The organism is Streptomyces sp. NPDC001020 (assembly GCF_053599115.1).
Map to the genome: position 1 here is coordinate 56,974 of NZ_JBSFLQ010000004.1, position 55,268 is coordinate 112,241.

At 69.5% G+C, this 55,268-nt stretch carries 54 protein-coding genes and 2 pseudogenes (1 of these 56 running past the window's edge); 23 read left to right on the forward strand and 33 right to left on the reverse strand.

What is annotated here, in order from left to right:
* From ACWDEX_RS04560 to ACWDEX_RS04570, 3 genes are all read right to left on the reverse strand, one after another.
* A protein-coding gene (locus ACWDEX_RS04560; protein ID WP_450461707.1) for a response regulator crosses the window boundary here: on the reverse strand, positions 1–476 show its 5' portion. It extends 187 nt beyond the left edge of the window; only the first 476 of its 663 coding nucleotides appear in the window; its start codon is at positions 474–476; the stop codon falls past the left edge of the window.
* On the reverse strand, positions 473–1,705 hold the full coding sequence (locus tag ACWDEX_RS04565) for a sensor histidine kinase (protein ID WP_450461708.1): 1,233 nt from the start codon (positions 1,703–1,705) through the stop codon (positions 473–475). The genes ACWDEX_RS04560 and ACWDEX_RS04565 overlap by 4 nt, the downstream gene beginning before the upstream one ends.
* A 123-nt stretch (positions 1,706–1,828) precedes the next feature.
* Positions 1,829–2,521: a TetR/AcrR family transcriptional regulator gene (locus ACWDEX_RS04570; protein WP_450461709.1), complete on the reverse strand. Its 693-nt coding sequence runs from the start codon at positions 2,519–2,521 to the stop codon at positions 1,829–1,831.
* Positions 2,522–2,736: 215 nt separating this feature from the next.
* Here ACWDEX_RS04570 and ACWDEX_RS04575 point away from each other — a divergent pair, with 215 nt between their 5' ends.
* Positions 2,737–3,198: a nitroreductase/quinone reductase family protein gene (locus tag ACWDEX_RS04575; RefSeq protein WP_450461710.1), complete on the forward strand. Its 462-nt coding sequence runs from the start codon at positions 2,737–2,739 to the stop codon at positions 3,196–3,198.
* Here ACWDEX_RS04575 and ACWDEX_RS04580 read toward each other — a convergent pair.
* On the reverse strand, positions 3,182–4,420 hold the full coding sequence (locus ACWDEX_RS04580) for a geranylgeranyl reductase family protein (RefSeq protein WP_450461711.1): 1,239 nt from the start codon (positions 4,418–4,420) through the stop codon (positions 3,182–3,184). The genes ACWDEX_RS04575 and ACWDEX_RS04580 overlap by 17 nt on opposite strands.
* 188 nt (positions 4,421–4,608) lie before the next feature.
* Between ACWDEX_RS04580 and ACWDEX_RS04585 the strand changes: the two genes are divergently transcribed.
* The 3 genes from ACWDEX_RS04585 to ACWDEX_RS04595 are packed head-to-tail and all read left to right on the forward strand — an operon-like array spanning position 4,609 to position 7,805.
* Positions 4,609–5,964, forward strand: a complete 1,356-nt coding sequence (locus ACWDEX_RS04585) for a M20/M25/M40 family metallo-hydrolase (RefSeq protein ID WP_450461712.1) — start codon at positions 4,609–4,611, stop codon at positions 5,962–5,964.
* A 60-nt stretch (positions 5,965–6,024) separates the two neighbouring features.
* On the forward strand, positions 6,025–6,741 hold the full coding sequence (locus ACWDEX_RS04590; protein ID WP_450461713.1) for an MBL fold metallo-hydrolase: 717 nt from the start codon (positions 6,025–6,027) through the stop codon (positions 6,739–6,741).
* 11 nt (positions 6,742–6,752) lie between these two features.
* Positions 6,753–7,805, forward strand: coding sequence for a protein kinase family protein (locus ACWDEX_RS04595; protein WP_450461714.1), 1,053 nt, complete (start codon positions 6,753–6,755; stop codon positions 7,803–7,805).
* On the opposite strand, the gene ACWDEX_RS04600 is transcribed toward ACWDEX_RS04595, so the two are convergent.
* The 7 genes from ACWDEX_RS04600 to ACWDEX_RS04630 all read right to left on the reverse strand — a co-directional run bounded on the left by ACWDEX_RS04600 (position 7,778) and on the right by ACWDEX_RS04630 (position 15,441).
* On the reverse strand, positions 7,778–8,848 hold the full coding sequence (locus ACWDEX_RS04600) for an ABC transporter ATP-binding protein (protein ID WP_450461715.1): 1,071 nt from the start codon (positions 8,846–8,848) through the stop codon (positions 7,778–7,780). The two genes, ACWDEX_RS04595 and ACWDEX_RS04600, sit on opposite strands and share 28 nt — an antisense overlap.
* On the reverse strand, positions 8,845–9,966 hold the full coding sequence (locus ACWDEX_RS04605) for an ABC transporter ATP-binding protein (protein ID WP_450461716.1): 1,122 nt from the start codon (positions 9,964–9,966) through the stop codon (positions 8,845–8,847). Before ACWDEX_RS04605 ends, ACWDEX_RS04600 begins: the two co-directional genes overlap by 4 nt.
* Positions 9,963–10,883 (reverse strand): ABC transporter permease, encoded by a 921-nt coding sequence (locus tag ACWDEX_RS04610; RefSeq protein WP_450461717.1) that lies wholly within the window; start codon positions 10,881–10,883, stop codon positions 9,963–9,965. Before ACWDEX_RS04610 ends, ACWDEX_RS04605 begins: the two co-directional genes overlap by 4 nt.
* Positions 10,876–11,862 carry an ABC transporter permease gene (locus tag ACWDEX_RS04615; RefSeq protein WP_450461718.1) on the reverse strand — a complete coding sequence of 329 codons (987 nt, stop codon included), beginning with the start codon at positions 11,860–11,862 and terminating at the stop codon, positions 10,876–10,878. Before ACWDEX_RS04615 ends, ACWDEX_RS04610 begins: the two co-directional genes overlap by 8 nt.
* 125 nt (positions 11,863–11,987) lie before the next feature.
* Positions 11,988–13,808, reverse strand: a complete 1,821-nt coding sequence (locus ACWDEX_RS04620) for an ABC transporter family substrate-binding protein (RefSeq protein ID WP_450461719.1) — start codon at positions 13,806–13,808, stop codon at positions 11,988–11,990.
* Positions 13,809–14,045: 237 nt separating this feature from the next.
* The gene (locus tag ACWDEX_RS04625; protein ID WP_450461720.1) at positions 14,046–15,089 is read right to left on the reverse strand and encodes an NUDIX hydrolase; all 1,044 of its coding nucleotides are present in this window, start codon (positions 15,087–15,089) and stop codon (positions 14,046–14,048) included.
* Between the two features lie 157 nt (positions 15,090–15,246).
* Positions 15,247–15,441 (reverse strand): hypothetical protein, encoded by a 195-nt coding sequence (locus ACWDEX_RS04630; RefSeq protein ID WP_450461722.1) that lies wholly within the window; start codon positions 15,439–15,441, stop codon positions 15,247–15,249.
* A gap of 630 nt (positions 15,442–16,071) precedes the next feature.
* Here ACWDEX_RS04630 and ACWDEX_RS04635 point away from each other — a divergent pair.
* A complete protein-coding gene (locus ACWDEX_RS04635) occupies positions 16,072–16,482 on the forward strand; it encodes an NUDIX hydrolase (protein ID WP_450461723.1) in 411 nt (136 codons plus the stop codon).
* A gap of 178 nt (positions 16,483–16,660) precedes the next feature.
* On the opposite strand, the gene ACWDEX_RS04640 is transcribed toward ACWDEX_RS04635, so the two are convergent.
* Positions 16,661–17,110 (reverse strand): carboxymuconolactone decarboxylase family protein, encoded by a 450-nt coding sequence (locus ACWDEX_RS04640; protein WP_450461724.1) that lies wholly within the window; start codon positions 17,108–17,110, stop codon positions 16,661–16,663.
* 82 nt (positions 17,111–17,192) lie between these two features.
* On the opposite strand from ACWDEX_RS04640, the gene ACWDEX_RS04645 reads away from it, so the two are divergent.
* Positions 17,193–18,071 carry a sigma-70 family RNA polymerase sigma factor gene (locus ACWDEX_RS04645; protein ID WP_450461725.1) on the forward strand — a complete coding sequence of 293 codons (879 nt, stop codon included), beginning with the start codon at positions 17,193–17,195 and terminating at the stop codon, positions 18,069–18,071.
* A 39-nt stretch (positions 18,072–18,110) separates the two neighbouring features.
* On the opposite strand, the gene ACWDEX_RS04650 is transcribed toward ACWDEX_RS04645, so the two are convergent.
* Genes ACWDEX_RS04650 through ACWDEX_RS04660 form a run of 3 tightly spaced genes read right to left on the reverse strand, consistent with a single transcriptional unit; the run spans position 18,111 to position 21,233 of the window.
* A complete protein-coding gene (locus tag ACWDEX_RS04650) occupies positions 18,111–19,034 on the reverse strand; it encodes a carbohydrate ABC transporter permease (RefSeq protein ID WP_450461726.1) in 924 nt (307 codons plus the stop codon).
* Positions 19,031–19,945 (reverse strand): carbohydrate ABC transporter permease, encoded by a 915-nt coding sequence (locus ACWDEX_RS04655; protein ID WP_450461727.1) that lies wholly within the window; start codon positions 19,943–19,945, stop codon positions 19,031–19,033. The genes ACWDEX_RS04650 and ACWDEX_RS04655 overlap by 4 nt, the downstream gene beginning before the upstream one ends.
* A 19-nt stretch (positions 19,946–19,964) precedes the next feature.
* Complete coding sequence (locus ACWDEX_RS04660) at positions 19,965–21,233, reverse strand: ABC transporter substrate-binding protein (RefSeq protein ID WP_450461901.1); 1,269 nt, start codon at positions 21,231–21,233, stop codon at positions 19,965–19,967.
* Positions 21,234–21,536: 303 nt separating this feature from the next.
* Between ACWDEX_RS04660 and ACWDEX_RS04665 the strand changes: the two genes are divergently transcribed.
* Positions 21,537–23,522, forward strand: coding sequence for an NPCBM/NEW2 domain-containing protein (locus ACWDEX_RS04665; RefSeq protein ID WP_450461728.1), 1,986 nt, complete (start codon positions 21,537–21,539; stop codon positions 23,520–23,522).
* Between the two features lie 154 nt (positions 23,523–23,676).
* Here ACWDEX_RS04665 and ACWDEX_RS04670 read toward each other — a convergent pair whose 3' ends face one another.
* Positions 23,677–24,636, reverse strand: coding sequence for an ROK family protein (locus ACWDEX_RS04670; RefSeq protein WP_450461729.1), 960 nt, complete (start codon positions 24,634–24,636; stop codon positions 23,677–23,679).
* Between the two features lie 203 nt (positions 24,637–24,839).
* Here ACWDEX_RS04670 and ACWDEX_RS04675 point away from each other — a divergent pair, with 203 nt between their 5' ends.
* Positions 24,840–25,934, forward strand: coding sequence for a LacI family DNA-binding transcriptional regulator (locus tag ACWDEX_RS04675; protein WP_450461730.1), 1,095 nt, complete (start codon positions 24,840–24,842; stop codon positions 25,932–25,934).
* A 137-nt stretch (positions 25,935–26,071) separates the two neighbouring features.
* Here ACWDEX_RS04675 and ACWDEX_RS04680 read toward each other — a convergent pair whose 3' ends face one another.
* From ACWDEX_RS04680 to ACWDEX_RS04700, 5 genes and pseudogenes are all read right to left on the reverse strand, one after another.
* On the reverse strand, positions 26,072–27,379 hold the full coding sequence (locus tag ACWDEX_RS04680) for a DUF6986 family protein (protein WP_450461731.1): 1,308 nt from the start codon (positions 27,377–27,379) through the stop codon (positions 26,072–26,074).
* A gap of 240 nt (positions 27,380–27,619) precedes the next feature.
* Entirely contained in the window at positions 27,620–28,582 is a 963-nt protein-coding gene (locus tag ACWDEX_RS04685; protein ID WP_450461732.1) for an electron transfer flavoprotein subunit alpha/FixB family protein, read from the reverse strand.
* A gap of 56 nt (positions 28,583–28,638) precedes the next feature.
* A complete protein-coding gene (locus tag ACWDEX_RS04690; RefSeq protein ID WP_450461733.1) occupies positions 28,639–29,424 on the reverse strand; it encodes an electron transfer flavoprotein subunit beta/FixA family protein in 786 nt (261 codons plus the stop codon).
* Positions 29,425–29,617: 193 nt separating this feature from the next.
* Positions 29,618–30,127: a flavin reductase family protein gene (locus ACWDEX_RS04695; RefSeq protein ID WP_450461734.1), complete on the reverse strand. Its 510-nt coding sequence runs from the start codon at positions 30,125–30,127 to the stop codon at positions 29,618–29,620.
* Positions 30,128–30,359: 232 nt separating this feature from the next.
* Positions 30,360–30,757, reverse strand: a pseudogene (locus ACWDEX_RS04700) (TlpA family protein disulfide reductase).
* A 278-nt stretch (positions 30,758–31,035) separates the two neighbouring features.
* Between ACWDEX_RS04700 and ACWDEX_RS04705 the strand changes: the two are divergent.
* Entirely contained in the window at positions 31,036–31,764 is a 729-nt protein-coding gene (locus tag ACWDEX_RS04705) for a lysophospholipid acyltransferase family protein (RefSeq protein WP_450461735.1), read from the forward strand.
* Positions 31,765–31,804: 40 nt separating this feature from the next.
* On the opposite strand, the gene ACWDEX_RS04710 is transcribed toward ACWDEX_RS04705, so the two are convergent.
* The 4 genes from ACWDEX_RS04710 to ACWDEX_RS04725 all read right to left on the reverse strand — a co-directional run bounded on the left by ACWDEX_RS04710 (position 31,805) and on the right by ACWDEX_RS04725 (position 35,956).
* Complete coding sequence (locus ACWDEX_RS04710; RefSeq protein ID WP_450461737.1) at positions 31,805–32,506, reverse strand: B3/B4 domain-containing protein; 702 nt, start codon at positions 32,504–32,506, stop codon at positions 31,805–31,807.
* Positions 32,507–32,673: 167 nt separating this feature from the next.
* The gene (locus tag ACWDEX_RS04715) at positions 32,674–33,753 is read right to left on the reverse strand and encodes a threonine aldolase family protein (RefSeq protein ID WP_450461738.1); all 1,080 of its coding nucleotides are present in this window, start codon (positions 33,751–33,753) and stop codon (positions 32,674–32,676) included.
* A complete protein-coding gene (locus tag ACWDEX_RS04720; RefSeq protein ID WP_450461739.1) occupies positions 33,750–34,502 on the reverse strand; it encodes an SDR family NAD(P)-dependent oxidoreductase in 753 nt (250 codons plus the stop codon). Before ACWDEX_RS04720 ends, ACWDEX_RS04715 begins: the two co-directional genes overlap by 4 nt.
* 56 nt (positions 34,503–34,558) lie before the next feature.
* Positions 34,559–35,956: a DUF6421 family protein gene (locus ACWDEX_RS04725; protein WP_450461740.1), complete on the reverse strand. Its 1,398-nt coding sequence runs from the start codon at positions 35,954–35,956 to the stop codon at positions 34,559–34,561.
* Between the two features lie 367 nt (positions 35,957–36,323).
* Between ACWDEX_RS04725 and ACWDEX_RS04730 the strand changes: the two genes are divergently transcribed.
* Positions 36,324–37,007: a glycerophosphodiester phosphodiesterase gene (locus ACWDEX_RS04730; RefSeq protein WP_450461741.1), complete on the forward strand. Its 684-nt coding sequence runs from the start codon at positions 36,324–36,326 to the stop codon at positions 37,005–37,007.
* A 26-nt stretch (positions 37,008–37,033) separates the two neighbouring features.
* Here ACWDEX_RS04730 and ACWDEX_RS04735 read toward each other — a convergent pair whose 3' ends face one another.
* Complete coding sequence (locus tag ACWDEX_RS04735; protein ID WP_450461742.1) at positions 37,034–37,600, reverse strand: GNAT family N-acetyltransferase; 567 nt, start codon at positions 37,598–37,600, stop codon at positions 37,034–37,036.
* 87 nt (positions 37,601–37,687) lie between these two features.
* Here ACWDEX_RS04735 and ACWDEX_RS04740 point away from each other — a divergent pair, with 87 nt between their 5' ends.
* Positions 37,688–38,080 carry a VOC family protein gene (locus tag ACWDEX_RS04740; RefSeq protein WP_450461743.1) on the forward strand — a complete coding sequence of 131 codons (393 nt, stop codon included), beginning with the start codon at positions 37,688–37,690 and terminating at the stop codon, positions 38,078–38,080.
* Between the two features lie 37 nt (positions 38,081–38,117).
* Here ACWDEX_RS04740 and ACWDEX_RS04745 read toward each other — a convergent pair whose 3' ends face one another.
* Both ACWDEX_RS04745 and ACWDEX_RS04750 read right to left on the reverse strand, forming a co-directional pair.
* Positions 38,118–38,741, reverse strand: coding sequence for a MarR family winged helix-turn-helix transcriptional regulator (locus tag ACWDEX_RS04745; RefSeq protein WP_450461744.1), 624 nt, complete (start codon positions 38,739–38,741; stop codon positions 38,118–38,120).
* On the reverse strand, positions 38,738–40,375 hold the full coding sequence (locus ACWDEX_RS04750) for an FUSC family protein (protein ID WP_450461745.1): 1,638 nt from the start codon (positions 40,373–40,375) through the stop codon (positions 38,738–38,740). Before ACWDEX_RS04750 ends, ACWDEX_RS04745 begins: the two co-directional genes overlap by 4 nt.
* A gap of 169 nt (positions 40,376–40,544) precedes the next feature.
* Between ACWDEX_RS04750 and ACWDEX_RS04755 the strand changes: the two genes are divergently transcribed.
* The 5 genes from ACWDEX_RS04755 (at position 40,545) to ACWDEX_RS04775 (ending at position 44,541) form a co-directional block, all read left to right on the forward strand.
* Positions 40,545–41,087 carry a DUF5134 domain-containing protein gene (locus tag ACWDEX_RS04755; protein ID WP_450461746.1) on the forward strand — a complete coding sequence of 181 codons (543 nt, stop codon included), beginning with the start codon at positions 40,545–40,547 and terminating at the stop codon, positions 41,085–41,087.
* 116 nt (positions 41,088–41,203) lie between these two features.
* Positions 41,204–42,139, forward strand: a complete 936-nt coding sequence (locus ACWDEX_RS04760; RefSeq protein ID WP_450461747.1) for a M56 family metallopeptidase — start codon at positions 41,204–41,206, stop codon at positions 42,137–42,139.
* 69 nt (positions 42,140–42,208) lie between these two features.
* Positions 42,209–42,910 (forward strand): phosphatase PAP2 family protein, encoded by a 702-nt coding sequence (locus ACWDEX_RS04765; RefSeq protein WP_450461748.1) that lies wholly within the window; start codon positions 42,209–42,211, stop codon positions 42,908–42,910.
* A 39-nt stretch (positions 42,911–42,949) separates the two neighbouring features.
* Positions 42,950–43,642, forward strand: a complete 693-nt coding sequence (locus ACWDEX_RS04770; protein WP_450461902.1) for an HAD family hydrolase — start codon at positions 42,950–42,952, stop codon at positions 43,640–43,642.
* 215 nt (positions 43,643–43,857) lie between these two features.
* The gene (locus tag ACWDEX_RS04775; protein ID WP_450461749.1) at positions 43,858–44,541 is read left to right on the forward strand and encodes a TetR/AcrR family transcriptional regulator; all 684 of its coding nucleotides are present in this window, start codon (positions 43,858–43,860) and stop codon (positions 44,539–44,541) included.
* Positions 44,542–44,733: 192 nt separating this feature from the next.
* Here ACWDEX_RS04775 and ACWDEX_RS04780 read toward each other — a convergent pair whose 3' ends face one another.
* Positions 44,734–45,192, reverse strand: coding sequence for a DUF6214 family protein (locus tag ACWDEX_RS04780; RefSeq protein WP_450461903.1), 459 nt, complete (start codon positions 45,190–45,192; stop codon positions 44,734–44,736).
* Between the two features lie 217 nt (positions 45,193–45,409).
* Between ACWDEX_RS04780 and ACWDEX_RS04785 the strand changes: the two genes are divergently transcribed.
* On the forward strand, positions 45,410–46,753 hold the full coding sequence (locus ACWDEX_RS04785; protein WP_450461750.1) for an FAD-dependent oxidoreductase: 1,344 nt from the start codon (positions 45,410–45,412) through the stop codon (positions 46,751–46,753).
* 96 nt (positions 46,754–46,849) lie between these two features.
* Here the strand turns inward: ACWDEX_RS04785 and ACWDEX_RS04790 are convergent, their stop codons facing one another.
* Complete coding sequence (locus ACWDEX_RS04790) at positions 46,850–47,209, reverse strand: ArsR/SmtB family transcription factor (protein ID WP_450461751.1); 360 nt, start codon at positions 47,207–47,209, stop codon at positions 46,850–46,852.
* Between the two features lie 157 nt (positions 47,210–47,366).
* Here ACWDEX_RS04790 and ACWDEX_RS04795 point away from each other — a divergent pair, with 157 nt between their 5' ends.
* Positions 47,367–48,446: an NADH:flavin oxidoreductase/NADH oxidase gene (locus tag ACWDEX_RS04795; protein ID WP_450461752.1), complete on the forward strand. Its 1,080-nt coding sequence runs from the start codon at positions 47,367–47,369 to the stop codon at positions 48,444–48,446.
* A 232-nt stretch (positions 48,447–48,678) separates the two neighbouring features.
* The gene (locus ACWDEX_RS04800) at positions 48,679–48,966 is read left to right on the forward strand and encodes a metal-sensitive transcriptional regulator (protein WP_450461753.1); all 288 of its coding nucleotides are present in this window, start codon (positions 48,679–48,681) and stop codon (positions 48,964–48,966) included.
* Positions 48,967–49,025: 59 nt separating this feature from the next.
* Here the strand turns inward: ACWDEX_RS04800 and ACWDEX_RS04805 are convergent, their stop codons facing one another.
* Both ACWDEX_RS04805 and ACWDEX_RS04810 read right to left on the reverse strand, forming a co-directional pair.
* On the reverse strand, positions 49,026–49,772 hold the full coding sequence (locus ACWDEX_RS04805) for a sulfite exporter TauE/SafE family protein (protein WP_450461754.1): 747 nt from the start codon (positions 49,770–49,772) through the stop codon (positions 49,026–49,028).
* The gene (locus tag ACWDEX_RS04810; protein WP_450461755.1) at positions 49,769–51,154 is read right to left on the reverse strand and encodes a rhodanese-like domain-containing protein; all 1,386 of its coding nucleotides are present in this window, start codon (positions 51,152–51,154) and stop codon (positions 49,769–49,771) included. The genes ACWDEX_RS04805 and ACWDEX_RS04810 overlap by 4 nt, the downstream gene beginning before the upstream one ends.
* A 201-nt stretch (positions 51,155–51,355) precedes the next feature.
* Here ACWDEX_RS04810 and ACWDEX_RS04815 point away from each other — a divergent pair, with 201 nt between their 5' ends.
* From ACWDEX_RS04815 to ACWDEX_RS04830, 4 genes and pseudogenes are all read left to right on the forward strand, one after another.
* Entirely contained in the window at positions 51,356–51,658 is a 303-nt protein-coding gene (locus tag ACWDEX_RS04815) for a hypothetical protein (protein WP_450461756.1), read from the forward strand.
* Between the two features lie 79 nt (positions 51,659–51,737).
* On the forward strand, positions 51,738–52,823 hold the full coding sequence (locus ACWDEX_RS04820; protein WP_450461757.1) for a WD40/YVTN/BNR-like repeat-containing protein: 1,086 nt from the start codon (positions 51,738–51,740) through the stop codon (positions 52,821–52,823).
* Positions 52,824–53,063: 240 nt separating this feature from the next.
* Positions 53,064–53,261, forward strand: a pseudogene (locus ACWDEX_RS04825) (response regulator transcription factor); the annotation flags it as partial.
* 146 nt (positions 53,262–53,407) lie between these two features.
* A complete protein-coding gene (locus ACWDEX_RS04830) occupies positions 53,408–54,220 on the forward strand; it encodes an SAM-dependent methyltransferase (RefSeq protein ID WP_450461758.1) in 813 nt (270 codons plus the stop codon).
* A 107-nt stretch (positions 54,221–54,327) separates the two neighbouring features.
* On the opposite strand, the gene ACWDEX_RS04835 is transcribed toward ACWDEX_RS04830, so the two are convergent.
* Positions 54,328–55,005, reverse strand: a complete 678-nt coding sequence (locus ACWDEX_RS04835) for a uracil-DNA glycosylase (RefSeq protein ID WP_450461759.1) — start codon at positions 55,003–55,005, stop codon at positions 54,328–54,330.
* Positions 55,006–55,268: the final 263 nt, after the last annotated feature.

Here is a 55,268-nt window from a genome sequence, read left to right on the forward strand (position 1 = left end):
CGTTCCCGCTCGGTGAGTTCGGCGAGCGAGATGGCCGCGGGCTCCTTGGAGCGGGCCGCGAACTCGGAGATCAACCGTCGGGTCACACTCGGCGAGAGCAGGGCGTCGCCCCCGACAACCGCCCGTACCGCGCGCAGGAGTTCATCCGGCTCGGTGTCCTTGACGAGGAAGCCCGAGGCTCCGGAGCGGATCGCCTCGAAGACGTACTCGTCGAGTTCGAAGGTGGTCAGCATGACCACCTTCACGTGCTCCAGGCCCGGGTCCTCGGTGATGCGGCGGGTCGCGACGAGCCCGTCGACCAAGGGCATGCGGATGTCCATCAGCACGACATCGGGGCTCAGTTCACGTACCTTGCGCAACGCCTCCGCGCCGTCGGCGCTTTCGCCCGTCACCTCGATGTCCGGCTGTGCGTCGAGCAGCGCCTTGAACCCTGCCCTGACCAGTGACTGGTCGTCGGCGAGCAGTACGCGGATCACTGGTCCTCCTTGTGTGTGAGGGGCTCCTCGGACGACGCTTCGAGCGGCAGGAGACCAAGCACCCGGAATCCTCCGTCGTCGCGTGGGCCCGCCTCGATCGTGCCACCGAGGGCGGCGGCCCGCTCCCGCATCCCGGCCAGGCCGTTGCCGCTTCCGCCCGCGTCAGCACCGGCCGCGGGACCGTCGTCATCGACACGCAGGTGCAACAGGCCCCGCGCACTGTCCACGCGCACACGCGCGTGCCGTGACCCCGAGTGCCGTACGACATTGGTGAGGGCCTCCTGGACGATACGGAAGGCAGCGAGGTCGGTGCCCGGCGCGAGCTTCGGCACCGTACCGTCGACCGTGACCGTCAGACCGGCACGCGCGGCCTGTGCGACGAGTTCGGGCAGCCGGTCGAGCCCGGGCGCCGGCGTGCGCGGCGCGTCACCGGGTGTCCGCAGCATGTCGAGCACCTGGCGTACCTCCCCGAGCGCCTCCTTACTGGCCGCTTTGACGGTGGTGAGCGCCTTGCGCGCCTGCTCCGGGTCGGAGTCGAGGAGCGCAAGGCCGACGCCCGCCTGGACGTTGATCACGGAAATGCTGTGGGCGAGGACGTCGTGCAGTTCGCGAGCGATCCGCAGCCGCTCCTCGTCGGCACGCCGCCGCACGGCCCGCGCTTGTTCGGCCCGCTCACGCGCCCACTGCTCGCGCCGGATACGCACCAGTTCCGCCATCGCCACGATCGCCGCCACCCAGGCGGCTATACCCAACTCCTGCCCCCAGGGGGCGGCCGAGCCCCCGGGCGGCGGCAGCCACCGGTACAGCCAGTGCGACACCAGCGCGTGCCCGGCCCAGAGCATCCCGACGGCCGCCCACGCGGCCCTGCGGTGTCCTGCGACGAGGGCGCTGAAGCAGCCGACGGCAACGGTGAAGAAGACCGGGCCGTACGGGTATCCGGCACCCAGGTAGACCATGGCGGTGGTGGCCGTGACGAACACGACGGGCACGGGTCGGCGCTGCCGCCACAGCAGCGCTCCCGAGCCCGCGAGGAGCAGCAGGTCGGCAAAGAAGTCGAGGCGCGCGCGGTCACTCTGAACATGGGCGGCGAAGTGCTCACCGACGAGCACGAGGGCGGAGAGCAGCACGGTGGAGCGCCAGGGCAGACGAGCTCGGGGCTTGTCGTCCCAGCGGTCCAACCACGGCGGACCATGCCCCCGCCACGGGCCGTTCGCGTGTCGCTCCTGCATGGCCTTCACGCTAGGCGGCCCCTGCCGGGAAAGCGTCGGCCCAGCGAGGTGATCACTCGTACTCCCCGTGGAGTACGTCCGCGTGCTTGCTCGGTCGCACCGCCGCGCCTCACCTCCGGGGCGCTACGGGAACACCAGACCCACCCCGTGGGCGAGTCGGGCGGCCGCGTGCCGGAAGAACGCCTCGCGGTCCTCCACGACGTTGTTGAACTGCCCGAACAGCTCGAAGCCGACCAGCCCGTACAGCTGCGCCCAGGCGGCGACCATGGCCGCGATCACCTCAGGCGGGAGGTCGGGCGCCAGTTCGGCGGCCATGCGCCGGGCCTCGGGCTCCAGTTCCGCAGGCAGCGGGGTACGGGCCACGCCGCGCTGCTGGTACGCGTCGCGCACGATGCCGATCAGCAGCAGCCCCACGCGCGCGGCCGGCGGAACGGTCGTCGCGGGCGCGGAGTAGCCGGGCACGGGCGAACCGTAGATCAGCGCGTACTCGTGCGGATGTGCGAGCGCCCAGCCGCGCACGGCTTCGCACACCGCGACCCACCGCTGTGCGGGGGCCACGTCACCGGCGCGGGGGTCCGCGGCCTCGGCCGCCTCCCCGAGGGAGTCGTAGGCGTCGATGATGAGCGCCGTGAGCAGGTCATCACGGCTCGGGAAGTAGCGGTAGAGCGCGGAGGAGACCATGCCGAGCGCGCGGGCGACGGCGCGCAGCGAGAGTTTGGCGGCGCCTTCCGCCGCGAGTTGTCTGCGCGCCTCGGCCTTGATGGCGGCGGTGACTTCGATCCGGGCGCGGGCGCGGGCTCCTTGAGGGGTGCTCATGCGGGGCAGTTTGCCAGGTTTTCGGAGCGGTGCACACATTGCGGAGCGCCGCTCACCCTTGAGAGCGGCGCACTGCTTCAAGAGCCCGGAGAAAAAGAGAGCAGTGCTCTTGCTTTGGATCACCGACCCCTGCACACTTCTTCTTGAGCGAGAGCAGTGCTCTCGGAATTCGAATCTGCGAGAGTAACCGCTCTCCCGATCGTGTGGGGGTCACCATGTCGTCGTCCTCGTCCTCGCCGTACTACCTCAAGGGCAGCCCGATGACCATCCGCATCAACAGGGTCATCGGCTGGCTGGCCCGCCATGGGGTCGGCCTCGCCGGCGCGGCGGAGTTGTCCGTGCACGGCCACAAGACCGGGAAGCTGCAGCGCATCCCGGTCAACCCGCACACCTACGGGGGCGCGCAGTACCTGGTCTCGGCCCGCGGGCACTCCCAGTGGGTGCGGAACATGCGCGTCGCCGGTGGTGGGGAACTGCGCGTCGGGCGCACGGTCCGCCAGTTCACCGCCGTGGAGCTTCCCGACGAGGAGAAGCTCCCGATCCTGCGCACCTACCTGGAGAGGTGGGGCTGGCAGGTCAACGGCTACTTCCAGGGCGTCACGGCGAAGTCCTCCGACGAGGAACTGATCGCGGCGGCGCCCGACCACCCGGTCTTCCGCATCACGGTCGAGAGCTGACCCCGTCGCCCGGGGGCGTCCGGTCCAGCCCGACCAGGGCGCGCTGGGCGAGCGGATGGGCGCGGACGAGTTCCCCCAGGGAAGTGGAGCCCTGGGTGATTTCCTTGAACGCCTTCCAGGCGGGGCGGAAGCCGGTCAGAGCCGCGTGGAAGAGACCGGGACGGCGCTCGAACGCCGCCAGCATCCGCTTGCCGACGCTCATCTCGACACCCAGACCGGCCTTGATCGCGAAGGCGTAGTTCAGGGCCTGGCGGCGGGCGTCGACCGCGTCGTGGGCCTCCGCGATCCGTACCGCCCACTCCCCCGCGAGCCTCCCCGACCGCAGCGCGAACGAGATGCCCTCACGTGTCCACGGCTCCAGCAGACCGGCCGCGTCCCCGCACACCAGCACCCGCCCGCGCGACAGCGGCGAGTCATCGGCACGGCAGCGGGTCAAGTGCCCGGAGGAGATGCTCGGTTCGAAGCCGGCGAGCCCGAGCCGACCGATGAAGTCCTCCAAGTACCGCTTGGTCGCCGCGCCTTCACCGCGCGCCGAGATCACACCGACGGTCAGCGTGTCCCCCTTGGGGAAGACCCACCCGTAGCTGCCGGGCATCGGCCCCCAGTCGATGAGCACCCGTCCCTTCCAGTCCTCGGCAACGGCCTCGGGCACCGGAATCTCCGCCTCCAGGCCCAGGTCGACCTGGTCGAGCTTCACCCCGACATGCGCTCCTATCCGGCTCGCGCTGCCGTCGGCGCCCACGACCGCTCGTGCCAGCAACGTCTCACCGCTTTGCAGGACGACGGCGACCGTGCGCCGGTCCGGCACCGCCGATCCATGTTGCTCGACCCGGGACACCGTCACGCCGGTGCGCAGTTCAGCACCCGCCTTCTGGGCGTGCTCGACGAGTTGCTGGTCGAACTCAGGACGGTTGATCAGCCCGAACAGCATCTGCTTGGAGCGGCGGGTACGGGTGAAGCGACCGTTGTTCGAGAACGTGACCGCGTGCACCCGGTCCCGCAGCGGCAGTTCGAAGCCGGGCGGCAGGGAGTCGCGAGACGGGCCGATGATGCCGCCCCCGCACGTTTTGTAACGCGGCAGTTCCGCCTTCTCCAACACCAGCACGCTGCGTCCCGTGACCGCCGCGGCGTAGGCGGCCGAGGCCCCCGCGGGTCCCGCGCCCACCACGACGACGTCCCACACCCGCTGCACGTCGTCCGCCGAAGAGTTCTCGCTGCTCACGATGGCCTACTGCTCCGATCAACCCACCTGCCGCACCTGTCCCCCGCATCCTACGGCGGCGTGCGCACAGGCTGCTGTGGGAGGATCGGGAGCGTATGCAGCCTGCCCACAGGAAGCGCGTACACCCATACGATCGTGTACACAGAAGTACTCATCGGTACCACATCGCACCCGCAAGGAGCGCGCTCATGTCGTCGAATCCGGTCGCCGAGACCGTCGCCTCACTGATGCCCAGGGCGAAGCAGGAGCTCACCGAACTGGTGGCCTTCAAGTCGGTGGCGGACTTCGAGCAGTTCCCCAGGAGCGAGAGCGAGCGTGCCGCCAGCTGGGTCGCCGACGCGCTGCGCGCCGAGGGCTTCCAGGACGTGGCGCTCCTCGACACCCCGGACGACACCCAGTCGGTGTACGGCTTCCTGCCCGGTCCCGAGGGTGCGAAGACCGTGCTGCTGTACGCGCATTACGACGTGCAGCCGCCCCTCGACGAGGCCGGCTGGACCACGCCGCCCTTCGAGCTGACCGAACGCGACGGCCGGTGGTACGGGCGCGGTAGCGCCGACTGCAAGGGCGGCGTCATCATGCACCTGCTCGCGCTGCGCGCGCTCAAGGCCAACGGCGGCGTGCCCGTGCATGTCAAGGTCATCGTCGAGGGCTCGGAGGAGCAGGGCACGGGCGGCCTGGAGCGGTACGCCGAGCAGCACCCGGACCTCCTCACGGCCGACACCATCGTCATCGGCGACGCGGGCAACTTCCGTGTCGGCCTGCCGACGGTCACCTCGACCCTGCGCGGCATGACCCTCGTCCGGGTCGGGATCGACACGCTCCAAGGCAACCTGCACTCCGGCCAGTTCGGCGGGGCCGCGCCCGACGCGCTGGCAGCGCTGATCCGGGTTCTGGACTCGCTGCGGGCCGAGGACGGTTCGACGACCGTCGACGGGCTGCCCTCCGAGACCACCTGGGAGGGCGTCGAGTACACACAGGAGCAGTTCCGCACGGACGCCAAGGTGCTCGACGGAGTGGAGCTGATCGGTTCCGGATCGGTAGCCGACCGCATCTGGGCGCGTCCGGCGGTGACCGTCCTCGGCATCGACTGCCCGCCGGTCGTCGGCGCGACCCCGTCGGTGCACGCGAGTGCCCGCGCGCTGGTGAGCCTGCGGGTCCCGCCGGGCATGGACGCGGTGGAGGCGACGAAGCTGCTGCGGGCCCATCTGGAGGCACACACGCCGTGGGGTGCCCGAGTGGTGACGGAGCAGATCGGGCAGGGCCAGGCGTTCCGCGCGGACACCTCCAGTCCCGCGTACGCGGCGATGGCCGAGGCGATGGCGGTCGCCTACCCGGGTGAGGAGATGCAGTACGCGGGGCAGGGCGGCTCCATCCCGCTGTGCAACACTCTCGCCTCGCTGTACCCGCAGGCGGAGATCCTCCTCATCGGTCTGAGCGAGCCCGAGGCACAGATCCACGCCCTCAACGAGAGCGTGTCTCCGCAGGAGTTGGAGCGCCTGTCGGTCGCGGAGGCGCTGTTCCTGCGCAACTACGCGGCGGGCTGAGCCACTCTGCCCACAGCGAAGGCCCCTGCCCTCGGGCGGGGGCCCGCCTATGGTCGGGGCATGGATGTCGTCGAACTCCTTCCCCGCCTCCGTCTTCTGCGCTTCGCGGTCGGCCAGGCGTATCTCTGGTGCGATGACGACGAGTTGACCCTCGTCGATGCCGGTCCGAAGGGTTCCGGTACGCCGATCGCCGAGGTGATCAAGGCCCTTGGCCGGGACGCGTCGCGGGTACGGCGCATCGTGCTCACCCACTTCCATGAGGACCACGCGGGTGGGGCGGGCGAGTTCGCCGAGCTGAGTGGCGCGGAGGTGTTCGCTCACCGCCTGGACGCGCCGGTCGTCAGGGGACAGGCCCCCGGTCCGCCGCCTGCCTTCGAGGACTGGGAACGCCCCCTGCACGCGGCGGCCGCCCGGCACCTGCCTCCGGGTGGCCCCCTCCGACCGGAGCGTGTCAGCGACGTGGGGGACGGAGACGTCCTCGACTTCGGCGGTGGCGCCCGTGTCGTCCATGTGCCCGGCCACACGCACGGCAGCATCGCGCTCCATCTTCCCGAGCACGGTGTGCTGTTCACGGGTGACGCAGTCGCCGCCTCCCCCGCGGACGGCGCCGTCATGCTCGGTGTGTTCAACCTCGACCGGGCCCAGGCCGTCCGCTCGTTCCAGGGCCTCGCGGCGCTCGACGCGGATGTGGCCTGCTTCGGTCACGGCGACCCGGTCATGGGCAATGCGGCGGACGCCCTTCGGAAAGCGGCGGACACGTACGACGCCCCGCGCTGAAGATGGAGTGCATGCCCCACATCACGCGCCTTACCGCCCACAGTGACATCGCCACCGCGCTCGCCCTCGTCAGCGATCGGGATCTCGCCGAACTGGTGGCGTCGGGCACGCCGCTCGGCACCGGGATCGGCGGGCGTTCCGTCCTGATCGAGGTGGAGGGCAGGAAGGTCTTCGTGAAGCGGGTGCCGCTGACGGATGTGGAACGGCTGCCCGACAACGTACGGTCCACCGCGAACCTCCTCGAGGTGCCGCCCGTCTTCCACTACGGCCTCGGCAGTCCCGGTTCCGGTGCCTGGCGTGAGCTGGCCGTGCACACGATGACCACGAACTGGGTGCTGGCCGGTCGCTTCTCCGGCTTCCCGCTCATGCACCACTGGCGGGTGCTCCCTGACACGCCCCAGCCACTCCACGAGGAACTTGCCGACGTGGAACGGGTTGTCGCCTACTGGGGCGGCGCCCCCCAGGTGCGCGAACGCATCGAAGCGCTCCGCACGGCCACTGCGAACGTGGCGCTGTTCCTCGAGTATCTGCCGCACAACGTCCACGAGTGGCTCGGCACACAGCTCGCCTCGGGCGACTTCGACACCGCGTGCGCCCTGGTCGAGCGGCAGCTGAGGGAGAGCGCCGACTTCCTGCGGGCGAACGGACTCGTGCACTTCGACGCCCACTTCGAGAACATCCTCACCGACGGCCGACACCTCTACCTCGCCGACTACGGCCTCGCTTTGTCCTCCCGTTTCCGGTTGTCGGCCGAGGAACGCGACTTCCTCGACCGGCATGAGGGCTACGACCACGCGTACACGGCCGCTCACCTGGTGAACTGGCTGGTGACCGCCCTGTACGGGTACGGCAGGCAGGAGCGCGACGCCTTCGTGCGCGCGTGTGCCGAGGGGGCACGCCCCGAGGGCGTCCCGCCCACCGCCGCGAGGATCATCACCCGTTACGCACCGCTGACGGCCGCCCGCGCCGACTTCGTCCGCCGGCTCCTGTGCGAGAGCCGCTGGACCCCGTACCCGTACGAGACGCTCCGGGATGTCTACAGCAGTTGCACCGTCTCGGCGTAGTGGCAGGCGACCGGGTTTCCGCCGCCCCGGTCGGTCAGCTCCGGGACCTGCTCGACACAGGAGGTGCGCTCGCTCTCGGTCAGTTGGCCCGCGAACTTGGGGCAGCGGGTGCGGAAGCGGCAGCCGCTCGGCGGCCGGATCGGGCTCGGTACATCGCCCTGAACCGTGATCCGTTTCCGGGCCCGTTCCTTGCGGGGGTCGGGCAGTGGGATCGCCGAGACGAGAGCCTGGGTGTAGGGGTGTGCGGGTCGGGCGAACAGTTCGCGCGCGGGGGCGATCTCCACCAGTCGACCCAGATACATGACGGCCACCCGGCCGGCCACATGACGCATCACCGACAGGTCGTGGGCCACGAAGAGGAAAGAAAGCCCGAGTTCGCTCTGCAGGTCCATCAGCAGGTTGAGAACGCCCGCCTGGATCGACACGTCCAAGGCCGAAACCGGTTCGTCCAGGACGATCACCTTGGGGTGCAGGGCCAACGCCCGTGCGATACCGATGCGCTGACGCTGGCCGCCGGAGAACTCGTGCGCGAAGCGGTTGCCGTGCTCGGGGTTGAGGCCGACCAGGCGAAGTAGTTCACGCACCTCGTCGCGGGCACCGGGCCCATAGCGTCCGTGGATGCGAAGGGGCTCGGCGACGATCTCGTGCACGGTGATCCGTGGGTCCAGGGAGGCGTACGGGTCCTGGAAGACGATCTGCAACTCACGACGCAGAGGTCGTATCTGACGTCTGTTCAGGTCGGTCAGTTCGCGGCCCCGGTAGACCACCTGTCCCGAGGTCGCCTTCTCCAGGCCCAGTACCGTGCGCGAGATCGTCGTCTTGCCGGAGCCCGACTCCCCCACCAGGCCGAGAGTCTCGTTCTCGTACAGGTCGAAGGAGACACCGCAGACCGCGTGGACGTCACCCACCCGTCGGCGTATCACACCGCGTGACATGACCGGGAAGTGCTTGACCAGGTCGCGGACCTGGAGGACGGGCTCGCCGGTGCCGCCGTGCCCGGGAAGCGGGGCCAGCGGCGCGGCTGCCTGCACGGGCACGCTCATTCGGAGTCCTCCTCGGGGTTCCCGGTGGATGTCGCGTCGGCGAAGCGGGCCAGCGCCTCGGAGTCGGCTCCAACGGCGTCGAAGACCTGCTCGGCTCCGGTGTCGACGAGTTCGTCGGCGAAGTGACAGGCGCTGAGATGACTGTCGCGCCCGGTGGGACGGAGCGGCGGCTCGTCGCCGTCGCAGACGTCTCGACGCATCGGGCAGCGAGGCGCGAAGGGGCACCCCGGAGGCAGGTTCAGCAGCGATGGGGGCGATCCGGTGATGGGGGTGAGTCGTTCCTCCTCACGGTCCAGCCGGGGAAGCGAGCCGAGCAGGCCGAGGGTGTAGGGCATGCGTGGGGTGTAGAAGATGTCCTCGACCGAGCCCGTCTCCACGATCCGGCCCGCGTACATCACCGCGACCCGGTCCGTGTGTCCGGCCACCACACCCAGATCGTGGGTGATGAGCACAAGGGCCGCTCCGGTCTCGGCGCGGGCGGTCTCCAGCGCGTCCAGGATCTGCGCCTGTACGGTCACGTCCAGCGCGGTGGTCGGCTCGTCCGCGATGATCACGTCCGGGTCGTTGGCCATCGCGATGGCGATGACGACCCGTTGGCGCATACCGCCGGACAGTTCGTGCGGGTAGTTGTCGACGCGGCGTTCGGGGCTGGGGATGCCGACCGTGCCGAGGAGGTCGACCGCCCGCACCCGGGCGTCCCGGGACTTCAGGTCCCGATGGTGCCGCTGCAGGGTCTCGATGATCTGGTAGCCGACGGTGTAGACGGGGTTGAGGGAGGTCATCGGGTCCTGGAAGATCATCGCGATGCCCTTGCCGCGGATGTCCGACAGCCGCGCGTCGGACAGACCGAGCAGTTCGGAACCTTCGAACCGCACCGAGCCACGCACCTTCGCAGTGGACGGCAGCAGCCCCATCACGGCCATGGCGGTGACGGACTTCCCGGACCCGGACTCGCCGACGATCCCGAGCGACTCTCCCCGGCCGAGGTGGTAGCCGACACCGCGTACGGCCCGTACGGTGCCGTCCTCGGTGGGGAACTCCACGCCGAGGCCGTCGACTTCGAGAACGGCGTCGGTGGCGGCGCCCGCCTGTACGCCCTCATTGCTCGTGGTCGTCACTGTCGCACCCTTTGCTGCCGGGGGTCGAAGGCGTCACGCAGTCCGTCGCCGATGAAGTTGATGGTCAGGGCGATCGCGATGATGAAGGCGCCAGGAATGTAGAAGAGCCAGGGCCGGGTGTCGACCGCCGTCTGGGCCTGGGACACCAGCAGCCCCAGGGAGGTGTCGGGCGGCTGGACACCGAAGCCGAGGAAGGACAGTGCGGTCTCCGTGAGGATGCCGACGGCCACCAGCACGGTCGCGTTCACGATGATCGGGCCGAGCGCGTTCGGCAGCAGGTGCCGGAAGATGATCCGCGCGTCGGAGGCGCCGAGCGCCCGTGCCGCCTCCACGAACTCCTTCTCCCGCAGCGACAGCACCGTGGAACGCACGACACGGGACACGTACGCCCAGGTCAGGCCCGCGATAACGGCCGCGATCCAGTACCAGTCGCCGCCCGTGCGCGAGGAGATGACCAGGGCGATCGCGAGCAGCGGCAGCGTCAGGATGAGATCCGAGATGCGCATCATGACCGCGTCGACGATGCCCCGGTAGAAACCCGCGATGGCACCCCACACCGCGCCGACCAGGGTGGATCCCAGAGCGGTCAGAATGGCGATCTTGAGCGAGGTCTGGGTGCCGCGCATGACCTGGGCGTAGGCGTCGTACCCGGAGGCGTTGGTGCCGAACGGGTGCTTGGCCGACGGTGCCTGGGAGTTGTCCGGGGTGTACTTCTGGTACGAGTAGTGCCACAGATGTGGGCCGATGAACGCCCACAGCAGGATCAGCAGGAAGACGACCAGGCTGATCATCGCGGCCCGGTGACGCAGGAAGCGGCGCAGGATCAGTTGAGTCTGGCTGCGCTGCTTCACGGTGAACTCGTCTTCGACCCGCGGCACTTCGCTGCCCGGAGAACCGGGCGCCTGGATGTCAGTCATAGCGGATCCTCGGGTCGAGTACGGCATAGAGCAGATCGGCGATGAGGTTGAACCCGATGACGATCACGGCGGACAGCAGGAGCCACGCCATGGTCCGGTAGACGTCGATGGTCATGGCCGCCTGGACCAGCATCTCGCCCATGCCGTGCCACTGGAAGATCGTCTCAGTGACGACGGCCCCACCGAGGATGGCCGCGACGTCGAGAGCGACGACGGTGGTGAGCGGAATGAGGGCGGTGCGCAGGGCGTGCCGGACCATGACCCTTCCGCGGCGCAGCCCCTTGGCGCGGGCCAGCCGCACATAGTCGCTGCCCATGACCTCCAGCATGGAGGCGCGGGTGTAGCGGGTCCATGAGGCGAAGGAGACCAGGGCGAGGGTGATGGTGGCCAGGATGAGGTGGCCGACGTGATCGGTGAACTGGTTCCAGGTGGTGTCGACCTCGAGGTACGGCGACTTCTCGCCGATGGTGCCGAGGAACTGGCTGCCGGTCTGCTGGTTGAACCAGATGCCGGCCTGTTTGAGCAGGACGGCGAACCAGAACACCGGCATGGCGAGGAACAGGAAGCCGAAGAAGGTGATGGCGTAGTCGGCGACGGAGTACTGGCGCAGCGCGCTGAACACCCCGAACAGCACGGCCATCAGCAGGGCGAGGATCATCGCGGCGGCGACCAGGGTGACGGTCACCCGGAAGCGGGTGAACAGGTCGTGTCCGATGTCCAGGTTGGGCTGCACGGAGGGGCCGAAGTCGCCGTGCAGGACTCCGGTGATCCAGGTCCAGTAGCGCTCCGCGACCGGTTGGTCGGCATGGATGTGCCGCGCGAACGCCGCCACGGCCGCCTTGCTCGGGGCGGGCTGCCGCGAGACGGCGAAGTTGGCCACGGGGTCGCCGGCGTTGACGACCACCAGGAACACCACGAACGTCGAGACAATGAGCACGGGTATGGATACGAGGAGGCGGCGCACAGTGTAGGCGAGCATGCGGTCTTCTCTCGAAGGGCCGGTGGGAGGCCGTCCGGTGCGGGGTGCCATCCGGTGCGGCGGGTCCGGCCCCGGTGTCGCCGGGGCCGGACTCTTGCATCTGTGCGTGAGCTGAGCCGGGTCTGCTACTTCTTCAGGCCCCACTCGGCGACGTTGTACGGCGGGCCCACGTTCGTGGCGTTGTCCCGCATGTTCAGGAACCGTGTCTGCACCGCGAGGAATGTCGGCTTCTGGTACAGCGGCAGGACGTAGGCGTCCTTCACCATGAGCGCGTCCGCCTGGTTGAGGAGGGCTCCCGCCTTGGTGGGGTCGACCTCGCCGACGGCCTGCTTGATCAGCTTGTCGACCTCCTTGTTGCTGTAGCCGCCGTAGTTGCCTCCGCCTCCGGTGACCCAGTTCTGCTGCGCGTTGGCGCCCGGGAACGGGGAGCCGACCCATGCGAAGACGATGATGTCGTACTGGTGCGAGGTGAGGACCGTGCCGAGGTCGGCGGGAGGGATCGGTTTGATGGTGATCTTGATACCGAGGTTCCCGAGGCTGCTCTGCAGAATCTGGCACTCACTCTGCCGGATCTGGTTGCCCGCCGTGTAGCGGCAGTTGAACGGTCCGACGGCCTTGCCGTCCGGGGTCTTCAGCGCCGTCCCGACTCCGGTGAACTTGGCGTCGGTCAGGTACTGCTTGGCCTTGGCGAGATCTCCCGAGCCCTGCCCGGTGCCAGTGATGACGTCCTGGTAACCGGACTGCACGGGCACGTAGTTGTGGTTGCCGAGCTGCTTCACGTTCTGGTCGAACTGGCCGACCGTCTTGGACATGAGGTCCTTGACGCTGATGGCCGTGAATATCGCCTTCCGCAGCGCCAGGTTCTTGCCGAGCACGGCGTTGTGCAGGTTGAGGTCGAAGTGTTCCCAGGTCAGCCCCGCGCCGATGGTGTACGTGACGTTCGGGATGGCCTTGATCTGCTTGACCAGGTCCACCTCGGGCTGTGGGTAGATCCCCTGCACCTCGTTGTTGCGCAGGGCTGTCGGCTCCTGCGTGGCATCCGAGATCACCTTGAAGATGAGCCGCTGCAGGGTGGGCTTGTGCGCGCCCCACCACTTGGGGTCGGGGACGAACGTGGCGTGGTCGTTGTCCGTCCAGTCCTGCATCTTGTAGGGGCCGGCCGTCGTGTACTTGCTGGGCGGGTTCTTCAGGAAGTACTGCCAGCCCTGAGCCATCTGAGCGGCGGTCATGTGCGCGGCGTCACCGGCCTTGGCGCCGGAGATCTTCTCGGCGACGTGCGCCGGGTAGAGCGGATAGCCCGCTCCGAAGAACTGCTTCCAGTCGGCGAAGGGCTTGTCCATCACCACGGTGACGGTCTTGCCGCCGTCGGAGCCGGTGACCGACTTGATGCGGTCATAGCCGGCGGTGCTCTGCGGCAGACACCCCTTGGTCTGCGTGGAATCGCTGGCCGGAGGCGGCGGACAGTCCTTGCCGTTGTTGGTGCGCCAGTAGTAGACGAAGTCGTCGGCGGTGATCGGCGTGCCGTCGTTCCACGACGCCTTCGAGTTGATCTTGTAGACGAAGGTCTGCGGGCTGGCGCTCGTCTGGGTCGCCGAGGTCACCAGGTCGGTGTTGAGCTTGACACTGAAGTCGGGCTGAGGGACGTAGACCTGGGGCAGGACGACGATCATGGCCTCGCCGTTCTCGAACGTGTTGCCGTTCGAGTCCTGGACGAGCCACGCCTGGATGTTCTTCTCCATCGTGTACGTGAATGTTCCGCCGGACTTGGTGGCGCCGGCGTTGCAGGTGTTGGCCTTGCCCTGGGTGCTGCAGTTCGAAAGCCCGGCCGAGTTGCCCTTGGGGCCGTCCTCGTTGCCACCACCGCTGCTGTTGCAGGCGGTCAGAACCAGCGTGAGCCCGGCGGCCAGCGTAAGGCCCCGGATAAGGGCCGATGAGTGCGCGCGCATGTCCCTCCTTGGCCGGCGGTGAATCCGGCGTGTATGGGCGGCCGGCGGCCGCCAGAGAGATGAGCTGCGCTTTACCGTAAGGCGGTAGCGTTCCTTCGGAACTTTCCGATTCATACCGGGACAGCATCAATTCGGCTTTGCTTTCGACTCGGAACCACACATGCCAGGCAAAGTCAGCAGGTGACAGCCGAGTCAGACGCACCGTCAACCCCATGGAAGTCACGGGTTTCGGGCGGCTCAGCCGACCGGGACGCCTGACTCCAGATAGAGCACCGCGCCGCGTTCGCGGGCGCGCAGCGCCCAGCGGAGCCGTTCGTAGCGCACGGGCGGAAGGAGATCGGCCGCTTCCGCCTCCGTGACGAACCGCCAGTCGCGCAGCTCGGGACCGGGCAGCAGGATGCGGTCGGCTTCCGAGCTGTCGAGCCTGCCGCCGTCGAAGAGGAGGCGCAGTCCGCCGTATCTGGGCGGCGCGGGCGGCTCCCAGTCGGCCACGAGCAGGTGGGGGACTTCGTCGAGGACGATGCCGGTCTCCTCGGTGACCTCGCGCATGCCGGCACGGGCGGGAGCCTCGCCAGGTTCGACGACCCCGCCGGGGAACTCCCAGCCGGCCTTGTAGGTGGGGTCTACGAGCAGTACGCGGTCCTGCTCGTCGAAGAGGAGCACACCGGCGGCGAGGGTCTCGCCGGTCGGTTCCGGGGTCTGCACGATGTCGCAGACGGGCGCCTCGCCGATGCGTACCGCCTCGGCGATCCGCAAGGCGGTCTCGTACGGGGTAAGGGCGCTGGTGTCGACGGGGTACGCGTCCGCGGCAAGCCACGCGCCGAGGGCGGTGCGGTAGGTCTCGATGTGGTCGTACGACCACTGGCGGATCCGTATCTCCTCGTCGGGGAGGTCGGGTGGGACCTCCCGGTCGGCTGTGCGCTCGCGCAGGATCGTTTCGGCGGGGGCGAGGAGGACATGCCGTACGGGAATGCGCCGGGAGGCGAGGCCGCCGAAGATCTCGTCGCGGTACTCCTGGCGCAGCAGGGTCATCGGAATGACGAGGACGCCGCCGAGATCCGCGAGCATCGCGGCGGCGGCGTCGATCACGAGCCGTCGCCAGATCGGCAGGTCCTGGACGTCGCCTACCTCCGCGAGGCGTTTGGGTGGCAGCAGGTGCGTGAGCGCTCCGCCGATGACCTCGGGGTCGAAGAGCGCGCTGTTCGGGATCAGTTCGATCAGTTCCCGTGCGGTCGTGGTCTTCCCCGCACCGAACGCACCGTTGATCCAGACGACGGTCACGGTTCCCCCTCTTCTGTTGGCCCCCTGGGGCTTGCCCGCTCCACCCTGCCATGGAAACCCGGTACTGATGAGGGTGCGTCCGGACCCCCGCACGCGGCGGCGCCGGTGCCCCCGCCGTCGGGGGACACCGACGCCACGTTTTCGGAGCGGCCGCCCGTCAGCCGTTCTGCCCCAGTGCGCCGTCGTCAACGCTGACGCTGTCCTGGTTGATGGTGTGGTCGACGGTGCTGAGGGCGTCCTTGACGTTCAGATCGCCGAGCGTCCCGTGGTCGGCGGCGTGCGAGGGGCTGACGGCGGCCACGACGAATCCGGCGGCGAGGGAGGCGATGGCGAGCATGCTGCGTTTCTTCATGGCGTGTTCAACTGTCGACCGGTGCTGGGAGTCACGCACGGCGGGGACGTCGGTCGGCGTTCATCATGTCGAGCTGCGAGAGAGGCGGGCAGCCCGGGCGAGCGTCTCGACAAAGCGAAGGTCACGCGATGACGAGAAGGTCGTCAGTCTGAAGCGCAAGGTGTCGAATTCCGAGGAGGCCAACGTCAGTGTCCTTCCGTCGAGTTCGAGGGTCGTGAGCTGCGTGATGGGTATGCGGAGACTGTCCCGTCCTCGTCGGTGGATCACAACTGCCTGCCGATCGGCCTGCACCCATCCACCGGCAATGCGACGGCGGGGCGCGTTCCTCAACCTGCTGCTACGGCGAATACCCATCGGTTCCTTCCCGTAAGGCCGGCGCTGGGCTCCCGTACAGGCGCATGGTAAGAGCCTGGCGTGCATTGCCCGGACCACGAGCATTTGAGTGAACGGCTGCACCTGCCACCCACGCGTGCTGCTACTACTTCATACGCGCTGACGTACACGGCGAGGCGGTCAACGGGGATTCCACCTGCACGTCGCCGTGGCGTGGGCCCCGAAAGACGAGTTGACGCACTGCATCCCCACTGACCGCGTCTGACCGTCGGTCCTTGACGCCCTGGAGGCAATCGTATGGCCAAGACCATCACTGACAAGCCCGGCATCAGCGTCGCGATCACCGTGCAGGACGGGAAGGTGCTGATGGTCCGGCGCCGGATCGGCGAGAACGAACCGATGTGGCAGTTCCCGGCCGGCGCTGTCCAGGCCGGCGAGAGCGCGGCCGGGGCGGCGGTGCGGGAGACGCTCAAGGAGACCGGCCTCACCGTGAAGGCGACCCGGCTACTCGGCGAGCGCCTCCACCCGGAGGGCGGCTTCGCGCTGTCGTACACAGCCTGTGAGGTCATCGGAGGCGAGGCCCGCGTCTCGGACGACGCCGAACTCGACGCGGTCAGATGGGTCGCGTACGGCGAACTCGCCGAGTATGTGCCCTCTGGCCTGTTCGGGCCGGTACGGGAGTACCTGGACGAGGTGCTGCCGCACTGAGGTGCGTAGCGCGTCTGGCGCCACAGGACAGGGTGGTGACGTCCTCCCGCTGCGGTTCGGTGATGTTCCCTTCCCTGCCGGGTCGTCCGGCGCGTTGCCTCGGCGTCCGGGTCGGCAGGGCGTCATCCGTCGATGGTCGATGAGGTGCGGCCTCCGAGCGGATGACGCCCTGCCCGACTCACCAGGTCTTACCGGCCTGCTCCCTGATCGTGCGGTTGATCCGGTTGAAGAAGTTGGTCAATGCGATCTCCAGGATGATCGCGTTCAGTTGTTCGTCGGTGAAGTGGTCGGCGACGGCATCCCAGATCTCGTCGGTCACGCCCGGCGCGCCATCCTGGATTCGGGTGGCGGCCTCGGTCAGCTCGAGCGCCGCCCGCTCCTCATCGGTGTAGAAGGGCGTCTCGCGCCACGCGACCACGTTGTGCAGCCGCTCGTCGGTCTCACCGGCCTTCTTCGCCGACGCGATCGAGGCGAAAACGCACGGGCTGCAGCCGTTGATCTGGCTGGCTCGCAGGTGGACCAGCGACAGCAGGCGCGTGTCGACGCCACCGGCGTGAATCGCCTTGTTGAGCTGCTGGATCGCCGCAAACACCTCGGGGTTCGCCGAGCCCTTCACGCGTGCTTCCATGGCCCACACTCCTTCATCGGTTACCTGTGCCCTTCCGGGCTCGTCATCCCCATGACGGAGCGGATCCGAGGAAGGTAACAACATGTCCGACACCAACCCGACGGCCTCGACAGCCGAGGCGTTCGAGGCCCAGCGCGATCGACTGCGCGCGGTCGCCCACCGCATGCTCGGATCGCACGCCGACGCCGAGGACGTGGTCCAGGAGGCATGGCTGCGGCTCTCCCGCCAGGACACGGCGACCATCCACAACCTCGCCGGCTGGCTGACCACGGTGGTCGGACGGATCAGCCTCGACGTCCTGCGATCGCGGCAGGCCCACCCCGAGGCGTCCTACGACGACGGACTGCCCGAGCTTCTCGTGACGCTCGACGACAGCCCTGCGCCGGAGGACGATGTGGCGCTCACCGACTCGGTCGGGCTCGCGCTCCTCGTCGTCCTCGACTCGCTCCGGCCGAACGAACGGCTGGCATTCGTACTGCACGACCTGTTCGCGGTGCCGTTCGACGAGATCGGCCGGATCCTCGGCAAGTCCACCTCAGCCACCAAGATGCTCGCCAGCCGCGCCCGCAGAAAGGTGCAGGCGACCGAACGACCGACCAGCGAGGGGCGGAAGCGGCAAGAGGTGGTCCAGGCCTTCCTGGCGGCGACTCGCCACGGCGACTTCGAGGAGTTGCTGCGTGTGCTCGACCCCGAGGTGAGACTGACCGTCGACACTCCCGCAGGCGTGGTCGTCACCCTCGGCGCCACCAAGGTCTCCGCCGGCGCCCGGCTGGCCGCCGACGCGGCCACACGGGGGCGAGCGGCGCTCGTCAACGGCCTGCCGGGAGTCATTTCCTGGCGCGAGGACGGTTCCCCCCTCTCGGTTCTCGCGTTCACCGTCGTCGACGGCCGGATCACCGACATCACGGCCGTGGTCGACCCAGCCAAGCTCGCCCTGATGGACCTGCCGGATCCGGAGTGAGCCAGGGCCCTGGCAGCACTGCGAGCACTGCGGCGGGACCTACCCCTTCGTAGACCCCAGAGTGAGTCCCGCGATGAAGTGCCGCTGCAGGAGCAGGAAGACCAGGATCGTCGGCAGTGCCACCAGGATCGAGCCCGCGGCCAGCAGGTTGTAGTCGGTGAAGAACTGGCCCCTGAGGTTGTTGAGCGACGACGTGACGGGCAGTTTGTCAGGGTTGGAGATGAAGATCAGGGCCCACAGGAAGTCGTTGTAGATCCAGGCGAACTCAAGGGTGCCGAGGGCTGCCAGGGCCGGGCGGCACAGCGGAAGGGTGATACGCCAGAAGCGGGTCCACACGCTCGCGCCGTCGACGATCGCCGCCTCCAGGATCTCCTGGGGGAGCGTGCGCATGAAATTGGCCAGGACGAAGACGCAGAAGCCCAGCTGGAAGCCGACGTTGACGAGGATGACGGCCCAGTAGGAGTCGTACATCATCTGCGAGTCGGACATCCACCACGGCAGTGGGATCTTGTTGAACAGGACGTACAGCGGGGTCACGATGACCTGTTGGGGCAGCAGGTTGCCCGCCGTGAAGAACATCAGCAGGACCAGCCCGCCGCGCAGCTTCAGCCGCGAGACCACGAACGCCACGAAAGACGCGAGGAACAGGGTCACGAGCACCGCCGGGACGGCGATCAGCAGCGTGTTCACGAAGTACTTGCCCATGCCGGACTCGGTGTAGGCCCGGCGGTAGTAGTCGAGGGACAGATGGTGGGGCCAGGAGAAGTAGCCGTACCGGGCGGTGTCCTCGTAGGGCCGCAGGGAGGCGTAGACGGCCAGCAGGAGGGGGGCGAGGAACGCCAGGGACACAGCCGTCAGGAAGATGTGAACACCCCAACGGCCTTTGCGCGGCGCAGACTTCGAGACGGTGACGGGTGCCGTGGCCGGACGGGGCGGCGTGCCGGTGCGGATGTCGGCGCTCATCGCTCGCGCGCACCTCGCAGCTCTTGGACCAGGAACGTCACGATGAACCCCAGGGAGACGAGGAGAAGGATGACCGCGATGGCGGACCCGAATCCGATGCGGCTGGCCTCGCCGATGATGTTGTCGGTGATGAGCACGGACAGGAGTTCCAGGCCGTTGCGGCCCTTGTTGACCGCGTAGACGATGTCGAAGGCCCGCAGCGCCTCGATGACCGTGATCACGCCGACGATCACGTTGACCGGGCGCAGGGTGGGGAACACCACGCGGAAGAACGTCTGACGGGCGTTCGCCCCGTCGATCGCCGCCGCCTCCTTCAGGGCCGGGTCGACGGACTTGAGGCCGGCCAGATAGAGGATCATCACGTACCCGGTGTGCCGCCAGCTCGCCGCGATCATCATCATCCAGATGTTGAGGTCGGAGTCGCCGAGCCAGTCGATCGGGTTGTCCCGCTGGTCGAGGATCGTGTTGACCACCCCCTGGTCAGTGCCCAGGACCAGTTGGGCGATGAAGCCGACGACGGCGAGCGACAGCACGACCGGCAGATAGATCGTCGACTGGTAGAAGCGGCTGAAACGGACGCCCCGGTCGATGAGCACCGCCAGAAGCAGCCCGAAGGGGGTCGCGACCAAGCCGAGGAAGAACAGCCACAGCACATTGTGGCGGGCGGCCGGCCAGAACGGCGGGTAGTTCGTGAAGAGGTTCTTGTAGTTGTCAGTGCCGACCCAGTGGATGTCACCGAGGCCGTCCCAGGCGGTGAAAGAGAGCGCGATGGAGGCCAGGGTCGGACCCCACACGATGACGAGGTCCAGCAGGACGGGAATGCCGAGAAGCAGGCCGAGGACGACGAGGTCGCGGCGGGTGAACCGCCGCAGCCGTCGCCGCCCGGCGCGCCTAGGGAAGGTGAGCGCCACGGAACGTATCTCCCAGTGATCAGCCGACGGCCTGCGAGAAGATCGTCTTCTTCTGCCGTTCGATCTTGTTGCACAGGCCGTCGACGTCCTTCGGATTCCCGATGAAATCCTGGATCGCCTGGATCATCACCGTGGAGGCGAAGTCGGGGCGGGTGTCACGGTCCAGGAACTGCGAGATCTGTTTGGCGCCTGCGACCAGTTGGGCGGACTTCTTCTGCAGGGCGCTGTACTTGGAGGTGTCGGCTCCGGAGTTCACCGCCACGTTGTTGGGGTCGTACTGGAGGTAGACGTCCTCGGCCTTGGGCTTTCCGAGCCACTTCAGCAGGTCCTTGGCACCGGACATGTTCTTCGACTTCCTGGCGATCAGGAATCCGTCGATGGGCGCCTCGACGGCGTCCTGTCCGTACTGCGGGTCGATCTCGGGAAAGGCGAAGAAGTCGATGTCATCCCGCTCGTTCTCCGGGAACTGGCTGCCCGGATGTGGCATACCGAGGACGGCCATTCCCGTCCTGCGCTGCTGGAGGCTCTGCCCGGCCTCCTCCCAGGTACGACCGAGGGCACCTTTTTGGTAGTACGGCATGAGTTCGCGCCAGGTGTCGAAGACCTTCTTCACCTTCGGATCGGTCCACGACTCCTTTCCCGCCATCAGGGACTTGTGGAAGTCGTATCCGTTCAGCCGCATGTTGATGTAGTCGAAGGTGCCCATGGCCGGCCAGCCGTCCTTGTCGCAGAAGGCGACCGGAGTCCCGTCCTTGGACATCTGCTTCGCCAGGGTGATGAACTGGTCCCAGGTCTTGGGCTGTTGGTAACCCTTGTCGGCGAAGAAGCTCTTGCGGTGGAAGACGGCCCACGGATAGTAGTAGTACGGCACGAAGTACTGCTTGCCCGCGTGCGTGGACTGGTCCTTGAGGGCGTCGGAGAATCCGCTGAACCCCTGCCACACGTCACTGATGTCGGCAAGCAGCCCCTTTTCGGCGAAGTACTGCATGCGGTATCCGGCGAACCACATGAAGACGTCGTCAGGCGTGCCCTGCAGATAGCGGTTGATGTTCTCCTGGAAGTCGTTGTGATCCTTGGTGTTGATCTTGACCTTTTTGCCGGATTCCTTCTCGTACGCGGCGAAGGCGGCCGCGAAGGCTTTCTTGGGGACCGCATCCGACGCGTTGGACCCCAGGGTGACTTCGTTCTTGTTCCCGCCCGGTCCGCCGCCGCAGGCGGTCAGCAGGGCCGGCAGTGTGACCGCGCCGGCGCCGACGGCCGCACCGCGCAGGAGAGACCGCCGGGACATCCGATGTCCGGTAACGCCCCCGACCGCACCGAGCCCCTTCAACGATGACTGCGTCATGTCCCCCTCCTCGGGGTGTCATTCAACACAACCGAACGCAAGGCTTGGATCTCACCCCCCATATCAGGGCGCAGTCAAGGGTTCTGACGAGACATCGATCAACTGTTACCACTTCTCTTCCAACACAGTTCAACACGGTCTACCGTAAACGCGCACGTTGATGCGAGCATCAACTCATCCCATCTTTCGCGAGTATGGAGGAACGTAACGATGCGTCACCTTCTCACCCGCACAACCCGTCGAAGAATGGTCGGAGCGCTCACCGCAGGGCTGTTGTGTACGGCCGGTCTCGCCGCGCCGGCCCTGGCCGCACCGGATGCGGCCCCGGCCACGCCCAGGGGCGCCGACGAGCTCGCCCTCACCCCACCGATGGGCTTCAACAACTGGAACTCCACGCACTGCAGGGCGGAGTTCGACGAGTCGATGGTCAAGGGGATCGCGGACCTCTTCGTGGAGAAAGGCCTCAAGGACGCCGGGTACCAGTACGTCAACCTCGACGACTGCTGGGCCCTGCCCTCGCGGAACGCGGACGGCAAGCTCGTGCCCGACCCGGCGCGCTTCCCGAACGGGATCAAGGCAGTTGCGGACTACGTCCACTCCAAGGGACTCAAGCTCGGCATCTACACCAGCGCGGGCACGAAGACATGCAACCCCGCCGGGTTCCCGGGTGCGCTCGGCCACGAGTACAGCGACGCACGGCAGTTCGCCGACTGGGGCGTGGACTACCTCAAGTACGACAACTGCAACAACCAGGGTGTGGACGCCAAGCTGCGGTACACGACGATGCGTGACGCCCTGAAGGCGACCGGCCGCCCCATCGTCTACAGCATCTGCGAATGGGGCGCGAACAAGCCCTGGGAATGGGCGTCGGACCTCGGACAGCTGTGGCGCACCACGGGCGACATCAGCGACGACTGGGGCTCGATGCTGTCGATCCTCAAACAGAATCTTCCGCTCGCGCCGTACGCGGGTCCCGGGCACTGGAACGACCCCGACATGCTGGAGGTCGGCAACGGGGGCATGACCGACACGGAGTACCGCACGCACTTCTCCATGTGGTCGGTGATGGCCGCGCCGCTGCTCATCGGCTCCGATCTGCGCACGGCCTCCCCGGCGACGTTCGACATCCTGGGCAACAAGGAGGTCATCGCCGTCGACCAGGACCCGCTGGGCAAGCAGGGCACGGTGGTGTCGTCCGAGGGCGGACGCTGGGTGGTCGCCAAGGAGATGGCGGACGGCAGCCGTGCCGTGGCCCTCTTCAACGAGACGAACAGCGCACAGCGGATCACCACGACGGCCCCGGCTGTCGGTCTGCCACAGGCGAGCGCGTACACGCTGCGCGACCTGTGGCGGCACACGAGCTTCAACACCGCGGGCAAGATCTCGGCGACGGTGCCCGCGCACGGCACGGTCCTCGTCCGCGTCACAGCCGACCGACAGTGGGACGACCATGCACCCGCCGTCGAACTCGGCCTGGACGGCAACCCGTTGATCCAGTCAGGCACAACGGCGGCCTTTACCTCGACGGTCACGGACCTCGGCCGCACTCCGGCCGAGCAGGTGTCCGTGTCCCTGACCGGGCCCGCCGGGTGGACGGTGAAGCCGACGTCCTCGACAACCGCAGGCGCGCTGCCGACGGGACACACACTGCGTACCTCGTGGCGGGTGACCGCGCCTGAGGGCACGGCGACCGGATCGTACGACCTGACACTGAAGGCGGCCTACCGGTCGCCGACCGGGGTGCGGGCCACGAGCACGGTGCCGATCACGGCGACGGTGGTCGTTCCGCCGCCCTCCGGAGTCTCGTTCCTCGGCGACCTGCCGTGGCTCTCGACCGTGAACGGATACGGTCCCGTCGAGCGCAACACCAGCAACGGGGAGAGCGCCGCGGGCGACGGTCATCCGATCACCATCGGCGGGGTCGTGTACGCCAAGGGACTCGGCGTGCACGCCGAGAGCGATGTCGCGTACTACACGGGCGGGGCGTGCGAGAAGGTCTCGGCGGACGTCGGCGTGGACGACGAGAAGGGCGGCAGGGGCACGGTCGCCTTCGAGATCTGGGCGGACGGCACGAAGGTCGCCTCCACCGGGGTGATGACCAACGCGATGCCCGCGCAGTCGCTCACCGCCGATGTGGCCGGTGCCCAGACGGTCCACCTCGTCGTCACCGACGGCGGCGACGGGATCGACTCCGACCACGCGGACTGGGCGGATGCGAAACTGACGTGCTGAGCGCGCCCCTCGACGACGGGGCACGCCCGGCGCGACACCTCGCGCCCGGCGTGCCCGGTCACGGCACCTGAGACGCGTCACGGCGGGCCGGTGTGCCGCGGGCCGTCGTCCGTCGACGACCTGCGGCGCAGCGGTCACGTCAGCGGGAGCGGTGTCACACCCCGGTCGCGTTCGTCTTCTGCGTGAGCGTCGTGGTGAGAGCGGCCGCCGCCGCGCCGACCAGGCCCGCGTCCGTACCCATCAGCGCGGGCGCGACGGTCAGGCGCTGGACGAAGGACAGCGTGGCGTACTCGGCCAGGGCCTTGCGCAGCGGCCTGAACAGAACGTCGCCGGCCTTGCCCACTCCCCCGCCGATGACCGCGATGTCGATCTCGACGAGTGTCGCCGTCGCCGCGATGCCGGCGGCCAGCGCCTGCGCGGCCCGCTCGAAGGCGGCCACCGCCACCGGGTCGCCGGCACGGGCCGCGGCGGCCACCGCCACAGCCGAGGTGTCGCCGTCAGGACCCGGCTGCCAGCCGCCCTCCACGGCACGGCGGGCGATGTTCGGCCCGCTCGCGATGCGCTCCACACAGCCACGCGAGCCGCACGGACACGGTTCACCGTCCAGGTCGACGCTGATGTGCCCGATGTGGCCCGCGTTGCCGGTCGGGCCGGGATGCAGTCGCCCACCCAGCACCAGACCGCCGCCGACGCCCGTCGACACCACCATGCACAGCGCGTTGTCATGGCCGCGGGCCGCGCCCTGCCAGTGTTCAGCGGCCGTGATGGCCACGCCGTCGCCGATCAGCTCGACCGGCAGGCCGTCCGTCGCGGCCCGGACCCGCTCGACCAGCGGGTACTCCCGCCAGCCCGGTATGTTGACCGGGCTCACCGAGCCCGCGGAGGCGTCCACCGGACCAGCGCTGCCGATGCCGACGGCACGCGCCCGGCCCCAGTGCGGGGAGACCGCCAGCTCTCGTATCACGTCCACCACGGCGCCCATCACGGTGTCGCCGTCCTCCCGCGCGGGCGTCGCACGCTGGGCACGCAGCAGGATCCGGCCGTGGCCGTCCACCAGCGCTCCGGCGATCTTGGTGCCGCCGATGTCGAGCGCGACCACGAGGTCGGTGTGCATCAGTGTCAGGTCTCCCAATGCTTGGGTCGTAGCGGCCCCGACGTACGGCGGTCGCCGCCGCGGGGTTCGGGTCTCCGGACGGGAACGGACAGGAGGCGCCCCTGGGGGAAGGCGCGGGCCGGAGATCGCGGAGGACAGTTTCTCCCGTCTATGACAACGTTGTCCAGGCTCTATGCTCGACGCCACACAGCTCATACGACTCCATGGACCGACGCACTCCCGTGGACGACAGGACAGGACAGCGCATCGTGCCCGAGACCGCCCGGCGAGCCGACCACCTCTCCGGAACCCGCTATGGCAACCGTCCGACCATGAAGGACGTGGCAGCGCGTGCCGGCGTCGGGCTGAAGACCGTCTCGCGCGTGGTCAATGGCGAGCGCGGGGTCACCCCGGACACCGAGCGCCGGGTGCAGGAGGCCATCGAGGCCCTGGGTTTCCGCCGCAATGACAGCGCGCGAGTGCTGCGCAAGGGTCGTACCGCGAGCGTCGGCCTGGTTCTGGAGGATCTCGCGGACCCGTTCTACGGGCCGCTGAGCCGCGCGGTCGAGGAGGTTGCCCGGGCCCATGGCGCCCTGCTGATCAACGGCTCCAGCGCGGAGGACCCGGAGCGCGAGCAGGAACTGGTGCTGGCGCTGTGCGCGCGCCGCGTGGACGGGCTGGTCGTCATCCCGGCCGGTGACGACCATCGTTATCTGGAGCCCGAGATCAGGGCGGGTGTCGCCACGGTGTTCGTGGACCGCCCGGCCGGGAAGATCGACGCCGACGTGGTGCTGTCCGACAGCTTCGGCGGTGCCCGCGACGGGGTCGCCCACCTCATCGCGCACGGCCACCGCCGGATCGGCTTCATCGGAGACATGCCGCGCATCCACACCGCGGCCGAGCGGCTGCGCGGCTACCGGACAGCCATGAGGGAGGCGGGCATACCCGTCGAGGACTCCTGGATGTCTCTCGGGGCCACCGACCCCGAGCGGGTGCGGCGGACCGCCGAGGAGATGCTGGCAGGCCCTACCCCCGTGACAGCGATCTTCGCAGGCAACAACCGCGTGACGGTCACCGTCGTCCGGGTCCTCGCCGGGCGCGGCCGTCCCGTCGCCCTCGTCGGCTTCGACGACATCGAGCTGGCCGACCTGCTCAACCCCGGTGTCACGGTGGTCGCCCAGGATGCCGCCGCCCTCGGCCGCACGGCCGCCGAGCGTCTCTTCGGCCAGCTCGACGGCACGCTCCTCACCCCGGAGCGCATCGAGCTACCGACGCGGCTGATCACCCGGGGATCGGGAGAGCTACGCCCGGCCGACTGAACGGCGGCGATCCGCGCCCGGTCGTGCCCTCTATGAGGACGACTGTCCGTTCCCTACCATGACCGCGCACCGTTCCTGTGGCGCCGTGGGGATGACCTCCAGGCCGCGGGGTAACTCTGACGGCGTGGCGGCTGCGACTACTTGGCCGCGATGGTCAGGTCGCCGCGCCGTGGTCCGGCGAAGCCTTCCAGCTCGGCCCGGGTCAGTCCGGTCGCCGTCGCGACCTCGGCATCGTCGAGGGCTCCGCAGTCAAGGCCCCGCAGCAGATAGCCGCTCAGTGCCTTGGCGGTCGCCGGTTCGTCCATGACGTCGCCACCGACGCGGCCCACGTAGCGGGCGAGGCGGGCCGCGGCCTGTTCGAACCCTTCGCGGTAGAACGCGAAGACGGCCGCGTACCGGGTCGGGAGGTGGCCGGGGTGCATGTCCCAGCCCTGGTAGTAGGCACGGGCCAGCGCCCGGCGGGTGAGCCCGTAGTGCAGCCGCCAGGCGTCATGGACCTTCTCCCTCGGGCCGACCGGCAGGACGTTCGTGGATCCGTCACTCACGCGCACCCCGGTGCCGGCCGCCGCGACCTGCATGATCGCCTTCGCGTGGTCGGCGGCCGGATGGTCGCTGGCCTGGTGGGCGGCGGACACGCCGAGGCAGGCGCTGTAGTCGAAGGTGCCGTAGTGGAGTCCGGTGATGCGGCCCTCGGCGGCCCTGATCATCCGGGCGACGGTCGCGGTGCCGTCGGCGGCGAGGACGGCCTGGCTGGTCTCGATCTGGATCTCGAACCCGAGCCGCCCCGGTTCGAGTCCGCGCGCCTTCTCGAACTCCCCGAGCAGCCGTGCCATGGCCGTGACCTGCTCGGCGTACGTCACCTTCGGCAAGGTGAGCATGAGCCCGTCCGGGAGACCACCCGCCTCCATCAGACCCGTCAGGAAGACGTCGAGCGTGCGGATGCCCCGCTGCCGTACCGGCGCCTCCAGGCACTTCATGCGGATGCCCATGTACGCGGCGGCCGTTCCTCCTCCGGCGTGGGCCTCCGCGATCAACCGGGCCGCCCGGGCGGCGGCTTCGTCCTCCTCGGCGTCCGGGCGCGATCCGTAGCCGTCCTCGAAATCGACCCGCAGGTCTTCGATCGGCTCGCGCGCCAGCTTCGCCCGCACGCGTTCGTACACGGGCCCGGCGAGGCCGTCCCCGAGACCGAGGACTGCGGCGAACGAGGTGGCGTCCGGGGCGTGTTCGTCGAGGGCGGCGAGGGCCTGGTCGCCCCAGGAGCGGATGGTGTCGGCTGCGAAGACATCGCCGGGGACATAGACCGTGTGGACGGGCTGTCGTGTGCCGGGGTCGCCGGGATAGTGGCGTTCCAACTCGGCGTCGACCGGGGCGAGGGAGGCACTGATCTCCTCGCTGACGGCGCCCGCGAGACTCGTCGCCACCCTCTCCTGCTGGCCCTGGCCCATCCCACAGCCTCCCTTTTCCGCTTCACGGAATCAACAATCCGTTGAGCGAAGCTAACCGTGGGCTTCGACGCAGGTCAACACCTTCGCACGGGGCTCACGAGCGGCAGCCGCAACGAGCCCGCGAACGGACCTGGGCGGCGCCCGCGTCCGTAAGGTCACCCGGGTCCGCCGCCTTGGCGACGAGCGAAGGCCCCCGCGACCGCGTCGGCGGTCACGAGGGCCTCCTACCTACGAAGTGGCTCAGCCCTTGCGGGCCTTGACCTCTTCGGTCAGCTGCGGGACGACCTCGAACAGGTCACCCACGACGCCGTAGTCGACCAGGTCGAAGATCGGCGCCTCGGCGTCCTTGTTGATCGCCACGATCGTCTTCGAGGTCTGCATACCGGCCCGGTGCTGGATCGCACCCGAAATACCGGACGCGATGTACAGCTGCGGCGACACGCTCTTACCGGTCTGGCCGACCTGGTTGGTGTGCGGGTACCAGCCCGCGTCCACCGCCGCACGCGACGCGCCCACCGCCGCGCCCAGGGAGTCGGCGAGCGCCTCGATGATCGCGAAGTTCTCCGCGCCGTTCACGCCACGGCCACCGGAAACCACGATCGCGGCCTCGGTCAGCTCCGGACGGCCCGTCGACTCACGCGGCGTACGAGCGGTGACCTTCGTGCCGGTGGCCTGGGCGGAGAAGGAAACCGCCAGGGCCTCGACCGCACCGGCGGCCGGGGCGGCCTCCACCGCGGCGGAGTTCGGCTTGACCGTGATGACCGGGGTGCCCTTGGACACGCGGGACTTGGTGGTGAACGAAGCGGCGAACACCGACTGGCTGGCCACCGGACCCTCGTCGCCGGCCTCCAGGTCGACGGCGTCGGTGATGATGCCCGAGCCGATGCGCAGCGCCAGACGAGCCGCGATCTCCTTGCCCTCGGCGGAGGACGGGACGAGGACGGCGGCCGGGGAGACGGCCGCGTAGGCGGCCTGCAGCGCGTCGACCTTCGGTACGACCAGGTACTCGGCGTACTCCGAGGCGTCGTGGGTCAGGACCCGCGTCGCACCGTGCTCGGCCAGCGTGGACGCGGTGTTCTCCGCGCCCGCGCCGAGGGCGACGGCGACCGGCTCACCGATGCGGCGGGCCAGGGTCAGCAGCTCCAGGGTGGGCTTGCGGACGGCACCGTCCACGTGGTCGACGTAGACGAGAACTTCAGCCATGGGAATGGATCTCCTTGCGGATTGCGAAGTCTGAGGGGCGGTGAAGGTGGCGAGCCTTAGATGAACTTCTGGCTCGCGAGGAACTCAGCGAGCTGCTTGCCGCCCTCGCCCTCGTCCGTGACGATGGTGCCCGCGGTGCGCGCCGGGCGCTCGGCCGCGGTCTCGACCTTCGTCCAGGCACCCTCCAGGCCGACCTCCTCGGCCTCGATGTCCAGGTCCGACAGGTCCCAGGCCTGAACCGGCTTCTTCTTGGCCGCCATGATGCCCTTGAACGACGGGTAGCGCGCCTCACCCGACTGGTCGGTCACCGACACCACGGCCGGCAGCTGCGCCTGCAGCTGCTCGGAGGCCGTGTCGCCGTCGCGGCGGCCCGTGACGACGCCGTCCTCGACCGCGACCTCGGACAGCAGGGTGACCTGCGGGACACCCAGACGCTCGGCCAGCAGCGCCGGCACCACACCGGCGGCGCCGTCGGTGGAGGCCATACCGGAGATCACCAGGTCGTAACCGGCCTTCTCGATCGCCTTGGCCAGCACCAGCGAGGTACCGATGACGTCCGTGCCGTGCAGGTCGTCGTCCTCCACGTGGATCGCCTTGTCGGCACCCATGGACAGGGCCTTGCGCAGCGCGTCCTTGGCGTCCTCAGGGCCCACCGTCAGCACGGTGACCTCGGCGTCATCCGCGTTCTCGGCGATCTGCAGGGCCTGCTCGACCGCGTACTCGTCGAGCTCGGAGAGCAGACCGTCCACATCGTCACGGTCCACGGTCAGGTCCTTGGCGAAGTGCCGGTCACCAGTGGCGTCGGGCACGTACTTCACAGTGACAACGATCCTCAAGCTCACGCCGGCTCTCCTACTGCATCGTCAATTCTGGGCTGCCTCTTGCAGGCAGCATAGGCGCCTGAAGCGGCCGATCCCGATCGGGGCGACCCCGCGCTCCGAACGGAATATTACTCGCCAGTACACCCAGTGGATGCCCGCTGAGCAAGCGCTTCGAACTGTGACCTTGGCAACGCTGTGTAACCGGCCAGTAGGGTCAGTCTCGCAGGCCCTTGAAACGTCCTTGGTGGTAGAGGAGCGGGCGTCCGTCACCCGAGGGATCGCCGACGACGACCTCGGCCAGCACAATGCGATGGTCTCCGGCCGGCACACGTGCCACCACACGGCAGACCAGCCACGCGAGTACGTCGTCCAGGACGGGGACGCCCTCGGGGCCCTCGCGCCAACTCGTGGGCGCCCCGAAGCGGTCGGCGCCGCTTTTGGCGAAGGTGCGAGCCAGGGTTTCCTGGTGCTCGCCGAGTATGTGCACGCCGACATGGTCGGCCTCGGAGATGACGGGCCAGCTGGAGCCGCCGACGCCGATGCCGAACGAGACGACCGGGGGCTCGGCGGAGACGGAGGTCAGGGAAGTGGCGGTGAAGCCGACCGGGCGGCCGCCCCGCTGGGCCGTGATCACGGCGACCCCCGCCGCGTGCCGCCGGAAGACGGAGCGCAACAGGTCCGGGGAGGCGAGCCGAGGGGCGCGGAGGTCGGGCGTGGCCGTCATGGAGCTGTCCTTCTGCGAGAGGTGGCGTGCGGGGACCCCCGAGCAGGGGGAAGGTCCGTGGCTGCTCATTCAGCCCGGACAGTGCGCACACTCGCGGTACGGGCCAGGACCACGTGGACACGCTCGAAGAGAAGGAGTTCCGGGGCCATAGGGTCAGGCTGACGATAGCTGGTGTGCGCAGTCAAGTTCGCCCCGGGATCTGGGAGATGCGTCACCAACGGCCGAGGGCGCATCAGACGGCCGTGCCGAGCGCGGCGATCACATCCACCTTGCGCGGCTGTCCCGTCGCACGTCGTACGATCCGACCGTCCGCGTCGAGGACGAGGACGGTCGGCGTCTTGAGGATGCCGAGGGCGCGCACGAGTTCGAGCTGCTGCTCGGCGTCGATCTCCACATGGGCGACACCTGGCACCATGGTCGCCACCTCGGCGAGGATCCGCCGCGTCGCGCGACACGGGGCGCAGAACGCACTGGAGAACTGGACTAGCGTGGCCCGGTCACCGAGCCCCTGCCCCAACTCGGCTGCACCGAGCCACTTGCCGTCGCGCTGTCCGTACACTCTCACTCTCCCGCTCCGCGACCGGCACGGCGTCCCGCGCGACTCGCCGACGCGAGCACGGCGACGCTCACCTGGTCCGGTCATCATCTGCTCCAGCGTTCACGAGACCGCGAACATTCCCGACTCCTGTCGCCCGGTCACGGACCGGACCACCGGCGGAGTTGGAGGCGTCGAGGTCAGGGCCCAAGTGGCCCATACGGCTGACGTGACGAGTATCTCGCTGTTCAGCGGCACCAGAGCTGGCCCATCGGCCGTTCTTGGGGCACGATCGCAACGTGCCGTAAACCTACGGCTGCGTAACTTCCGCCGGGAGTCCCTTCCCAGGCAGAGAGAAGGGTCCGCCCCGTCCATGGCTGAGCTCGTCTACCGTCCTGTCATCGGTCTTGCCCTCACGACGTTCAAGGCATGGGACCTGAAGATCGACTGCAAGGGGTCGGAGAACGTCCCGCGCTCGGGCGGTGCGGTGCTGGTGAGCAATCACATCAGCTATCTCGACTTCATCTTCAACGGCCTGGCAGCACTGCCGCAGAAGCGTCTGGTGCGTTTCATGGCCAAGGAGTCCGTCTTCCGGCACCGGATCTCCGGCCCACTGATGCGCGCCATGAAGCACATCCCGGTCGACCGCAAGCAGGGCGAGGCGGCGTACGCGCACGCTCTGGACTCGCTGAAGTCGGGTGAGGTGGTCGGCGTCTTCCCCGAGGCCACGATCTCGCAGTCGTTCACCCTGAAGAGCTTCAAGTCGGGTGCCGTGCGCCTGGCCCAGGAAGCGGGCGTTCCGTTGGTCCCGATGGCCGTGTGGGGCACCCAGCGGTTGTGGACGAAGGGCCACCCGCGCAACTTCAAGCGCAGCCACACCCCGATCACGATCCGGGTCGGCGAGGCGATGGAGGCCCCGCGCGACACGTACGCGGGCGCGCTCACCCGCCAGCTGCGCGAGCGCGTCCAGGAGTTGCTGGAGGCGGCTCAGCGTGCCTACCCCGGCCGCCCGAAGGGCCCGGAGGACGCCTGGTGGATGCCCGCCCACCTCGGCGGCACGGCCCCCACGCCGGAACAACTGCGCACGGCCGAGGTGCACTGACGCGCGACCGGCGTACCGCCGCCGCAGACTCTGTCACGACTCAAGCCGCCGACTGCGGGGCTCCTACGGTGATCCGCGCCCCGGGGCTGAACTTCTCGAGCAGTTCCGCGAGTTCGGTGGCCGCCGCCTCCACCTCCGGGACCGGCATCGGGGCCAGGCTCTCGAGCAGGAAAACGCCGGAGGTGCTCCGCTCGGTGAGGCGAGTGCGGGAGCCCTGGCGCCAGTTCCAGCGGCGGCAGGTGACACCCACCTCGTCCCGCCACACCACCTCGCCGGCCTCGGGGTGTTCGACGACCTCCTCGCCGCCGGCCACCGTCACGAAGTCCTCGTCGCCGACGGCTCGCACCAGGCGCATGCCGCCCTGGATCAGGTGGATGTCCTCGCCGCCGACAGGGATGAGATGGGCAACGCTGATGGCGTTGTAGAGGTCGACGAGGACGTTGATGCGGGGTAGCCCGGCGTCGGACAGAGCCCTTCTCGCCAGCGCCTCGGCCGAGTTGCGGGTACGGGAGGGCTTCGCGCCGAAGGCCGTGTAGGCCTCACGCCAGGCGGCCATGTGCGGGTCATCGTGCGGGGCTCGCCCGTCGAGGCGTGAGGCGAGGCGACGGGCGGCGTCGTCCAGGAGTGCGGAGCCGGCCTCAGTACTGGGGCCGTTGACCAGGCCGTGCGCCTCCACGGTCATATGGGTGAAGCCGGGCGCGAGCGCGCGCACCTCGTCGGACACGGTGAGTGTGAGCGTCATCTTCTCTGGCCTCGGGGTTCACAGTACGGTGGGGAGCGCCTTCCATGACCAGGCCCGGCTTGTTACCGCGCGGTGCGCCGGATCAGCTCCATGCCCTCAGAGCATAGGAATGCGACCGACCGACAGTCAATGACATTTCGATCGATCGCATACCTATGCAAGGCGTCTCAGGGTTCGTACCGCGCCATCTCTTCCTTGAGTGCCGCCACGAACCGGTCCACGTCCTCCTCGGTCGTGTCGAAGGCGCACATCCAGCGGACGTCACCTGCGGCCTCGTCCCAGAAGTAGAAGCGGAAACGCTTCTGCAGGCGCTCGCTCACCTCGTGCGGCAGACGCGCGAAGACGGCGTTGGCCTGCACCGGGTAGAGGATCTCGACACCGTGGACGGCGCGCACGCCCTCCGCGAGGCGCTGCGCCATCTCGTTGGCATGGCGAGCGTTGCGCAGCCACAGGTCCTTGGCGAGCAGAGCCTCCAACTGCACCGACACGAAGCGCATCTTGGAGGCGAGCTGCATGGACAGCTTGCGCAGGTGCTTCATATGGCTGACGGCGTCCTGGTTGAGGACGACGACCGCCTCGCCGAACAGCGCGCCGTTCTTCGTTCCCCCCAGGGAGAGGATGTCGACGCCGACCGCGTTGGTGAACGTCCGCATCGGCACGTTCAGGGAGGCTGCCGCGTTGGATATGCGGGAGCCGTCCAGGTGCACCCGCATTCCGCGCGCGTGGGCGTGCTCGCAGATCGCGCGGATCTCGTCCGGCGTGTAGAGGGTGCCCAGTTCGGTGCTCTGGGTGATCGAGACGACCTGCGGCATAGCGCGGTGCTCGTCCTCCCAGCCCCAGGCCTGGCGGTCGATCAGCTCGGGCGTGAGCTTGCCGTCGGGCGTGGGCACGGTGAGCAGCTTGAGGCCGCCCATGCGTTCGGGAGCGCCGCCCTCGTCCACGTTGATGTGCGCGCTCTCGGCGCAGATCACCGCGCCCCAGCGGTCGGTGACCGCCTGGAGCGCGACGACGTTCGCGCCGGTGCCGTTGAAGACCGGGAACGCCTCCGCGGTGGCACCGAAGTGGCCGCGGATGATCCCCTGAAGGTTCTCGGTGTACGCGTCCTCGCCGTACGCGACCTGGTGGCCGACGTTGGCCAGCGCCAGGGCGGCCATCACCTCCGGGTGGGCCCCGGCGTAGTTGTCACTGGCGAAACCGCGGACCTGCGGGTCGTGGTGGCGACGCGCGTCGGTCCTGGGACGGTTCACGGCTTCTCGGTCAGCCACAGACGGTTTCCGTTCGCTTCTGCGGCGGGCTTGTCCCATACTCCGGCGATGGCCTCGGCCAGGTCCTTGACGTCGGTGAAGCCCGCGAACTTCGCGTTGGGACGCTCGGCGCGCATCGCGTCGTGCACCAACGCCTTCACGATCAGGATCGTAGCCGCGGACGTCAAGCCGCTCTCGCCCGCCGTCTTGCGGAAGCCGTCCGCCATGGCCAGCGTCCAGGCCTCGGCGGCGGCCTTCGCGGCGGAGTACGCCGCGTTACCCGCGGTCGGCTGGGACGCCCCGGCGGCGCTGATCAGGACGTACCGGCCGCGCTCGCTGCGCTGAAGTGCGTCGAAGAACGCCAGTGAAGTGTGCTGCACGGTGCGGATGAGCAGCTTCTCCAGCAGGTCCCAGTCGTCGATACCGGTACGCGTGAAGGCCTTGCCGCCGCGCCAGCCACCGACGAGATGGACGATCCCGTCGACGTGTCCGTACTCCTTCTCGATGTGGTCCGCCCAGTCGCGGGTCGACTGCAGGTCGAGCAGGTCGACCGTCTCTCCCACGACGCTGGCGCCCCCGTGTGCGTAGGAGGCGGCGTCCACGGCCTCCGCCAGGCGCTCGGGGCTGTTGTCCGCCCCGATCACGACCGCCCCGGCCTCGGCGAGCCGGATCAGCGTCGCCTTGCCGGCGGGTCCGCCCGCGCCGGCCACCGCGATCACCGCACCGCTGAGCGGACCGTTCCCGTTGCCCATGTTCCTCGCCTCCTGAGCAGCCTTCGCTGCCTCACCCATACCTACGGCGCCGACGCTCACGCGGCGGCCTGCTCGGGGGTCTCCGCGGTGATGCCCTTGGTCGAGGCGATCACGTTCTTGATCTTCTTGGAGAGCGCCTCGTAGAACATGCTCAGCGGAAACTCGTCCGCCAGCACGTCGTCCACGAGCTTACGCGGCGGCAGCGTCAGGTCCAGGGCGTCCGGGCCCTTGGCCCAGCGGGAGGCCGGGTGCGGGGCGAGATAGGTGGAGACCAGCTCGTACGCCTTGAACCAGTGGACGAGCTTGGGGCGGTCAATGCCGTCCCGGTAGAGCTTCTCGATCTCGCCGCACAGCTGGTTGGTGATCTCGGGGGCGCGCTGCCAGTCGATGTGCAGCTTGTTGTCGGTCCAGCGGACGACGTCGTGCTTGTGCAGGTAGGCGAAGAGCAACTGGCCGCCGAGTCCGTCATAGTTGCGGACGCGCTCGCCGGTGACCGGGAAGCGGAACATGCGGTCGAAGAGGACCGCGTACTGCACGTCGCGACCTTGCGGGAAGCCGTCGGCCTCCAGCTTCACGGCCTCCTTGAACGAGGTGAGGTCGCAGCGCAGCTCCTCCAGGCCGTACATCCAGAACGGCTGGCGCTGCTTGATCATGAACGGGTCGAACGGCAGGTCGCCGTGGCTGTGGGTGCGATCGTGGACCATGTCCCACAGGACGAAGGCCTGCTGGCTGCGCTCCTGGTCGTGCACCATCGCGGCGATGTCCTCGGGCAGCTCCAGGCCCAGGATGTCGACGGCGGCCGCGGTGACGCGGCGGAAGCGGGCGGCCTCACGGTCGCAGAAGATGGCACCCCAGGTGAAGCTCTCGGGGGCCTCGCGCACGGCGACGGTCTCCGGGAACAGGACGGCCGAGTTGGTGTCGTAGCCCGGGGTGAAGTCCTCGAAGGTGATGCCGCAGAACAGCGGGTTGTCGTAGCGGGTGGCCTCCAGCTCGGCGAGCCACTCCGGCCAGACCATGCGCAGGACGACCGCTTCGAGGTTGCGGTCCAGGTTGCCGTTCTGCGTGTACATCGGGAAGACCACCAAGTGCTGCCTGCCGTCCTCGCGGTGGGCGGCGGGCTGGAAGGCCAGCAGCGAGTCCAGGAAGTCGGGCACCTTGAAGCCCTCGGCGGCCCACCGGCGCAGGTCCTTGACGAGCGCCTCGTGGTAGGCGGCGTCGTGGGGCAGCAGCGGGGAAAGCTCCTCCACGGCCTGCGCCACACGGCCCACGGCAAGCTCGGCGTCCGCGAGGGCGGGCGCACCTTCGGCGTCGAAGTCGATCGAACCGTCCTTGGACTGCCACGGCCGGATCTGCTCCACGGCATCCTTGAGCACGGGCCAAGCCGGATGGTCCACCACCCTGCCCTGCGAAGGAACCTGCTCCTCCGAACCCGCCTGCACAAGAATTTCCGTCATAACCCATCCTCCACGGGAGAACCTCTCGTCAGGACACCGTATGCATACGAGGTTTCTCCCAGCAAGAGGACAATCGGGAAATTATCCTGCCCCACCCCTGCCTTCACCGATCATTTTCCTGTCGGGCACCACAGGGCGGCGCCTCCCGTACGGCGGCGCATGAGGTCAACAGCCCTATGACGCGCCCACCCAAGAGTGACCCGCGGCTGGGCGTACGGCCCCGCAATCGCGCCATGCCGCGCGCCGACAGGCCCGCGTAGGAACGGGTCCGGCGCGGGGCCGGGCCGTTAGGCTGCGGCCGTGCCGCGCGGGTACGGGAGCGCCGCGCGCGGAAGCCGAGCCGCCGTCGACGGAAGCGAGTTGAACCTTGAACTTCCTCACCATCGGTCACCGCGGAGTCATGGGTGTCGAACCTGAGAACACCCTCCGGTCCTTCGTCGCCGCCGAGCGCGCGGGCCTCGATCTGATCGAACTCGATCTGCATCTGAGCAAAGACGGCGCCCTCGTGATCATGCACGACGCCGATGTGGACCGTACAACCGACGGCACGGGCCCGATCGCCGGGAAGACCCTCGCCGAGCTGCGCACGCTTGACGCGGGCCGCGGTGAGCGCGTCCCGGTCTTCGAGGAGGTCCTGGACACGGTGCGGGCACCGCTGCAGGCGGAGATCAAGGACGTGGCCGCGGCACGTGCGCTTGCCGAGGTCATGCAGCGCAGGGACCTGGTCGCCCGGGTCGAGGTGTCATCGTTCCACGCCGAGGCGATCGCCGAGATCACACGGCTCGTACCGGGCGTGCGCACCGCGCTCGTCGCCAGCCGCTACGGCACCGACGTCGTGGAGCGCGCCGTCACGGCCGGTGCCAAGACCGTCTGTCTCAACATTCGCCGGCTGACCCTGGAGGTGGTCGAGCACGCGCGCAAGGCGGACCTGAGGATCATCGGCTGGGTGGTGAACACCCAGGACCACCTGCGGCTCGTCCGCGCACTGGCGCTGGACGGCGCGACCACGGACTACCCGGAGATCAAGCGCACCGGCCGCTTCACCGCGTGAGCGTCGCACCGCGCACGCAGCGGTTGTCAGGCCAGCGGCTTGACCAGCAGTTCGAACCGCAGGTCGTCGCGCTGCGGGATACCGAAACGCTCCTCGCCGTACGGGAAGGGGCTCATCCGTCCCGTACGGCGGTAGCCGCGCCGCTCGTACCAGGCGATCAGGTCATCCCGTACGGAGATCACGGTCATGTGCATCTCGGAGACGCCCCAGGTCGCGCGGACGATCCGTTCCGCCTCGGCGATGACCACCTTGCCGAGCCCTCCGCCCTGGATGCCGGGGCTGACCGCGAACATGCCGAAGTAGGCGTGGTCGCCGCGCTGTTCGAGCTGACAGCAGGCGACGATCGCTCCGCCGCGCTCGACGGTGAGCAGCCTGCTGTCGGGCGACTGTACGACCTCGCGCACGGCCTCCGAGTCGGTACGCGGCCCCTCCAGCAGGTCCGCCTCGGAGGTCCATCCGGCCCGACTGGAGTCGCCGCGGTACGCCGAATCGATCAGCGCGACCAGCGCGTCGACGTCAGCGTCGGTGGCGTCACGGAACGTCAGTCCAGTTGTGGCGCCTGCGGTGCTGACGGCGCTGGTAAGACTGTCCATGGGCGGCTTCTCCAATGCGGGGGCGCGGCTCGGGCACCGGACGAGGGTAGCCGTCCGGCTGGTGCCGCAGCACTAGGCTCCGCCTGTATGGTCCACGTACTGAGCAGCCGCACTCTTCTGCGTCCCACCGACCTCGAGCGTTCCCATGCCTTCTACGGCGAGAAGCTGGGGCTTCCGGTCTACCGGGAGTTCGGTACGGGTCCGGAGCGTGGGGTCGTCTACTTCCTCGGCGGGGGCTTCCTGGAAGTGGCGGGCCGCAGCGACGTCCCGCCCTCCCCCGCGCTGAAGCTGTGGTTGCAGGTGCCGGACATGGCGGCCGCGCGCGAGGAGCTGGTCGGCGCGGGTGTGGCGATCGCGCGTCCGCCGGTGAGGGAGCCATGGGGTCTGATCGAGATGTGGATCGAGGACCCGGACGGCACGGAGATCGTCCTGGTGGAGATCCCCGCGGAACACCCCCTGCGCTACCGCCCGGGTATCTGATGCCGCCGACCGGACACGGACCGTGGACCGTGGGCGGTCAGCCGCGCGGCGTCCCGAGCCGGCCCTCCAGTTGGACGAGCAACTCCGCGAGCAGGGCCGCGAGGCCACGCTGTCCGTCGTCGTCGAGGCCGGACAGGACGGTCGTCTCGTAGGAGAGCTGTTCGGGCAGGATGCCGTCGACGAGGTCGCGGCCCGCGTCCGTGAGGTGGACATGGGCGACTCGACGGTCCCGGGTGTCGCCGCGCCGCTCGATCAGACCGCGTTCGCTGAGCTGCTTGAGGCGTTTGGTGACGGCAGCGCCGGAGGAGAACGTCTCGCGGGCGATCTCGCCGGGCGTCAACTCGTGGCCGGTGCGCCGGAGAGTGCCGAGGACGTCGAATTCGGGCCGGGTGAGCCCGGCCCTGCGCAGCGGTGCGTCCTCGGCCTGCTGGAGCAGGGCGGCGCAGCGGTTGATACGGCCGATGATCTCCATAGGGGCGGTGTCGATGTGGGGGTGGACGGCATGCCACTGGCGCACGACGGCAGCGACGGTGTCACCCATGGGACCACGCACGGCCGACGCGCTCCCCGCGGCCCGCCCTCGGGCGGTCCCGGCGCCGCCGGCCGTCCGCCCGGCGGCACCGCTCCCCGTCGTGTCCACCCGTCCGTTCGCTGCCGTCATGCCCGTGTGCCTTCCGAGATGTGCAGTCCCTGCCGTCGTACCGTCGCGGCGAGCGTACGGTGCCCGGCCTGTTCGGCGCGCAGCACCCGCTCTTCCGGCAGTGCGCCCAGCCACCACTCGCCGGCCGCGGCGTCGGCGGCGGCACGCAGGTCCACGACGGCGGCGGCCAGGGCACGGCGCGCGGCCTCCAGGGTGCCGGGGTCGGGGCGGTGGGCGGCCACGACCACGGCCGCGTGCTCGCGGGCGCGGTCCACGGCGGCGAGCGCGTGCTCGATACGATCGCCGGCACGCCGGTTGGTGACGGCGATGGCGGCGACGAAGCCGGCCAGGGCCCCGACGAGGGTGTCCAGGACCCGGTCGGCCATCAGCCCGCCGGGCTCCTGATAGCGGGCGAACTCGGTGACGAGCAGCGCCATCGGGGTCACGCAGACGCTGCCGAGCCAGTAGTTGCGGCTGATCAGCGCTTCGGCACCGAAGTTGAGGGCCAGCCCGCACAGAACGAGGGACAACTGGCTGAGATGGATGAGTGGGGCCATCGCCGCGAAGAACAGGACGCCGACGAGGTTGCCGACGACGCGTTGGACGCCGCGGCGCCAGGTGAGGGTGACGTTGGCCTGGTAGAGCGAGGCAGCGGTGACCAGCGCCCAGTACGGTCGGCCGATGCCGAGCGCGAGCGAGGCGTAGCCGGCGAGGGCACAGCCGAGCGCGGTGCGCAGGGCGAGGGGGGCGAGCGGACCGAGGCGGCGGTGCAACGGACGCGGTCGGCTGTCCAGTTCGACCTCGACGCCGAGGAGTTCGTCGGCGGCCTCACCGAGATCATCGGGCCGCGGGAGGGACCCGGCGCCCCGCAGGGCGTGGGCCCAGGCGCGCAGCCGCTCGGGATCGGTGTCGGCGGGCGCGGCGAGCGCCACCTCGGCGCGGACGACGAGCCGTTCGAGGGTGCGCCTGGGTGCGGAGCGGGCGCCGGTGAACAGCAGCGACTGCCAGGCGGTGTGTACGGCGGCCGCGGCACCGGCCCGGGTCGCGGCCGTCTGTGTTTCGACGAATGCGGCGGTGGCGCTCAGGGCGTGGGCGGTGGCGCGGCGCTCGGGCCCGTGCGGCCGCAGGAGGCCGGGTGCCATGCCCACGATCCACGACCAGGCGCCCGCCGCCACGGCCAGCGCGACATGGCCGGGCACCTGACCGAGGGTCTGTGGGACGAACAAGGACGCCGAGCTGATGAAGGTGAAGATCACACTGCCGGGCGGTCCTATGCGGGTCGCGTCGCAGAGCGCCTTCTGGGCCGCAGCGAGCAGGGCGCCGACGGCCACCAGGACCACGGCGTTCGTGGTGAGCGACGCGGCGACCAGGGCGGCGGCGAGCCCGCCGACCATGCCGAGCACGACCCAGGCAAGGGCACGGGCCCGGGCCGCGTAGGGCCGGTTGTGTGCGTAGAGGGCACAGAGCGAGCCCGCCATCGTGTAGACCGCCAGGTCGAGACGACCGAGGGCGAGCAGGGTCAGGTTCGGCGGAGCGACCGCGGCGACCACACTCAGCGCGGGTTTGAACCAGATGTCGGAGGGCCTGCCGAGCCGCAGCAGCCCGGACAGGGGCAGAGGGCGCACACGGGAGGTCCTGGGGGTCACACTGCTCATACCTACAAGATTAACAGGTGTTTTACTCGTAAAAGATGCCGCATGGAGGGCCTGGACCTGCGTCGCGTGCCCCACGCTCCCCCTCGTACCCCTGTGCGCTCGCGTGCGCACCATCGGTGACGGGCATGCCCTGTGCGTCCGTCCGGGACCGTCGAGTGGGAGGTGCGCGGTGCACGGACCGACCGCACCCGGGTGGCTGCTCGTCGCGCTGTGCGCGGCGAGCGGTGCCTACTGTCTGCTGCGTATGCGCAGCACGGTCGAGGAACAGCGCCGGGACGCGGGCGGTGAGGCGCTGATGGGCTTCGGCATGGCGGTGATGGCCGTGCCCGCGGCGGTCGCGGCGCCGCCGCGCTGGGCCTGGATCGCCTACCTGGTGATCTTCGGCTCGGCCGCCGTACGGGCCCTGTTCGCCGCCCGCACACATGCCCACCATCTGGTGGGCGCGTTCGCGATGGTCTACATGGCGGGCTCGATGGTCTCCTCCCCCGGCCACCACGGGCACGGCGGCGTCCCGCTCCTCACGGGGGTGTTCCTGCTCTACTTCGCGGGGTACGTGCTGTGGGCCGGGGTGCGCCTCGTGCCGGTCGCCGCAGTGACCGGAGCCGGGGCCGGGGCCACACGCTCCGTGGGCTGGGGCGACCGCCCCGAACTCACGCGTGCCTGCCGCCTGTCCATGACCATCGGGATGCTGGCGATGCTCCTCAGCGCCTGACGCCCGCCCCACGCCCCGTTCCGGCCACGAAAAAGGCCGGGCAAGACCGTGGCGTACGTCACTTTGCCGCGACAGTGCGTATCCCCTGGTACCGCCCGGCTCATAGGCTTCGGCCCATGATGGTCCCCGCGGCACTGCTGTTGCTCGGCGCCCTGACCGCCTTCCTCGCTCCGCGGCTGCTTGCCCGAGCGGACTGGCCTGACCGGGAACCGGTGGTCGCCCTGTGGGTGTGGCAGTGCACGGTGGCGGCCGTTCTGGTGTGCTGCGCGCTGTCGATGACGCTGAGCGCGGCCGCGGCCTGGACGGCCGTGCGGGGCCATGTGTTCGCCCCCGCGCCGCATTCGGTCGTGGACGCCTACGCACCGAGCACCGGAAGCCCCTGGGCCGCGACGACCGCCGTGGCCCTGGCCTGCGGCGGGGCATGGAGCGCGGTGATGCTGGTCCGGGAGGTCGCCCGAGCACGGGCGCGCCGGCGACAGAGCCGGGCCGAACTGCTCGTCCGCGCCCCCCTGTTGCCCGGCGAGAAGCCTGGCGACGAGCGGCTGGTGGTCCTCGAGGGAGAGCGCTCGGACGCGTGGTGGCTACCCGGGGTCACGTCCCGACTGGTCATCACCACAGCCGCGTTGCGCCGCCTCAAGGGCAAACAACTGGATGCCGTACTCGCCCACGAGCAAGGGCACGCGCGGGCCCGGCACGACTGGCTGCTGCACGCCTCGGCCGCGCTCGCCCATGGTTTTCCGCAGGTGCCGGTCTTCGCCGCGTTCCGGGACGAGATACACCGGCTGGTCGAGCTCTCCGCCGACGACATGGCCTCGCGCCGCTTCGGCCGCCTCACGACCGCGCTCGCCCTGGTGGAACTCAACGAGGATCGGGGCGTGTTCGGTCCCGGCCCCGCCCCCCACGCCCATGTGCCGCAGCGCGTCCACCGCCTCCTGGCTCCCCCCGAGCGGCTCCCGGCGGTGCACCGGCTGCGGCTGACGGCGACCGCGGCGCTGGTGCCGGTGATCCCGGTGCTTGTGGCGTTCGTTCCGGGGCTGCGGGCCCTCGGGTAACCACCGGTCACGGGCTTCGACGGCGCAGCTCGTTGGCCCGGAGCCGTACGTGTCAGCGAGGATCACGCCATGCATCTCGCGCCCGTCGACTCACCACCCCATCGGCAACGCCTCCGGACCATGGCACTGGCCGCGACGGCCCTGGCCGCCGCGTCGCTGCTGCTCCTCATGCTGGTCGTCGTCTCCTGGCACCCGCTCATGGCACTGGACGGCGACATCGCGCGCGCCACGCACCGCTGGGCGGTCGGCCATCCGGAACTCACGCACATCTCCCGCATCCTGACGGACTGGGTATGGGACCCACTGACCATGCGCATCCTGTGTGCGGCCGCCGTGCTGTGGCTGGTGTGGCGGCACCGGGCATGGTGGCTCGCTCTGTGGACGGCAGCCACCTGTGCGCTCGGCACACTGGTGCAGCAGTCCCTCAAGGCGGCCGTCGGCCGGGCGCGCCCCGTGTGGCCCGATCCCGTCGACTCGGCCCACTACGCGGCCTTCCCCTCAGGTCACGCCATGACAGCGACGGTGGTGTGCGGCCTGCTGCTGTGGCTCCTTCGCCGGTACGGTGCCGGGCGCACCCTGTGGCGCACCGCGCTCGTGGTGGCCGCGGTCTCCGTCCTGGGCGCGGGACTGACCCGTGTCTGGCTCGGCGTGCACTGGCCGTCGGACGTGATGGGCGGCTGGCTGCTCGGGGCCCTGCTGGTCGCGCTCGCGGTGGCCTCGTACGAGCGGTGGCACGGTTCGTACAAGACGTGGCCTGCGGGGCGCTCTTGACCCACGGAACACATGTCCCGAAGGATCGGTGCCGTGGCGATCAAAGGCGTTCTCTTCGACTTCTCCGGGACACTCTTTCGCATCGAACCGACCGAATCGTGGCTGCGTGCGGTCCTGACGGAGGCCGGCATCACCCTGGCCGAACCGGAGTTGGCCCACGCGGCGGAGCGGTTGGAGCGGGCGGGCGCACTGGCCGGCGGTTCCCTTCCCACGGAGCCGCTGCCTGAGGACCTCGCCGCACTGTGGGCGGTCCGGGACCGCAGCGCCGAGGCGCACCGGGCCGCGTACACCGGCGTCTCGCGTCAGGTGCCACTGGCGGACCCACGGCTCCATGACGCGCTGTACGACCCCCATATGACGCCCGCCGCCTGGCAGCCCTACCCCGACTCTGTCGAGGTGCTCGGCGCGTTGCGGAAGCGCGGGGTGGCCGTCGGCGTGGTCAGCAACATCGGCTGGGACCTGCGGCCGATCTTCCGTGCGCACGGCCTCGACCCTTACGTGGGCGCATACGTTCTGTCGTACGAACACGGCATCCAGAAGCCGGACACACGACTGTTCGCCCTCGCCTGCGACGCGCTCGGCGTCGCCCCGCAGGACACGCTGATGGTCGGCGACGACCGCCGCGCGGACGGCGGCGCGGCGGAACTGGGCTGTGCGGTGCACTTCGTCGACCACCGTCCGGTGGCCGAACGCCCGGACGGGCTCCGCCCTCTGCTGGATCTGATCGGCTGAGCCGTCCGTCCGGGCGCCTTCCCTTCGGGAAATGGCGCAGCGGACCTTCCGTGCCTGATCCGGCGTGGGGCCGTTCGACGGCTGGGGCAACCGCGACCGCCCTGGGCCATCCCCCGCGTGACCCAGAGCCGTCGCAGCCCGGCACCGAACCGCCGAGGCGGGTCCGGGACGCGTTGAGTATATTGGCTGGCAGCCAGTCAACGCAGGAGTCCAGCATGTCCCCCCGCAGCGCCTCGGTCAATGAAGAACTGCGGCGGCGTTCCCGCGAACGGCTCCTTCAGGCCGCCGTCGAACTGGTCAGCGAGCGCGGTTACGACGCGACCACGCTGGGCGACATCGCGGACCGCGCGGGCTCCGCCCGGGGCCTGGTGTCGTACTACTTCCCCGGCAAACGACAGCTCCTGCAGTCGGCCGTGCACCGGCTGATGCACCGCACCCTGGAGGAGGCCCTGGAGCGCGAGCCGCGCACCGAGGACGGCCGGGAGCTGATGGCGCGGGCCGTCGACGCGATCCTGGGCCTCACCGTCCACCACCCCGTGCTCATGCGCCAGCACATGGCGGGCATCCTGCAGGCCGAGGGGTTCGTGCAGTGTCCCGAGCAACAGCGGCTGGCGGAGTTGCTGCGGGTCACGGTCACCCGGTACGGGTCGACGGACCCCGGCACCGACTACGCGATGCTGCGGGCCCTGCTGATGGGGGCGGTCTACGCGGCGCTGGTGCCGGGCGTTCCGATGCCGCTGCCCGCGCTGCGGGCCGAGTTGTTCAGGCGGTACGACCTGGACCAGGAGATGGGTGCCCCGCCGGAACCTGAGGGGGCCTGCAGTGCCTACGCCTCGGATCTGTCGCGGTTCTTCGCTACGGAGAGCCGTCGCCCGGAAGATGACGACCAGCCGAAGTAGTGAAGTAGTACGGCGGCTGTGTGTTTTCGGCGCTTGTTCGCCTTCTGATCGGAGATCACCACGCACCTGAGCGCGAAGATCGCCTTGCCTGGACTTGGCCGATAACCTTCGGGCGCCGCGGGGCCCTGGTGGACATCGGGAAGTCGTGACGCGCCCGTTCCTTCGCCCGGCGTCGGAGCGCAGGGCGTCCGTTCAACGTCTGATGTGACGTGGTGTCAAAAACCCGGCGTCGCGTGCAGCGCCGATCAGTTTCAGCGATCTGCGGCGACTGTTCCCGGTCGCGCGCATCACCGCGAGCACCGGATCGGCGCCCTTCTCCTGGGCCGCACGGTATGCCTCGGCCACCAGGCGCCACCCTTCGACGCCACGCGGCACCTGAGGGCGGGTCGTACAACCGGACTCCTCGGCAGGTTCGCCGCACGGCCGGACACCGCACGCCTCGAGCAACGGTCCCTCGATCCGGTTCGCGAGCGCCGCGAGATCGTCGAGAGACAGGGGCGGCTCGGCCCGTACCTCCTCGATCGCCACGCACCCGCCGGACACCACGGCCAGGACCTCGACCAGTGCCCCGTTGGCAAGGTCGAGTCGCACGCCGAGCCACGACGTGGTGCTCTCGCGGTCCTGCACTTCCCATGCAGGCCACACGGACACAACCCCGTCCGATCGAAAATGATCAGAAGGTTTCTGAAAGGCGGCTTCCAGCACACACGCAACGTAAGTGAATGGTCACATTGGCGGCGGGGAGCCACGCACGGGGAGGGTGCATCGCACCCCGTCGGACCAGCGCCACCCTCGCCGCTGCTCCCCTCTCGCCGCGCGCGGTGCCATGCTGGAGCCACCAGCGACCTCCTCCGCGAGGGAGTTCCCCGTGCTGCATGTCGCCATCGTCGGTTCCGGGCCCAGCGGGGTCTACACCGCACAGAACCTTGTCCAGCAGGATCCGGAGGTGCGGGTCGACGTCCTCGACCGGCTGCCCTGCCCGTACGGGCTGGTCCGATACGGCGTCGCGCCCGACCACGAGAAGATCAAGTCACTGCAGAACAATCTGCGCACGGTCCTGGAGCACGACCGGATCCGCTTCCTCGGTGGCGTCCCCGTGGGTGCGGGCGGGGTGCCGTCCGCCCGGCTGCGCGAGCTGTACCACGCAGTGGTCTACTGCGTGGGCGCCGCGACCGACCGGCACCTCGGCATCCCCGGCGAGGAGCTGCCCGGCAGCTGGTCGGCGACCGAGTTCGTGTCCTGGTACAGCGCGCACCCGGACTCCGTCGCCGGCGGTTTCCTGCTCGGAGCCCGAACGGCCGTGGTGATCGGCGTCGGGAACGTCGCGGTGGACGTGGCCCGCATGCTGGCCCGCGGGGTGACGGAACTGAGCCCCACCGACATGCCGCAAGCGCCGCTCACCGCGCTGGCGGCGAGCAAGGTCACCGAGATCCACATGGTGGGGCGGCGCGGCCCCTCCCAAGCCCGCTTCACCACCAAGGAGCTGCGCGAGCTGGATACCCTGCCGGACACCGACGTGGTCGTGGACGAGCAGGAGTTGGCCTGTGATCCGGCGTACGTCGATCCGTCCGGACTTCCGGCCGCCCAGCGCCGCAACGTGGAGGTGCTCCGCGGCTGGGCCGCGACACCGCCGCGGGGCGGCACCCGTCGGATCCGACTGCGCTTCTTCCTGCGCCCGGTCGAACTGCTCGCCGACTCAGGCCGCGTGGGCGCCGTGCGCTTCGAGCGGACGGTGCCCGACGGGCACGGCGGGGTGAGGGGCAGCGGGCGGTACGAGGACATCGAGGCCCAACTCGTGCTGCGCTCGGTCGGCTACCGCGGAGTGCCGCTGGAGGGGCTCCCGTTCGATCCGGAGACCGGGACGGTGCCGCACCAGGCGGGACGGGTGCTGCGGGACGGGGCGGTCTCGCCGGGTGAGTACGTGGCCGGGTGGATCAAGCGGGGTCCGACAGGCGTGATCGGCACCAACCGGCCGTGCGCGAAGGAGACGGTGACCTCGCTGCTGCAGGACGTGCCCGATCTCGTACGACGCGACGTACCCGACGACGCGTCGGCGGCCCTGCGCGCGGACGGCCTCGCGCCCGTCGACTGGGCGGGGTGGCTGGCGATCGAGCGGGCGGAGGCGGAGCTGGGGGCGTCGCTGGGACGGAGCGTGGTGAAGCTGCCGGACTGGCGGTCCCTCATGGCCGCCGTGCACAACAGCACCCCCTGAGCGCGAGAGGTCTGCGCAGGCACCCCGCGGACGACTCACGACCAGGTCACGTCGGAGCCGCCGCGACTCGTCGGGCACCTCCCCTCCAAGGCCGGTTCAGCCGCCCCCGAGGCGGGCTGCCTGAAGGGCGGCGGCGGCCAGGAGTGCGGGAAGAAGCCCCGGAAAGAGGTCGTCCAGGTCATCCCCACGAAGGCCGTTCATCTTGGCCGTGCCCCGGTAGACCTGCCGGATGACCCCGCTCTCGCGGAGCACCCGGAAGTGGTGCGTGGTCGTGGACTTCGTGACGGGCAGTGCGAACTGGGAGCAGGTGAGCTCGCCGCCGTCGTGGGCGAGCTCCCGCACGATCCGCAGCCGCATGGGGTCCGAGAGCGCGTGCAGCACTGCCTCCAGACGGATCTCCTCGCGCGCCGGGTGCGGAAGGTCACGGCTACCGGTGGCGGGGGTGTCGGTGGTCACGACGGCTCCACTTCGTACAGGAGTTCATTCCAGGACACGGCGGCACCGCCGGCCTACTACCCCTCCATTGTACGAGGACCGCCGTAGTTTGACACTTCCCGTACTACGAGGGTTATCGTAGGAACAGTCCACCGGCCCCGTACGAATGGAGTCCGCCGTGAGCGCGCTCTTCGAGCCCCACACCCTGCGCGACGTCACCATCCCGAACCGGATCTGGATGCCCCCGATGTGCCAGTACTCGGCGGCACCAGAGGGTCCCTCGATGGGCGCGCCCCACGACTGGCACTTCGCGCACTACGCGGCACGAGCGGCCGGAGGAACGGGACTGATCATCGTCGAGGCGACCGCGGTCTCACCCGAGGGCCGGATCTCCCCATACGACCTGGGGCTGTGGAACGACACGCAGACCGAGGAATTCCGTCGCATCACACGCTTCCTCAGGGAGCAGGGCACGGTGCCGGCGATCCAGCTCGCGCACAGCGGCCGCAAGGCCTCGACCGACCGCCCCTGGAAGGGGGGCGCACCGGTCGGCGCCGACGCACACGGCTGGCGGCCCGTCGCCCCGAGCGCACTGCCCTTCGACGCACACCACCCGGTACCGGCCGAGCTGACCGTGGACGAGATCCAAGACCTCGTAGGCCGGTTCGCGGACGCGGCGCGCCGCGCCCTCGCCGCCGGCTTCGAGGTCGCAGAGATCCACGGCGCCCACGGCTACCTGATCCATGAGTTCCTCTCGCCGCACTCCAACCACCGCACGGACGCCTACGGCGGCTCGTACGAGAACCGCACCCGCTTCGCGCTCGAGGTCGTCGACGCCGTACGCGAGGTGTGGCCGGACGACAAGCCGCTGTTCTTCCGCATCTCCGCCACCGACTGGCTCGACGAGAACGGCTGGACGGCCGACGACACGGTCCGCTTCGCGGCCGAACTGCAGACGCACGGCGTGGACCTGCTCGACGTCTCGACGGGTGGCAACGCCGCGGGGGTGCGCATCCCGGCCGATCCCGGCTACCAGGTCCCCTTCGCGGCCCGTGTGAAGGCGGAGACCTCCCTTCCGGTCGCCGCCGTCGGGCTGATCACCAGTGCGGGGCAGGCCGAGAAGATCCTGGCCAACGGCGAGGCCGACGCGGTACTGCTGGGCCGTGAACTGCTCCGCAACCCGTCCTTCGCCCGCCACGCGGCCCGCGACCTGGGCGGCGAGGTGCACGTGCCGAACCAGTACCACCGCTCGGTCTGACACCGGCGGCGGTCCGCCGGGTTCGACGCCCTCCGGGGCGCGTCGGACCCGGCGGCACTGACGACACCGGACCGGCCGGACGTACGGCACCCCCCGGACCAAGACTCGCCGCACAGGTGGAGCGAATGCATCGATGGCCGTCAAATCGGACATCGATGCCATCCTTGGGATTGCCACTGACTCCCCCAGGCGAGGTAACTTACCCCTAGGGGTATTCCAAGAGGAGCTGATCGTGGACATGGATCTCGCGGGCACCGAGCTGCGCGCCGTGCTGAACCGACTGCGCCGTGCACAGGGCCAGATCTCCGGCGTGATCCGGATGATCGAGGAGGGTCGCGACTGCGAGGACGTGGTCACCCAGCTCGCCGCCGCGTCCCGGGCTCTCGACCGAGCGGGCTTCGCGATCATCGCGACCGGCCTGCAGCAGTGCCTGATCGACGGCGAGGGCGGCGCCAAGCCGACCGAGGACCGCGAGGAACTACGGGCGCGGCTGGAGAAGCTGTTCCTGTCGCTGGCGTGAGGACGCGGTCGCCCGGCTGAGGACGCCGGGCCGCCGGCGGCTGCCGCGTGGCGCCGTGGTCACACGAGCGCCTCGATCAGCATGAACACGGCCACCGCCAGCAGCAGCACCGCGAAGACCCGTTGCAACAGGCCCCCCGACACCCTGGCACTGAGCCGCTTGCCGTCCCATGCGCCCAGGATCGCCGCCCCGGCGAAGGGGGCCACGACCGCCCAGTCGAGCCCGTCGGCCGTGCCCGTCCGCGCCGCGAGCGCCGCCAGCGAGTTGATCGTGATGACCAGCAGGCTGGTGCCCACCGCGAGCCGCATCCGCAGTCCGAGGACGCCCACCAGTGCGGGTACGGCGAGGAAGCCGCCGCCGACGCCGAGGAAGCCGGTGACCGCCCCGAGGCCCGCTCCGGCAGCGGTGGCCGGGACCACCCGCACCTCGCGTGCGACGTCGGCCGTGGACGCCGGCCTCAGCATGCGCAGCGCCGCCACCAGCGCGATGACGGCGAAGGCACCGGTCAGTACGGCGTCGGGGACCCGGGCCGCCAGGACTCCGGTGATCATGGCCGGGAGGATGCCCGCGGCGGCGAACATGCTTCCTGTCCGCCAGCGGACGTTCTCCTCGCGAGCGTGGGCGACCAGGGCGGTCACGGACGTCGCGGTCACGATGAGCAGGCTCGCGGTGGTGGCGGCGGCCGGGGTGAAACCGAGCACATGGATCAGGACGGGGACGGCCAGCACGCTTCCGCCGCCACCGAGTGCGCCGAGTGCCAGTCCGACGAGGGCACCGGCGACGAGAGCGATGATCAGGGTGCTCACGCGGTCGGACCACCGTCGCCGCGGCTCTCGCGCACGGTGAGACCGGCGGCCTCGGCCGCCTGGAACCCGTCGTCCACGGCCACGACGGCACGACCCGTGGCGTCGAGCAGGGACGCGGCGATCGCGGCGCGCATACCGCCCGCGCAGTGCACCCACACCTCGCCCGCGGGGACCTCGTCGAGCCGCCGGTGCAGGGTGTGGATCGGGATGTGCACCGAGCCCTCGACATGACCGTCGGCTCGTTCGGAGTCGCGGCGGACGTCCAGGACGACCACGTCGCCACCGGCGCGCCGGTCCGCGAGGTCGGCGAAGGTGGCGCGGGGGAAGGAGGCAGGCTCCTCACCCTCGCGCACCCAGGAGGCCGGTCCGCCGACGGCCGCTGCGGCCGGACGGTCGATACCCACCCGGGCCAGCTCGCGCTGGGCGGCCGCCAACTGTTCGGGCGACCCGGCGAGCAGGGTGACGGGCTTACCCCACGGGACGAGCCAGGCCAGATAGGTGGCGAGCTGCCCATCGGCGTCGAAGTTGTACGAACCGGCCAGGTGCCCCTCCGCGAACGCGACACGGCTGCGCAGGTCAACCACCCACTCACCGGCGGCGAGGCGCGCGGCGATGTCGTCCGCGTCGGCGAGCGCCGGCGGGGTCAGGTCGATGGGTGCCGGACCGGCGGCGTTGATCGGGCCCATGTGCGCGTAGTAGGCGGGTATGTCCTCCAGCCCGGCCAGCAGGTCCGCGACGAAGGTGTCGACATCCCGCACGAGGGCGTCGTTGACTTCCTTCTCCCTGCCGATGGTGGTTTCCGTTCCGGAGGCCTGGATCGAGGAGCAGAAGCTGCCGAAGCCGTGGGTGGGCAGGACCGGGGTGTCGTCTGCGAGCTCGGCGGCCAGACGATGGGCGGAGGTGTGCTGCGCGCGGGCGAGCTGCTCGGTCAGCCGGGGCTCGACAAGATCCGGGCGACCCACCGTGCCTATGAGCAGGGACCCGCCGGTGAACACCGCCACGGCCGCGCCGGAGTCCTCCAGGACGTACGAGGTGTGGTGCGGCGTGTGTCCGGGGGTGGCCAGGGCGCGCAACGTCAGCCCGGCGTCGACTTCCACCGTGTCCCCGTCATGTACGGGGGTACGCTCGAACGAGACGTGCGCGGCAGCCGGGACCAGATAGGTGGCGCCGCTGATACGGGCCAGCTCCAGGCCACCGGAGACGTAGTCGTTGTGCAGGTGCGTCTCGACAACGTGCGAGATCCGCACACCTCGGCGCGCGGCCGCGGCAATGACCTGTTCGATGTCCCTGGGCGGATCGACGGCCACGGCCGTCTGCGCACCGCCTGCCAGATAGCTGCGGTTTCCGAGCCCCGGCAGCTCGATGGTGTCGACGAAGAACACCGGACGCTCCCTTCTCTTTCCTGAATTACCCCCTGGGGTATACAGAAAGGCTAGCACCATTACCCCCGGGGGTATTCCGAAGACGTCTGGGACGACCGCGGAACGTGACCGGGCGGCGTGAAGCGCCCACACGATCGGTCACAGACCGTGCGGACAGGAGCGCCGTGCCCGCAGAGAATCGACGAGGCCGACCGGGCCTCGATGGGGCAGCCTGCAAAAGCGCCGAGGACGCGCCCGCTGCTGCGGGGCTTCGCCTCGTCGTGCCCGCAGGAACGGGAGGGACCGCTCGCGGGCCTGTACGGCGCCGTCCACCACCAGGGCGATGTGTACGACTCCACGCTAGCCCGCGTTCCGTCCCACTACGACCTCATGGGGCGCGCCGGACCGCGAGGCCGTGGTGCCACCGCGTGCATCCGGACCGCGTGCGACGGCCCTGACGCCGAACTCCTCGTCGGCCCTGCCGAGCCCCTCTGCCTCGCGCAACACGGCCCCCACCTGCGATGACCACACATCTGCCGGTGACTGTCAGTGCCGGGGTGCACACTGACCCATGCTGGAACAACGGCGTTTCGGAGGTATCGGCATGGCCGACGTACTGCTCACCGTGGGCACACGCAAGGGACTGTTCATCGGGCGGCGACGGGGCGGCGTATGGAAGTTCGACGAGAGTCCGTACTTCAACACGCAGGCGGTCTACTCGGTCGCCATCGACACCCGCGCAGGCACCCCGCGCCTGCTGGCCGGAGGGGACAACGCGCACTGGGGTCCGTCCGTCTTCCGCTCCGACGACCTCGGCCGCACCTGGACCAAGCCCGCGCAGCCCGCCGTCAAGTTCCCGAAGGACACGGGCGCTTCGCTGGAGCGCGTCTGGCAGCTGCACCCGGCGGCCGCCGAGCCGGACGTGGTGTACGCGGGCACGGAACCGGCCGCGCTGTACCGCTCCGAGGACCGGGGCGAGAGCTTCAGCCTTGTGCGTCCCCTGTGGGAACACCCGACGCGCGACAAGTGGGTGCCGGGCGGCGGTGGCGAGGGCCTGCACACCGTGCTCACCGACAAGCGCGACCCGAAGGCCGTGACGGTCGCGGTGTCGACGGCCGGCGTGTTCCGGACCCGGGACGGCGGGACGAGCTGGGAGCCGTCCAACTCGGGTGTCTCCGCCGTGTTCCTGCCCGATCCGGACCCGGAGTTCGGCCAGTGCGTGCACAAGATCGCACAGGACGCGGTGACCCCGGACCGGCTGTATCTGCAGAACCACTGGGGGGTGTACCGAAGCGACGACGCGGGCGCCCACTGGACGGACATCGGCGACGGCCTGCCGTCGACGTTCGGGTTCGCCGCGGCCGCCCATCCCCACCACGGGGACACGGCGTACGTCTTCCCGATCACGGCGGACTCGGACCGCGTTCCGGCCGACCGCCGGTGCCGTGTCTTCCGCACGGCGGACGCGGGCAAGAGCTGGGAGCCGCTCACGGCGGGACTCCCCGACGAGGATCACTACGGCACGGTGCTGCGCGACGCCCTGTGCACGGACGACGCGGAACCGGCGGGCGTGTACTTCGGCAATCGCAACGGCGAGGTGTACGCCTCGGCAGACGACGGCGACAGCTGGCAGCGACTCGCCTCCCATCTGCCGGACGTGCTGTGCGTACGAGCTGCGGTGATCGCCTGACCCGGCACCCTGGTCGCCAGAACCACACCCACAAGGAGTGTTCCGTGAGTCCGAGACCGGAGGCTCGAAGGCGGGCTCCTCCGGATCGACAGACTTGGCCCTGATTGCAGCAATCCATCTGCTCAGGAAGGAAGTTGATGACCTGTCGGTAGCATAGGGCGGATGAACGCGAACACCGGTAACCAGATCCACGGCAGCGGTGTCCGGCTGGTCTGCGGGGCGCTGGAGGCGCTGGAGGCGCTGGAGGCGCTGACGGAGCGTGAGGTGGAGATCGCGCGGCTGGTCGCCAAGGGGCTGACCAATGCGGAGATCGGAGCGGAACTGTTCATCTCGGCGGGTACGGCGAAGACGCACATCGCCACCATCCAGCGCAAGCTGGACGTCCGGAACCGGGTCGGCATCGCCGCCTGGGTCTGGGGCAACGGCCTGACGGAGTGAGCACCAGGAACCGTTGCCCTACACGCAATCCGATCACGGGGAGCACCGAATCTCCTGCCGCTGCACGACCGAAAGGGCTGATCTACTCAACTGCTGCGGCTAGATTGCCGGTTGAACGATCATCGGTCCGACCTGGAGGGCATGACATGACCGAGAGCCCCGACTTCGGCGAGCTGAGCAAGAGAATCAAGACGGACCAGCCGCACACGGCTCGTATCTGGAACTACTGGCTGGGAGGCAAGGACAACTACGAGGTCGACCAGCAAGCGGGAGACCAGATCCGCCGACTGCACCCGGGGATCGGGGACTACGCCCAGGCGGACCGGCAGTTCCTGGGGCGGGCGGTGCGGCACCTCGCGGGTGAGCAGGGCATACGGCAGTTCCTCGATGTCGGCACCGGCCTGCCCACTGCGAACAATACGCACGAGGTTGCCCAGGACGTCGCGCCCGAGTCCCGCGTCGTCTATGTCGACAACGACCCGATCGTCCTCGCCCACGCCCAAGCCCTGCTCAACAGCAGCCCCGAGGGCCGCACCGCCTATCTGGACGAGGATCTGCGCAACGTCGAATCCATTCTGGAACAGGCCGCGCACACCCTGGACTTGAGTCAGCCCGTGGCGCTGATACTCCTCGGAGTCGTCATCTTCATCGAGGACGATCAGGAGGCGTACGGAATCGTACGGCGCTTCATGGATCGCCTGCCGAAGGGCAGCTTCCTGGTCCTGTCGCACACCGTCACACGGCCTGACATGCCCGATGTCGACGCCGCAGTGGCTTTCTGGAACGAGCACGGCACCCCGAAACTGACCCAGCGCGCCCCCAGCTCCATCACCCGGTTCTTCGACGGGCTGGAGATGCTGGCCCCCGGCGTGGTCGCCTGCAACCACTGGCGTCCCGACACCGTCGAAGGCGAACTGCCCGAGGTCGCGATGTTCGGCGGAGTGGGCCGCAACAGCTGAACAGCCCACCGGTGACCTGCCGGGTCTGGTCATGAGCCGCCGGGCGTGCGGCCGTCGGCCCACGTGGGCCAGACCGTCGGCCTCGAAGCCGGCACGCCCGCGACGGCCTACGGCAGTCGCCAGTCCACCGGCTCGACGCCCTGACGCACAAGGAGGTCGTTGGCCCGGCTGAACGGGCGCGAGCCGAAGAAGCCCCGGTCCGCCGACATCGGCGACGGATGTGCCGACTCGATCGCCGGGTACTCCCCGAGCAGCGGACGCAGGTTACGCGCATCCCGCCCCCACAGGATGGACACCAACGGCCGCCCCCGTTCGGCGAGAGCGCGGATAGCCTGCTCGGTGACCTCCTCCCAGCCCTTGCCTCGGTGGGCGCCCGGCTTGCGCGGGGCCGTGGTCAGCGCCCGGTTCAACAGCAGCACACCCTGCTGTGTCCACGGGGTCAGATCACCGTTGGACGGCCTGGGCAGGCCCAGATCCGTGTTCAGCTCCCGGTAGATGTTCTCCAGACTGCCCGGCAGCGACCGCACCTCCGGCGAGACCGCGAAACTCAGTCCGATCGCCATTCCGGGTGTGGGGTACGGGTCCTGACCGACGATCAGAACCCGTACGTCGTCAAAGGGCTGCTGGAACGCCCGCAAGACGTTCGCCCCCGCGGGGAGATACGTCCGGCCGGCCGCCACCTCGGCACGCAGGAAGTCCCCCATGCCCGCGATACGCCCAGCCACCGGCTCCAGAGCCTTCGCCCAGCCGGCCTCAACAAGTTCATGCAACGGTCGTCGTGCCACGGCACGTCACTGTAGTGGCCCACACCGACAACCCGTACCAACGGACCAGCCCCTGCAGAGGGGACCCCTGGGCGTTGCTCCTTCTTCTTCCGGCCGTCGAGCCGGTCGAGCAGGTCACGCAGTTGGTCGACAGGGCGGCTCCCGACACGATGCCGTGCTCCCGGCACGCGTCGAGAAAGTCAGACCTTATCGATCACTTCTCGCCCGTACGTAACTCATCAGACAAATTCGGACGGATACCGCTCACCTGCACCCTCCCCGAA

What these genes read in the sequence shown, in the direction of transcription:
- ACWDEX_RS04585 (WP_450461712.1), top strand. Translation starts at nt 4,609, where the DNA reads ATGTCGTCGAATCCGGTCGCCGAGACCGTCGCCTCACTGATGCCCAGG.
- ACWDEX_RS04650 (WP_450461726.1), bottom strand. Translation starts at nt 19,034, where the DNA reads ATGAGCGCCGACATCCGCACCGGCACGCCGCCCCGTCCGGCCACGGCA.
- ACWDEX_RS04615 (WP_450461718.1), bottom strand. Translation starts at nt 11,862, where the DNA reads ATGCTCGCCTACACTGTGCGCCGCCTCCTCGTATCCATACCCGTGCTC.
- ACWDEX_RS04645 (WP_450461725.1), top strand. Translation starts at nt 17,193, where the DNA reads ATGTCCGACACCAACCCGACGGCCTCGACAGCCGAGGCGTTCGAGGCC.
- ACWDEX_RS04575 (WP_450461710.1), top strand. Translation starts at nt 2,737, where the DNA reads ATGTCGTCGTCCTCGTCCTCGCCGTACTACCTCAAGGGCAGCCCGATG.
- ACWDEX_RS04595 (WP_450461714.1), top strand. Translation starts at nt 6,753, where the DNA reads ATGCCCCACATCACGCGCCTTACCGCCCACAGTGACATCGCCACCGCG.
- ACWDEX_RS04735 (WP_450461742.1), bottom strand. Translation starts at nt 37,600, where the DNA reads ATGGACAGTCTTACCAGCGCCGTCAGCACCGCAGGCGCCACAACTGGA.
- ACWDEX_RS04685 (WP_450461732.1), bottom strand. Translation starts at nt 28,582, where the DNA reads ATGGCTGAAGTTCTCGTCTACGTCGACCACGTGGACGGTGCCGTCCGC.
- ACWDEX_RS04610 (WP_450461717.1), bottom strand. Translation starts at nt 10,883, where the DNA reads ATGACTGACATCCAGGCGCCCGGTTCTCCGGGCAGCGAAGTGCCGCGG.
- ACWDEX_RS04680 (WP_450461731.1), bottom strand. Translation starts at nt 27,379, where the DNA reads ATGGGCCAGGGCCAGCAGGAGAGGGTGGCGACGAGTCTCGCGGGCGCC.
- ACWDEX_RS04565 (WP_450461708.1), bottom strand. Translation starts at nt 1,705, where the DNA reads ATGCAGGAGCGACACGCGAACGGCCCGTGGCGGGGGCATGGTCCGCCG.
- ACWDEX_RS04750 (WP_450461745.1), bottom strand. Translation starts at nt 40,375, where the DNA reads ATGAGCAGTGTGACCCCCAGGACCTCCCGTGTGCGCCCTCTGCCCCTG.
- ACWDEX_RS04710 (WP_450461737.1), bottom strand. Translation starts at nt 32,506, where the DNA reads ATGACGCTCACACTCACCGTGTCCGACGAGGTGCGCGCGCTCGCGCCC.
- ACWDEX_RS04635 (WP_450461723.1), top strand. Translation starts at nt 16,072, where the DNA reads ATGGCCAAGACCATCACTGACAAGCCCGGCATCAGCGTCGCGATCACC.
- ACWDEX_RS04725 (WP_450461740.1), bottom strand. Translation starts at nt 35,956, where the DNA reads ATGACGGAAATTCTTGTGCAGGCGGGTTCGGAGGAGCAGGTTCCTTCG.
- ACWDEX_RS04570 (WP_450461709.1), bottom strand. Translation starts at nt 2,521, where the DNA reads ATGAGCACCCCTCAAGGAGCCCGCGCCCGCGCCCGGATCGAAGTCACC.
- ACWDEX_RS04590 (WP_450461713.1), top strand. Translation starts at nt 6,025, where the DNA reads ATGGATGTCGTCGAACTCCTTCCCCGCCTCCGTCTTCTGCGCTTCGCG.
- ACWDEX_RS04760 (WP_450461747.1), top strand. Translation starts at nt 41,204, where the DNA reads ATGATGGTCCCCGCGGCACTGCTGTTGCTCGGCGCCCTGACCGCCTTC.
- ACWDEX_RS04815 (WP_450461756.1), top strand. Translation starts at nt 51,356, where the DNA reads ATGGGGCAGCCTGCAAAAGCGCCGAGGACGCGCCCGCTGCTGCGGGGC.
- ACWDEX_RS04675 (WP_450461730.1), top strand. Translation starts at nt 24,840, where the DNA reads ATGGACCGACGCACTCCCGTGGACGACAGGACAGGACAGCGCATCGTG.
- ACWDEX_RS04705 (WP_450461735.1), top strand. Translation starts at nt 31,036, where the DNA reads ATGGCTGAGCTCGTCTACCGTCCTGTCATCGGTCTTGCCCTCACGACG.
- ACWDEX_RS04600 (WP_450461715.1), bottom strand. Translation starts at nt 8,848, where the DNA reads ATGAGCGTGCCCGTGCAGGCAGCCGCGCCGCTGGCCCCGCTTCCCGGG.
- ACWDEX_RS04820 (WP_450461757.1), top strand. Translation starts at nt 51,738, where the DNA reads ATGGCCGACGTACTGCTCACCGTGGGCACACGCAAGGGACTGTTCATC.
- ACWDEX_RS04640 (WP_450461724.1), bottom strand. Translation starts at nt 17,110, where the DNA reads ATGGAAGCACGCGTGAAGGGCTCGGCGAACCCCGAGGTGTTTGCGGCG.
- ACWDEX_RS04670 (WP_450461729.1), bottom strand. Translation starts at nt 24,636, where the DNA reads ATGCACACCGACCTCGTGGTCGCGCTCGACATCGGCGGCACCAAGATC.
- ACWDEX_RS04740 (WP_450461743.1), top strand. Translation starts at nt 37,688, where the DNA reads ATGGTCCACGTACTGAGCAGCCGCACTCTTCTGCGTCCCACCGACCTC.
- ACWDEX_RS04630 (WP_450461722.1), bottom strand. Translation starts at nt 15,441, where the DNA reads ATGAAGAAACGCAGCATGCTCGCCATCGCCTCCCTCGCCGCCGGATTC.
- ACWDEX_RS04660 (WP_450461901.1), bottom strand. Translation starts at nt 21,233, where the DNA reads ATGTCCCGGCGGTCTCTCCTGCGCGGTGCGGCCGTCGGCGCCGGCGCG.
- ACWDEX_RS04745 (WP_450461744.1), bottom strand. Translation starts at nt 38,741, where the DNA reads ATGACGGCAGCGAACGGACGGGTGGACACGACGGGGAGCGGTGCCGCC.
- ACWDEX_RS04620 (WP_450461719.1), bottom strand. Translation starts at nt 13,808, where the DNA reads ATGCGCGCGCACTCATCGGCCCTTATCCGGGGCCTTACGCTGGCCGCC.
- ACWDEX_RS04665 (WP_450461728.1), top strand. Translation starts at nt 21,537, where the DNA reads ATGGTCGGAGCGCTCACCGCAGGGCTGTTGTGTACGGCCGGTCTCGCC.
- ACWDEX_RS04695 (WP_450461734.1), bottom strand. Translation starts at nt 30,127, where the DNA reads ATGACGGCCACGCCCGACCTCCGCGCCCCTCGGCTCGCCTCCCCGGAC.
- ACWDEX_RS04765 (WP_450461748.1), top strand. Translation starts at nt 42,209, where the DNA reads ATGCATCTCGCGCCCGTCGACTCACCACCCCATCGGCAACGCCTCCGG.
- ACWDEX_RS04775 (WP_450461749.1), top strand. Translation starts at nt 43,858, where the DNA reads ATGTCCCCCCGCAGCGCCTCGGTCAATGAAGAACTGCGGCGGCGTTCC.
- ACWDEX_RS04830 (WP_450461758.1), top strand. Translation starts at nt 53,408, where the DNA reads ATGACCGAGAGCCCCGACTTCGGCGAGCTGAGCAAGAGAATCAAGACG.
- ACWDEX_RS04720 (WP_450461739.1), bottom strand. Translation starts at nt 34,502, where the DNA reads ATGGGCAACGGGAACGGTCCGCTCAGCGGTGCGGTGATCGCGGTGGCC.